Consider the following 57,671-nt stretch of genomic DNA (forward strand, 5'->3'; position numbering starts at 1 on the left):
ATCGTATTAAACTGAGGGAGTGCAATATTGATAATATTTTGTTTTTCACCTAAAAAAAGAGGAAGATCCTAAATTAACTGAATGCTTTAAATCCTATTTTTTCTCCATAAATTTTATAAAAAAAAGGATCTCAGTCTGAGACCCCTTTTAATAAAATATGGAAACAGATTATACTTATAAACACTTAAGGCTTATACTAAAGTTGGCATTCTTAATAACGAAATTAACCTATCATTAAACTTATTCATTAAGAATGTAGCTTTAATTAACAGAGCAATTAAAACTGAAAATAAGCTCAAAAGTGTTTTCAAAATAATCCCTCCATAGTGAAATCTAGTGTTAAAAATAACACCAGGATTATTTTTACTCCTGAAAATGAATTTTATTCAATTACCTTTTATTAATTGAGGTCGATCCTCCATTTGTGGGGGTTCCTCAAACCAACTATTTTTAATCATTATTTTAACTCCGTCCATCCCATAGAAATAAACATCCTTAGCTATTAATGCTGTTTTCATTGATATATCGTTCCTTAATGTGAAAAATGTCCCAAAACTACTGCCTACAATACTATATCCATTGAGTAAAAAGGTACAATACATCATAAGCTTATCAGAAAATGGTGCAACTGTTGAACTAGTTACTGTGCTTCCAGAAGTGGCTGATAATTGAACATCATTACCTAAAAGAATTTCTTGGAAAATTTTAATTTGTTTTTTTGCTAGTTCCTTCCCTTTTACAAAATATTGTTTCACTTCTTGGTTTTGTGCACACTGGGCAAAACCAGTAATGAGTTGTAATCCAATATTGTTTGTTTCAATTCCATGATGAAGAAAACCTAGCTCAATATCATTTAAAGCCCTCTTTTCATTAAATGGGTCGAAACCTCTTAGGTAGCTTTTGTCTTTAATAAACTCGGTTTTTTTAGGCATCGTTACTTTTGGAGGAAGAGTCAAAATGCCTTTTTGAAGTAAATAAAGAGTAGATAGCTCATAAATATCTTGAGTAACACTGGTAAGTCCCTTGTAAATCCTCATAACATCATCATTGTATGCCATATTCATATTAATGGTGTACATTCCCATGCTTACTTCTTTTAAAATGCGGAGAAACATAATATCAAACCCATTATCATATAACTTAGGAGCTTCTAAGTTAACATCTTCTTTTTTAAAACCATTAGGATAGACAATTCCTTGCTGTTCAAATATTTTTTCAATTTGTAACACAAAATAATTTAACTGTTGCCATAAGCCTCCCAAAATATTTCTAGCTTCCTCATCATCAGCATTTTTCTTAAAATATTCCAATATCCTCAAAATAAGGGTTTTTTCTTGATATGTAAGCCAAAGTGTTCCTATCTCTGAAGAACTTAAGGGGTTTGTTAAAGCCAAAATGATCTTCCTCCATTCCATTTTTAATTGAATATGGTTTTTAGGGTAACAGTTTAAACATCTCTGTTGAGGTACGTTTAATTACTATACTTTCCATTTTCATTTTTATTTTCTCCATTATTTATATTTTTACGAAGATTGTTTTTCCTAGCCTTGCCGATTCATTTGAAAAAAATTACAGTGTTTGAGGTGGATTAAAAATGTTAGCTGGGATTAATTTTTGAGGGTGCTTTATTCAAGATAAGAAAAATGACAAAACTTAAAAAGACCCTGCTCAATCGTTAAAAAAAAGAGGAGAGCGATAATTAATAAGTTATGGATTAGGGTTGACTGGATTAAGGTCAGTATCAGTATTGACACTTCCTAACCATTTTCATTCTCTGTGGTGCAGCACTGATTTTGTGCTGCATGGATGGCTAACGGGGCAGTTTAACACAACAAGAGCTTCCTTTTTAGGAACATTTGCAGGATTAATAATCTTTTGTGTGGAATGTTTAACTTCATACATAGAACATCTGAAAAGGAGTGGGATAAACTATGAAAACACGAGTAACTGAGATTTTTGGAATTAAATATCCAATTGTACAAGGAGGACTTGCCTATCTTGCTTATGCTGAACTGGCGGCTGCTGTTTCGAATGCAGGAGGACTCGGACAAATTACTGCGGCAACGCTACGTTCACCTGAAAAACTTCGGGAGGAAATTCGTAAGGTACGTACACTTACTAATAAGCCATTCGCCGTAAACTTTGCGATTGCGAGGCACGACGGGCAATATCTGGAGTTGCTTGAAGTTGCTATTGAAGAAAAGGTGCCCGCAATTTCTATTACAGGAGCTAATCCCCAACCTATTTTTGAGCGAATAAAAGGAGAAAATATTCGAACGCTTGTCCTTGTAGCTGGCGTTAGACAGGCACAGAAAGCGGAACAACTAGGTGCTGACGCTGTAATGGCGGTTGGACAGGAAGGCGGAGGGCATTTAGGAAGAGACGATATTGGCACAATGGTTCTTACTCCTCGTGTGGTCGATTCCGTATCGATCCCTGTATTGGCAAGTGGAGGTATTGGTGATGGACGAGGTTTATTGGCGGCATTAGCTCTAGGAGCAGAAGGGATTGAAATGGGTACTCGCTTTATTGCTACTCAAGAGTGCGTTAACGCAAACGAGAAATATAAGCAGGCAATTGTTAATGCGAAAGAGTCGGATACAGTAATTATTAAGAGAACAATAGGTTCACCAGGACGGGTCTTGAAAAGTGAATTTACTCTGGATATTATCGAACGTGAAAAAGAAGGAGCAACCTATGAAGATCTGCAAGAAATAATTAGCGGAAAAGCTAATTGCAGATATATCTATGATGGAAATGAAGTTGAAGGTTTTGGATGGGCTGGACAAGTAATCGGACTTATCAACAATATTCCTACTGTTCAGGAGTTATTTGATGAAATGATTCTAACAGCAGAAAAAGGATTGAGCCGTATAGGTAATATTATCGGAGAGCATACCCATCGATAATTTTTAACTATATTTATGGGACGTTATCTGAATCGTTAATGGTTGCTGCGGCAACCATTTTTATTATGAAAGCAAAGATTGTGAAATAATGTACTTAAGCTAACGGGTGCAAGAGTTAAAGATGGAGATCGCTGCTGCGATCTTTTTGCTTGTTGTACTAACCGTCAGGTTAGTTGAAGTAGAGAAATGACTCATTTATGTCGCTTTTGATATAGAAAGCGACATAAAAAATTCCAATCAAGGTATTCTTGAAAGGAATCACGTTTGTTTTTTGTTTTCAAGTTTTGATTTTATGTTGTTATTTTGAGATATGATGATACTGCTGAATATTGTTGTTGCAATAATGCTTAAATTGAAAAAAAGACAACAGCAGCGAAGTTGGTATTATCACGCATAACAGTTCCTCCCTTTATGTTAGGTATAGTTTGTATTAAACATTTAGTTATTATTCGTTATGATTACTTCGAGCATTATATGCAATAGAAGAGAAGGTGCTTGTTCAACTAAAGGGTGCTTTACTTGAATAAGAACAACATAAGAATTCAAAACCAGGTGAAAAAATTCATGAGTGGTAAAAATGGTTGTGTTTATGTCTTCTTGCAAATACTTTTAAAAAATGTTAAACTTTAGAAGAATTATTTTTGTTCGGTGTAAAGGATACTATAAGATTAACTTTTCGTCTTGATGATCACTGAGTGCAAGGATAGTAACACTTTGTGTGCAAAGCACACAGCAGGAGGAAACAAAATGGAACAAGGTAAAGTAAAATGGTTTAACGCAGAAAAAGGTTTCGGATTTATCGAACGTGAAGGTGGAGAAGACGTATTCGTTCATTTCTCAGCTATCCAAGGCGAAGGTTTTAAATCTTTAGACGAAGGTCAAGCAGTTACTTTTGACGTTGAGCAAGGTCAACGTGGAGCTCAAGCAGCTAACGTGCGTAAAGCTGCATAATAAGAACAAACTAAAGCAGGCTCTTTATAGAGTCTGTTTTTTTATTTCTTCTTTTAAAAACAAGCAACCCCACTCACGAATGAGTAGGGCAATGTAAACAAGTAAATCAAATGGTAAACACAGTGTATCACATAATGACGAATTCTTCTAATTACAATTTTAAAGTGCTTTTGTAGAGAGTGGCTATAACTGTGAAGTTTTGTACTTAAACTTATGGGTGCTTTAGTGAAAAATTGGGGGTTGCGGCTGCGATCCTTTTTATTGTGCTAGCTGGCAGTTAAGTTTAACAAAGAATTTTGATAAGTAACAGGAATGGATAATATTGGATATGTATAAACTTATTCCAGACACCAAAAGTACAAGGAGTGGAATTCAAGTGAGAAAAATTTTATTGGCTATGGTAAGCTGTCTTGTTTTATTAGGTGGGGTAGTTGTTTTTGAACATACTCCAAAAGCTGAGGCTAGCATTTCCACTCAAAATGATAAATTAGATTCACTTAAGACTTACAAACAAAAAGCTAAATTCATTTTTTTAGTAGAAGAAAAACTTAAGGAAGAAGGTTATAACTCAACATTAGTTAGAATGCTCTATGCTAGCCAAGATACAGATAAAAGAGAAATTACCATTGAAATTTCAAATAGTGAATATAAGGGAAAGCAAACCAAAGACAAAATAAATAAAGTTATTAATCATATTGCTGAAGTGAATAAACTCGGTTCAATTGTAGTCCACGTTAAAATAATAAAAGGGATAAGCTGACCAGCTTATCCTTTTTTTATCCTGAAACTTAACATTGATGGAAGTAATGCCTTTTTCTTGCCATTCAAAAAATAGCAAGGGTAAGATTGTGAGGAAATGTACTTAAAGTAACGGGTGCTTTAGTTGAACAAGACATTACTCAAGGCCAATCTAAAATTGGTCTTTTTTCTTTGATGAATAATCAACAATAAATTAACAGAGCCCTTTTGAAAAAACTGTTTCATTTAGGTACACCCGAATGAGACCTCCGGCAGCTCACGGCAGAAATATATTTATAGTGTCTCAATTAAATGCCTCAAAACCCGGGATAATATTCTAGTAATTTTTATATAGAAGGGCAAATGAAAAAGGGGGACGCCAGGGTTTCAACTACTAAGTAAAAATATAATATAAAAACATAATTTGTAATAAAATCAAAACATATATCATCATATACATTAATATATAATTTATTATTAAAATCATCTCTAATTTTTTGTTTACTACAACAGATAAGTGGTTAATAGTTCTTTCTTGAGAAGGGATCTTAAAAAAACATAAATTCCGATTGTTATGTAAAAAAGTACTGGCCCTTTAATAACTTAACAAGATGATTACGAATCATAATGAAAGAAGAATAGGTAAATAGAAAAACTCTAACCAAATCGCGGTTAGAGTTTTTGTCTATATAGCATTCAGCCAGGATTTTTGCCGATTTCAAATACTGTAATTATTCCAAAATTCGCCAACCTGAAGGTCCAGAAATAAGTCACCTGAAGGTGACGAGAGCTAATAAAGGTTGGTAGCTATTAAAAGTAAAACGAATAGAAATAGACAGAAGTAAGAAAAAAGGTTGTTAAAAAGTAATACCGAAACAATATGACTAAAGTCTGCTAAAGCTAACAACTATTGTTGGGCGTTTTTACCATATTTAATGCTAATGACTCATTTTTAATATAGTTTTAAGATAGTAATATCTGAATATATCGAAAATAGTATATTTTTGTTAAAATATAAATAGAACAAATATTCGCACTATATAACAATATCATATAAGGGAGTTGAGAGAAAAAATACATATGTATGAGATTGATTCAAACAAATACCACGTGAGTTGTTTGCAATATCATATTGCATTTTTTACAAATAATTACATAGTGCTAGAGAAAGAGGAAATAGACTTTATAAAGTCCTATTTTAGAAACGTCTCCACTCGTCATGAATTTAAAATCGTCGGAATGGAGATCCATGGGTACAGCGTTAGACTAGTTATCAATTGCAAAACGACTCATTACATACCCAATCTCATGAAAGCTCTAAAAGGTGGAACAGCAAGGTTTTTATATAAGGAGTTTCCGGAAACAAAAATAAAAAAGGGTGGTAGTCTGTGGGATCAAAGATATTTTATCTCAACTGACAATCGGCTGCTAGATAACTTGGTACAGGACTACAAGAATTAAAAAAGCCTTTCTTAATAAGGAAGAATCCAATATAAGTCGGGGTTAAACTTCAATAAGAACAGTATTGAATCATAACTTTATGAAGTTATCCTTTTTCAAACATGACCAATTTTTATAGACCCTTTATAGCATCAGTTTTGACCAGAAAGGGGATTATCTTTTGAGAAACGATTCTATCGAAAGATCCGTTAATGCTTCCATGGTCACTATCGCTGATTACATTTTGCAAATGATCGAACAGACTAAAAGGCAGCAAGAATTAGATATAAAAAAGCTCCCAGTTGACGATGAGCTTTCATTATCGATGAAGAGAGGGGAGAAGTCGAGTACGAAATTTATTACGCTTTAATAAAAGAACGACAGCCAGATCTTTTTGAATTAATTGGAGACTGTATAGATATCTTTTCATGGGGTCAGGATAAAAGATTATTTCAAATATTTCAAAATAATGGTCAATTTTATGGTGTTTATAAACAGGAGTTCAAAGAAGCTCACAAAGTTACTGAAGTCTTTCATTCTAAAGAGGAAGTACTTCTGAACACGTTCGGAACCTCCAAATTTGAAAGATTCAGAGGGCATGTACTTTTTCTTTCGAAAGACGGAAAAGCATTCTCTCTCCAGAATAGTCAGCAATTTCGACTGAATTTAATGAAACCTTTTAAAGCCCAAGCATTCTATGAAAATATTGAACAAGCACGATCCTTTATTGTAAAAGACGAACTAAAGAAGGAACCGAAAATTAGAATACAAGCCCTTCGTAGAACGTTAGAGGAATATTATATTCCTTCGGACTTTGTAGGAAAGACTATCACATTAAACAGTATATCTAAAGATAATGAAGAGGTAAGGATCTCTTTTGAAGAGAATGAAATAGAACAAAACATCAGGATACCTAATCTGGATGAAAAATGGTTGGGAAAAATAAGGGACAATCCAAGAATGAATGTAGCCTTTGATGAACTTATCATGGATAGTTGTTCTATTGGAGAAGGTTTTCTTGCCTTTTACGATCTTGAGATAAAGAAAGAGCTTCAAATAAGGCAACAAGATTTTGAGGTGGTCTCAGATGAAGAGGGTTCGTACATTGGGAAGTTAAGTGCGACAGGTGGGGTAAAAAAAATATCACCATACTTCTCTGAAAAGGAGGCCAATGAACAATTAGAAAAGTTGAATCATTATATTCAATTGGAAAAACAGAAAGATAGATACAAGGAAAAAGAAGTGGAACCAAGCATCGAATTCATGGAACTTAGTGAGAAAGACTAAAAGGAGGCAGAGGAAAGTGAAAACGCTCAAAAAATTACAACCCATACTCTTGTTTACAGCCATAGTGTTATGTCTTTATGCGATTCCAGAGCATGCATTTGCAGCTGGCGAGATTGAGGCAAAAGTGAAGGAAGGCCTTAAACAAATTCAATCATTCTTAACAGGAATTGTCGTGATAGTAGGAATCTGTGTAGGTGTCTGGATCATCATTAAAAAATTACCAGGCGTAGACGATCCTCATACGAAAAATGAAATGTTCCGAGGGGTAGGAATGGCACTTGCAGGTGTAGGGCTAGCATCTGCTCTTGTATGGATAGTTCCTTGGGTATATGGGTTATTCGCTTAAATAGAGGGGATTATTATGACTTCAAAAGAAGAAGTGAGAGCAGTTCTAAAAGAATTATTAGGACAAGAAGATTATCGAAAGGGGAAAACATTTGTTTTCCCTGATAATGTAGATCGATCTTATAACATTGTGAAAGGCTTATCGATATCAAATTTTTTAAAATTTATATTGCCGGCAATTTGTTTGGCAGCAGTCATCCTGCTTATCCCACCACACTCATTAGGATTTATGATGGTCAAAATGTTCTTTGTCGCATTGGTGCTATTAGTCTCTTTTATTTTTGCAGTTTTACGTCCCATTACATCTCGATCAAATATAACCTACAGTAACTATTTGAAACTAATTTTTAATTACAACAGTAGACAGAAGTTGTTCTTTATGAAACCAAATAAAAGGGATGAATTTCATGGCTAACAACAAAATGAAAATAGATAGAACACAGTTTGACTTTGAAGTGGAAACCCTTGTAAATAAGGGAAAAAAAACGATTCAAGATCTAAGCGTGATAGAAGGTATATATAAGGATTATGTGCTTTTGAAAAATGGGTACTTAGTTTCCATTTTTCAAGTAAGTGGTATCAATATGGATTTATTAGCTGAGTATGAACAGAATCGATTATTTGAAGACTATGGATCCTTTTTAATGAGCCAAGTCCACGATCAGTTACAAACCATCTCTATGACTGTACCTGTGGATTTGAGATCGTACAATTTAGGTTGGAAAAAACGATATCTTCAAGAACTTGAAAATAAGGACAGTGCTAGAAATGAATATAAGCGAAAATTAATTGCTTCATATATAGATCACTTCCAAGGTATCAGGGTTAAAGAGGAAATGTCCACAAAACAACACTTTATTGTTATGAGGGAGAAAATGAGTAAACGATCTTTTCAGGATTTAGAACGTGCGGAGAGTATTTTAACAAAAAAGGTGGAGGAAATATCAAACTCTTTACAATCTACTTTTGAGACTTACGATGTATCAATTAGAAAATTATCAGAGAAAGATACGTTAATACTGCTTTACCGTTACTTTGATTTTGAGATGTCGAAACTTTACGTTTAGCCACTCTGGAAGGAGAAAATCATGCCATTTTCTATAGCAACACTTTTTCCATCACGAAATCGTAAAAATAAACAAGAAGAACAGATGCAACAATTTCCAGACCTCCTACAAGGAGTGTTAGAGACCGAGGAACTTAATTCTATCTATCCGTTTGTTTGGAAGGAAAATAAGAGTTTCATAGAAAGTGGAGGGAACTTCATTAAAGTGCTGGCCGTTGTTTCTTATCCCAAAGAGCAAAAAGGAAACTGGCTATCAGACTTGAAACGCTTGAAGGGTAACATTTCTTTTGTCCAATATTTAGAGCCTGCTAACTCTGAAGGGATGATTAGTTATTACAATGACTCTATTAAAAATAAGGAGGCTGAACTTTTAAAAACAAGAGATCCAGCTACGCGTATCAGGGTACAATCAGAACTTGATAGTGCCAGATACCAACTCAATCAGGTGTTAACAAACCGTTCCAGCTTTATGTACCTTTACACGTACATTTTCATACAAGCAATATCCCTAGAAGATTTGAAGACTTTAGAGGACAATGTTCAGAGGATTTGTACAAAATTAAGAATGAAAGCTTTAAACCCTCATTATGCTGCACCAATGGCTTTCTGGTCCGCTTTACCCTTAGGAGATAATCAATTAAAAGATTATACCTATCAGATGTGCAACAGTGAAACTGCCTCTTCTTTTTTTCCATTTGATGATTCCGAAATTTGCTACCTTTCCCCAATGGCTCAGGTGGAAGGGATTAATAAGACAACCAATTCCTTAGTAGCGATTGATTATTTAGATACGCAGCGTACATTAAACCAAAACATGGTCGTTATCGGAACTTCCGGTGTTGGTAAATCTACATTTATGGTTCAGAAGATTCTTCGCTGCTACGCAATGGGAATAAAAGTATATATCATTGATCCGGAAAGTGAGTACTCCCATATCGTGAAAAGCCTAGGTGGAGAAGTAGTCCACCTAAGCAGTAATAGTAGGACAAAGATCAATCCCTTGGAGATATTTTCAACAGAAATTACAGACACCGAAGATTTTAACACGGATGCAGAATTCGTTAGAGACCTTGTCAAACAGAAGGTTCAACGCCTTAAGGCGTTTTTTAAAGTATTAAAAGCCGATTTAACACAGGTTGAGTCTAGTATTTTAGACAAAACACTAACCCATCTTTATAATCGCTTTTCAATCAATGAAGAGATTGATTTTAAAAATCTGAAAGCCACTGACTATCCCATTCTTCAAGATTTTTACAATGATTTAGGGGAACTAAAGGAAAATGATATCGAACGGTATGAAAAAATCCAAGATTTTTATTTTATATTAGAAAGTTATGTTCATGGCTCAAACTCATTATTTAATGGTCACACGAACGTGAATATCAATAATTCCTTATTTTCCTTTAATTTAAAATCACTTCAAAATGAAGTAGATGTACAGGCGGCCTGTTACTTTAACATTTTCGGCTTTCTCTGGGACGAAGTAACAAAAACAAAAGATGAGTTAATTTATTTATTTATTGATGAGTTTCACTTCTTATCCAAAAATCCTGAATCTATGAGGTTTTTCTATCAAGCCTATAAACGATTTAGGAAATACAATGCTGGAGCGATCGCAGGTACACAACAAATTATCGATGTTCTTGATACCACTGATAACCTGGGGGCTGCCATGATTGAAAACAGTCATACAAAAGTATTTTTTGGTCTAGACAATAAAGGGGTAGACGATGTAGTGAAAAAGATTAATCTATCCTTTTCTGATGAAGAGATTTCCTTATTACGTGCAAAACGACAAGGAGAAGCGTTAATTACATATGGATCTCAACGTGCTTTTATCAGGGTGGAGCTTACACAAGAAGAACTTCGTCTTTGGAATAAAAAACGATATTTTGAAAAGTATGGGTTGGATCCTGACGAAATCCCAGACTATGAAGCTAGGAACGAAATGACTCCAATTGAAAAAGAGGAAGTCCGAAATTTTGTTCTGTAAAGGAAGGAAATTATGGTGAAAATCCAATTATTCGAATTCGGAACGTTATTTATTCATCAAAATAACCACTATCGTTTGGAAATACCTGAAAACAAGGTGTTGGCTGAACGAATTGAAGATTTAAAAGATCTTCAAGAAGATTCACCTGATTTCTTTTCTCTAAGTGATATAAAAAAAGGAAAACATCGATTTATTCTCAACTATGTGATGGAGGAAGATTACCAACCACTTATTAAAGCAAAAGAATATTCTCGTGTACTGCGTCTGGCCTTAGTAAAAGAGTTGTTGGAGATGGATCCGTTAAATAAAGTAAAAGAGATAGTATTGATGCATCCCAGAAATATTTTCTTTAGAGATATGAAAACACTAAAGTTTCTATATAGAAGCAATCAATGGTTACCCTATGATAACCATATAGAAAAGCTGGAACAGTATAAAATTTTAATTATCTCTATGTTTTCACGTTTCACCTATGAAAAATATAAACGAGAAAAAGGTAATCTCTTAAAGAAGGAAAAAGATGAATTTCTATTTAGAATTGACAATGCTGAATCTGTTGAGGATTTGAAAGAATTGATTTCCAAGAGACTGCAGAAGGAAGAAACCAATCATTTCATCGGATTGGAAACGGAACAACAAAAAACCAAGAAGCAAAAGAGGATCATGGCGGGTATATCGATTGGGATTTGTGCTTCTGCCTTTGTTTTAGCTCTTTTTCTTAACCAATCAGCAGTAAATAGAATTCAATCGGTCCATGCGATGGAACTTAAAAAGGCTGAACAAGAATCAAAGTTTTATAAAATGCTCAGTGAAGAAAAATTCGATGAAGCCATTTCCTTTTTGAAAAAAAATAATGGCAGTAATAAAGAGATTGCCATTGTGTACCTTAAAAAGGGTGAGTATCAAAAGGCGATTGATTCCGATAAACGTTTAATTAAACCCACTGTGGAGGCCTTATATACAGTGAATAATAAGGATGAAATACTTGGGTTAAAAGCTGAAAGTGATTATTTGGAGATCGAAAAGAAAATACTAACTTATGATTACAGCACTTTGTTATCAATGCAAGCATTTGCAAAAGATAAAGACCAACTGCTTCGTATAGGCAAAGCATTTACAGAACATGGAGATCTTGAAGATGCTAGAAGTTTAAATGAAAGGCTGAAAAGCAAAGAGTTAGAGAGTGCTATAAGAAAAAAAGAATTGAAAAATCAAGTTGCTACCTTAGAACAACAAATAAAAGAGATTAACGAAAACGTAACACCAGAGGACAAACAAAAAGAGCTTGATCCCATAAATAAGGAACTTGAAAACGCGAAAGCTGAGATAGAGAAAATCAATAAAGAATTGTGGTGAAAATAAGTGTCAGCATTAGTGGCTGTGAAGGGATCCGTTTTTGTTATTAGGAACTGGAGGCAAATCACGGTAGGAGTCGTTTTTGCTTTCATACTCATGTCCGGTTTGCTACTTGGAATGAATACCTCTGAACAACAACAGATTGAGAAAATTAATTCACCATTTGGCGCAGCTGATGTCCCACCAAATATTGCGCAATGGAGAGGATTAATTAGTGAATATACGTCCAAATATGGAATACCAGAATACACAGATTTCCTTCTAGCTCTTATGTATCAAGAATTAGGGAATTCTCAAACGTTAGATATTATGCAAAGTTCCGAATCTGCTGGGTTGCCACCCAACTCTATACAAGATCCTGTGATGTCCGTCAATTTAGGTGTTCAACATTTTAAATCAGTGTTAAAACAAGGGCAAAAAGCTGGAGTTGATTTTGCTGCTATCGTTCAATCTTATAACTTTGGTTCTGGTTACCTTAATTTTGTTGCCTCAAATGGAGGGAAACATTCAGTCGAATTAGCTCAAGCGTTCTCCTTGAGTCAATCTAGCAAACTAGGATGGAGCTGTTCGGATTGGAGAGCGCCTTACTGTTACGGCGACTTTACATATGTACAAAAAGTGATGGAAAATCTAATGCCTACCAGTATGGTTGTAGGTGGTGGAGATGTTTCTCCATTGGGGGAACAAGCATTTAATGTGATTATTTCAGAAGCACAAAAATATGTAGGTTGGCCTTATGTATGGGGAGGTGCATACCCTAATACAGGATTTGATTGCTCAGGCTTTACACAATGGACATTTGCTCAGGCTGGCATAAAACTACCTCGAACAGCTCAGGAACAGTACGATGTATCTTCAAAAATCTCACCTGCTGAAGCTAAGCCCGGCGACTTTGTCTTTTATACTGGTACATATGAGACCGACAAATACATCACACATATAGGCATATACATGGGAAACGGAATAATGTTTGATTCAAATGGTTCAGGTATAGGAAACCATGACATTAATTCTCCTTACTGGCAATCCCATCTGGTTGGTTTTGGTAGAGTGATCCATTAGGAGGAAAACACCTTGATTAAATTATTGGCTGTTCTGCTTGGAATATCTATTTTAGCAAATGTGATCTTGGGATTTATGTACATTGGTCAAAGAACAATGGTCACCCAAGCAGAGGAAATAAACAAAGAAACCAAAAAACAGATGGTTCAGTTAAAAAACGAATCGCATAAAAAGGAAAAAGCACTTACTACCTTTCAACAGAATGAAGCCTTTTATGAAATTGAACATAGTGAAGAGATTAAAAGTTTTGTAGATGGAACTTTTAGAGAATTATTTAATTACGATAACAAAAATTATGCTGCCCGTTTTGATCAGGTCCGCGATAAACTAGCAGAGTCCGTCATTTCAAAACTAAAAGCTTCTGGAGAAATGGGAAGTACACAAATTGAATTCAAAAATGAGGTGCAGGCTTTAAATGTCTATCTAAGTGCGGTTGAAAAGAACCAAGCAATAGCTCTTGTAAACATGGAAACACAATACTCAGTGGGCGGAAGCCAATTCCCAAGAAAAAACCAAATGTATGAAGTAACGCTTGCTCAAAGCGGAGATAGATGGTTAGTTGATAAATTAGAGTTAATGGGATCTTTCGAACCCTTTGAAGAGAACTAGTTATGCAGTGATTAAAAGGTAATCCAAAAGGAGAGAAACCCATGAAAATGTTTGGTATTCGACTATTGTTAACGATCTTTTTATTGGTCCTTCTAGAACTGGTCGTAATCAATATAGCTGGAATTCTCCCATTTATTGCAGTACACAAGGCAAATATATCTGGTGCCCCATATATGGATTTCATAACAGAAAACCTGCTGCATCCGATTGAGAGTTCTACACTTATGGTTGAAGAGAAAAATCCGCTTTTCTTCTTAGGTAGTGTGGCAGTGCTCCTTTTATCCTTCTATGCTGCTTTTTTTATGAAAGGTGCCAAAGGTAAATATCAGTTAGCAGACAAATACGGTGTTCATGGATCAAGTAGATTCGCTCACAAGCATGAAATATTTAAACATGGCGAGACAATTAGGGTTCCAATAAAACAACTTATGAAAGATCTTGAAGCAAGTATGCTAGATACGAAAGGGGAGAAGTAAAATGGCTGTAAATTACATGGACAATAACGGAATCATAGCTGGTATTTTGAATCATGCGGTTATTGTCCAGCCTACAAATTCAAACCTTCCTAACAGAAATCACTTTGTAGCCGGTGGTCCAGGATCCTCCAAAACACAAGGATATGTCGTAACCAATGTGTTACACGAAAAAGAGTGTTCCTTAGTCGTTACAGATCCCAAAGGTGAGGTGTATGAAATGACGTCTGAGGTTAAACGAAGGCAAGGATATGAAGTTCATGTGGTGAATTTTTCAGAAATGGAGTACTCAGATCGCTATAATCCTTTTGATTATGTCAGGGAGGAAATCCAGGCATCCACGGTGGCCAATGCGATTGTTGCATCTAAAAATGATCCTAAACGAAAAGATTTTTGGTACAATGCTCAATTTAGCTTGTTAAAAGCATTAATCTTGTATGCGGTTCACGAGTTGCCGCCCAATCAACGGAACATGAAAGGTGTTTTGGATTTTTTACAAGAATTTGATCCAGAAGAAAGCAATGATGGTGCTAGTGAATTAGATGAGCAATTTTTAAGACTAGATAAATCGCATCCAGCAAGAAGAGCATATGAGTTAGGTTTTAAAAAGTCCCAAGAAAAAACTCGCGCAAACATTATCATTTCTTTACTCACCACAATTGGAGACTTTACTTCCAGTTCGGTTTCACGGTTTACGAGTTTCTCAGATTTCTTCTTAGGAGATGTGGGAAAAAGGAAAATAGCTTTATATGTCATTATTCCTGTAATGGATTCTACATGGGAAGGCCTAATTAATTTATTTTTTAATCAAATGTTTCAGGAATTGTATAAAGTAGGGGCTAAAAACAGGGCAAAACTCCCTCATCCTGTGGTTTTTATCTTAGACGAATTCCCGAATTTAGGGAAGTTTCCGGACTATGAAAGGTTCTTAGCAACCTGTCGTGGGTACGGAATTGGTGTTCTTACGATTGTTCAAAACATAACTCAATTGCAAGAAAAATATGGGCGGGAACAAGCTGAATCCATTTTAGGTAACTGTGGAACAAAAATTTGCTTAGGGAATGTAAACGAAACAACCGCAAAATACTTTTCACAGTTAATGGGGAAAACAACCGCTAAAGTAGAGACAGGTTCGTCTTCAGAATCTAAAGGGAAATCATCAAGTACTTCTTCTTCATCTAGTTACTCATATGCAGCACGGAACCTAATGAATGAAGATGAAATTCTAACCATGCATAAAGATGATTGCATTATTATCATTACTGGAAAACACCCAATAAAGGCGAAAAAGGCGTACCAATATCTCTTGTTTCCAAATATTACAAACTCATTTTATGTTAGTCAATTAGACTATCAAAATAGCCCTTCACAAGAGGTGTTACACTGGTTTGAAGAGAAAAAAGGGGAATACGAAGAATACATTGAATCGGATGAGTGGAAAGTAGCGTTACAAAAAGCTGAGATTAAATTGCATGAAAAACAAATAAAAGAAGCTGAGAAAGAGGCAGAAAAGCAAGAAGAGCTTGCCATGAGCTTTTTTTCTCAAATGAATTCAACTCCAAGCGTTAATCCATCAAAAGAGGGGAGCCCTTTAAATTGAAAAAAATAGCAATGCTTATACTTGTATTAATGGTAAGTACATTTCTTGCAGCTTGTAATGGAAGTGGAAATCAATTTGATCCAAAGGTTGAGCAAGAAAAAGCTACAAAGGTAATGAATAGTGTTTTAACTTCCTTTAATGATGAAGAAAAGTTAGCTGAAGCAAAAACACGTGATGAAGCAAATCAAATTGCATGGGAGAAAATTAAGGGGAAAAATGCTAAGGCAATCTCTAAGGATCTAAGCGAAAAAGGTCAAAAACTACTATTATATATATTAACTGTAAACAAAGCGGAAGACCTACCAAACGGTGAAACAAAATCAAACTTATTATTTAGTCAAGGTGCGAAAGTAAAAAGTGTCAGTTTAAATGAAACTGAAAAAAAGTTCACTTTTGATATGGAACGTTACGAGATTGATCATAAATTAATCACCCTAGAAAAGCAGGAAGGTGTTTGGAAAATTGTAAAAGTTGAAGACCCTAAATAAGAGGTGAGTAAACTTGTTTAATTTTAAGGAGAAAATTGTTGAGGCTATTCAAGGGATGTTAGAAGACTTCATTGAATGGGCACTTCTAATGTGTAATGATTTGTTACTAAAACAAAATCCTGAAATTCAGTTCTTTACTACAGTCAATAATTTCTTGCTTGCCCTAACCTCAACAATAGCAGTAACCATTGTTTTATATAAGATCATCGAAGTCATGTCAAAGAACGCTGCAGGAGATGCCATTTCATACGGACCCGTTATTGTTAATACGTTAAAAAGTGCCTTGTTGATCCCTGCAATGCCCTTCATTCAGAAGATTTTGTTAGAACAGGTCGCCTATAACATGGGGAACTGGATGATTGGAGAAGGAAGTAAGGTTAGCAAGGAAAAAATCAATGATATGTTTGATCCAAATAACTTTGACACGCTCCATTTTCAGGGTGCTGCACTCCTTATCTTACTATCCGTATTTGCAGTAGCATTTATAGCATTCTTATTTTCAGTTGCAGTATTCCATGCAGATATCATGTTCCTATATTTACTATCTCCCTTAGCTTGTGTATCAGTCATTGCTGATGATAATGAATACTTGGGTGTCTGGTGGCGTGAATTACTAAGTCAGATTGTTACTATTATCGCGAAAATTTTTTTATTCGTAGTCGCTCTAAGTATTTTAATCAATGAAAATATTACGTTTCTTAATTTTCTTTTACTAATGGGTTGCTGTATTCTCCTCATTAAGAGTCCGTCTGTACTTAGGAACATGTGGTATTCATCGGGTTCTGGAAGAGGAATGATCGGGGCTATGGGAGGAACAACAAAACTAGTTGCAAGAAGATTTCTATTAAAAAGATAAACGAAGGTGACTCCGGGTCCAACAAACGGGTGCTGGTTTAGCTCAATAAGCAGTATAAAAGGATCTTCCACTGGAAGATCCTTTTAAGAGCGATTACATAAAACAATTTTAAGAAACTTTCTTTAATTCCTCTGTTAATCGTAGGAATTCTGCTTTATTTTTGTCTCGTAAGGACAGGTCGATTTTCTTTTGAATTTTCTCTTTTCGGAAATCACGTAGGGATTTGTCTAACACCATTTCAGCAATTAGAGAATCCATGACATTTACTTCAGGTTGTGGTGAAATAAGCAAATTCTTTTCCATAAGAAATCAACTCCTTAACCTTTTTTCTAGTATACCAATAATTTTCGGACTATTCAAACAATTAAAATTGGTAATTTGAGAGAGCAATAAAATGAAACATACCTTATCTACATATTTTGGTTACGAATCAAATCATGAGTATGGTGGAACAATTTGCACTCCATTTGTACGGGTTGGGCCATGGCTGGTGCATTATAGCCTAAATATCTTTTCAGCTATGTGAGTTCCTAAAAGAAACCAATAGGGTTGTACAATGATAGATAGTAATACCGGTGCCTACACCTAGTAACAAAAAGAGAGAATTGTGTCCATGGCGTAGGAAAAATGAGACAACGTTAACACAGTTATGGAGGACGTCCTAAAAGAGAAAGAGAGACGCTAGAAGAAATCAGCCGAACCTTTGGGCAGTGGTTGGTCTCGTTCGTGGTAGAGCTGAAGCAGCACTTGTTTGCAATCCTACACAAGTGGCAGAGAAGATGAAGGAATATTCGACCTTGGTATCGATACATTTGTGCTATCTGGATATCCTCATTTAGAGGAAACATATCAATTCGCTGAGTTAGTATTTCCGCTTTTACCGCTGAACAAAAGAGACACCATCAACATAATTCAACAAAACAATCAGCTAATTGGAGATATCATTGTAAATCAGTATATTCCGGAAACAGTCGATAGGATGGGATTTGTTAATCTCTTAAATATTTTAATAATATAAATAACATATATGACAACACATAAGTTATATTATTTTATGTTGTATTCGTCAAAATGTATGTTATATCTTTATTTAAGTTAACAATATCATAGTTATAAATTGTGTTGAAGTAAAGCCTGGCGAGTATGAGCGGATTGCAATCGTAGATGTTATCGTAGTTGCTGTCGTAGAGTAATATATTACGAGGTGAGTACATGTGGAAGGGTTGTTTATAGTGACAATCTCTTCGGAGGTTATTTAATGATAAGAGGCCGAGTAATTTACTTACTAAAATACAATGGACCCCCGTTTTTGGGAGTCCAAAGCATGTAGTAATTTTCCTTGGGGTCAAGGAATTAACGCCTTTTTATTTTGCTTCTTTATTACTGGTAAAAAAGGGGAATATGACTAAATTACACCAAACCTTTTATCTAAATGCCTTTTAAAATAACTGGCTGAAGTACAAATTTTTTGTTCTATATTATGTCAGATGTGTGAAAGTTTCTTGGGTTAATGCCTAAAATGTTTAATTAATTGTCTTCGTTTTTTTACGATATTCATACAGGTGTTTCGGAAAGGGCTGAAATCAGTCCACTTAAACATCAATCTAATTTCTATATATTATTGTAATAATGGATTTTAATCATCTTTGCCTACGATAATACCCAAACTTTCTAATTTATCTAAGATCTCTTTTAAAGATTTTTGTCCTAAGTTACGTAATTTTCTTATATCTTCTTCGGATTTATTAGCTAAGTCTTGAATAGTATTAATCCCACTGCGTTTTAGACTGTTGAAAGAACGAACAGAAAAGTCTAAATCCTCAATAGTCAGTTTAAGTATTTCTTTTTCATTTGAAACTTCTTCTTGTTCTTCCATAATTGGGATATCTTGTGATTCAGGATTAAGTCCTACTAAAATAGAAAGATGTTCATTAAACATTTTTGCACTTTCACAAATGGCTTCGCTGGGCCCTAAACTCCCATCAGTCCAAAGTTCAAAATATAACCTTTCAAAACTATCCAATTGACCTACACGAGTGTTCTCAACTAAATAACTGGCGCGTGAAACCGGTGTATAGATTGAATCTATTGGTATGACTCCTACTTGAAGGCCACCACGTTTGTTTTGCTCTGCAGGAACATAACCACGTCCACGTTTTGCAGTTAGGCGCATTCTAAAATGTACATCTTCTTTAAGGGTAGCAAGATGCAAATCGGGGATTAAGATCTCTACATCATTATCATGAGAAATATCAGCAGCTGTTATTGTACCGGTTCTATGTACATCGATCATCAATTCTTTCTCATCGTCAGAGAGAATATTCATAGATAATTTTTTTATGTTCAAAATGATAGTTGTTACATCTTCTTCTATCCCATCAATAGTTGAAAATTCATTCTGCACCCCATCTATTTGTATGGTAGTGACAGCGGCACCGGGGAGTGAAGATAAAAGGATGCGACGTAATGAGTTGCCAAGTGTCGTTCCAAATCCTCGCATGAGTGGTTCAACGACAAACTTTCCATACTTGGCATCCTCGCTAATCATAACCTTTTCAATTCTTGGCACTTCAATTTTTAACATCCGAATTATACACCCCTTTTACTCATAAACACCAAAAACAACCTATTATATTTAGTTAATATACTCCAAGTACTATGAGGAAAGCTAGTTTAACGGATAAAAAATGTATTCAACGATAGTTTTTATTGTTCAGCTGCAGGAAAGTTTGAGAGACCGTTAGTTAAGAGTGGCTGTGATGGCCGCCCTATTTAATACCCTCAAATAGTACTGTAAATTGATTTTGTGACAATCTCTTTAGGAGGTGTATTTATGGAAAAGAGGCAGAACAATTAACTTATTAAAATACAATGGGCTCCTGTTTTTAGGAGCCCACTGTAGGGAGTAATTTTCCTTGGAGCCTCTTCTTAATATTGCTAAAAGGAGGAAATGAATCTAAATTACACCAAGCTACTTATCTTTAATAAAAGGCATCTTATATTTGTGATGAATTCTTGTTTGGCATCGACTTACTATAAATTACGCACATCAGTGGTATGATGGGAGATGTATTTCTTTCTAATATTTTAATAATAAAAATAACATATATAATAACATATAAGTTGTATTGTATTTTGTTATATGTTTTATGTTGTATGTTATATTTAATTATGACGATCATATCATCATTAATATTAAATTAAAAAATAGATTTTATGAAAAAGAACAATGAACCTATTGGAATGAGAATTTATAAAGAACATTGCTTTAAGATACTAAAAGGAGGAAAATGTAGCTATTTTCAACTTTTAAAAGTAACACCATTTGAATCTGGTAGGCGTTAATAGTTTTTGAACAATGCTTCGAGTAAATCACCTGAATCCCACAGTCTAATCGAAAAGCAACTTCTTCATGTTTCTTAAGGTTAAATTCACCCCAACTAGCCACTAAACCTTGGTCCCCACCAAGGAGTTAAGTGCACCTTGTAGACTTCTCAATTATTATTGTTCCCGGAATATTCCTCTATTAAAAATAAGCGGTTTATATGTTTTAAAAAGACAGAAATAATTCTGTCTCTTTTATTGTAGTCGACAAAACTGTCGATTAAAAACGCAGTTATAATTGGGGAATTTGTTTCCACAATCAAAACATGTTGAGTGCTGTTCACTACTGATATTAAAAAAATAAAAAGTGTGGCCGTGTGTATAAAAAATCTCATTGCAAAGCAGAGAGATTTTTTTGATTAAAGCATGACGTACTTATGCAAGGAAAAACCATAAAAGGGGATAAACAAGAAAAGGATTAAGAGGAATGGTGTAAAGAGAATAATGAGAGGAACATTTTCAAATGAAGGAGGAAAGCGGAATATTCTTTATTGATTAGATGCTTTTGTTTACTGAAGAGGATATTTATACATTGCTATTGATTTAGGTTGGAAAACACGACCGGACTTTTCTTAACTCCGGGAACTTTTTCTTGAAATCATAAAAACAGACCGACTAAAGTATGAAGAAGCAGAGAGAAGTGCTAAATATATAGTAAAATCTATACCAAAACATAATTGAGCAATGATATTACTGGTTTTAGGTTTTAGTATATATTCGAAAAGTCATATGAAATTTTATTAATAAAAGGCGAGGTTTATTATTCTTAGCCGTTCTCCTTTGGAGTATCTACAAAGGAAATAGCAATATTAAGGGATAAATCTTTATAATGATTTATCCCTTATTTATATGTAAGAGACTACTTAGTAGGATACTTTACTACATTCCAAATGTGCTGCGTGTCAGCAGTTTAGCTATCACATATTCGGATGATCTTAAAAATAAATTTATGATAGATAACTTCCTCTTCTCAAACACTTCATTTCTTTTGTCAATTCATCATTTTTTTTAGAAGAGTTGCTCCTTAGCTTTACGGGCATGGAGCTGGCCCCCTAATGATAAATTTATAAATGTTACTTTTTCAATAGACTTAAAACACGCCTCAATAACAATCATATTTTGAATGGTATCTTCTAAAAGATTCTCTTGCATTTTCCCTTCTAATATTAATTGAGAGAAATACTCTACTTCTAACGTATATTGCTGTCCGTATAAATTTTCTACCTTATAATTTCCACTTTCATCAACTATAATAACATGGGCATTTCCATTTTGAGGGATAAAGGCTCTTGGCACTTGAACGGTGCCTTTTGTCCCTATAATTTCATATTGACCCACTCTTGTTCGGTCCATTGCAGCATCAAACAAACTCTGCAATAATCCCATTTTCAAGCTCAATTATTCCCGTTACTGACATATCTACTTGATTAGATATGTCATTTTGAGTTGAAGCAAATACCCGTTTAGGTTCGGTATTTAAAATATTTCTAATTGAATGAATACAGTAACAACCGACATCATAGATACTGCCTCCACCTAATTTTTGATTCATTCGAATATTTCCAATTTGATCCTCAAGGAAAAAAGAAAGGCTCACCCTCATAATCTTTACTTCACCAATTTCACCGGAAGCAATAATTTCTTTTACTCTTTTATGTTGTGGGTGAAATTGATACATAAAACCTTCCATAAACATAACGCTATTTTTCTTACATACTTCGATCATTTCTTTTGCCTCTATTACAGTCAAGGCTGCGGGTTTCTCACAAAAGACATGCTTCCCTTTCTCAGCTGTTTTCTTTACCCAGGTTGAATGGAGTGCATTTGGCAAAGGAATGTAAACTGCATCGATATCTGGATCATCTAACAAATCCTCATAAGTCCCGTAAATCTTAGGAATCCTAAATTTTGAAGCAATTTCGTATACTTTATTATTTGAACTAGCGATTGCAACTACTTCTGCATTAGATGCATCCGTAAATGCTGGAAGTAATTCATCTTGAGCAATGTACGCAGTACTTAAAATTCCCCAACGAACTTTTGTATCCATCCTTCCAACTCCTTTAATTATCTATTTACAATGGTTTCTGTATAAATAAATCATTTTTATTTAAACGTTTAAAATGCTATTTATTTAATTAATTGTTTTTGTTTTGCGAATAGGAGGGATTTATCAAGCATAATCCGCTGAACCCATGCAAAAACACCCTTATGTAATCAGTTTCTTTATATTTAAAATATAATGATTGATGATTTTTCCTATTAATATAGTTATATAAAAACATATAATAATAGTAATTGGGTTTTGAAGATATGTTTTTACACTTTAAAGACATCCTTTTAAAGAAGAAGCCTAAGGGTGACAAATTTTTCAGCCCAAAAGGTTCTGAAGGTATATGGAAAACATCATTCTGGTCTAAAGGCGAAGACTTATGCGAATTTTATACATTCATTTTACAAATGAAGGCTTGAACTTGAATAGAGATAAGCCAATGTAGTTATTGATAATGCAGGTCAATCAATTAGAGCTATCAGAGAAGTGATAACTCAGTAGCTGGAAGGCAACTTACCCGACGGGGCGTTGCCTTTTTGCATTTCTTGATACTGAAGAAGCTAAATAAGTTTATAACTTCATCATAAGATACCTATAAGGATATCTTAAATACAAATTTGTAGTGAAGTATTGATAATATTTTGGTAATATATTTATTAAAATAATGTTATGAGTGGTTGTAAGGGGATGAAATGGTTTGATAAAGGAAAAGCGTATTAAAAAAATTCATGAATATGTTATTGAGCAACAATCTGCATCATTAGACGAATTGGTGTCAGTTTTTGATGTATCGAAAAACACAATCAGGCGTGATATTCAAACACTAGTGGAACGCGGAGAATTGAAAAAAGTTTATGGCGGTGTATCTGCCATTCATAAGAAACTGGAGTCATTTCAAGACAGAAAAATACGCAATCAAGAACAAAAAGCATCTATTGTAAAAAAAGCAGCCAGCTATGTGAAAGATGGTGATATTATTTTCATAGATTCAGGAACTACAACGATTGGGATGTTCAAATATATAAAGGACAAGAACTTGACAATTTTTACGAATAGTATTGATTGTATTGTTCGTGCTCTTCCGTTCGACCATTTAAATGTTATTTCAATCGGGGGGTTACTGGATCGAAAAACCGATTCGTTCGGTAACCCACACAATAACAATATGGACCTTCTAAGTAATTACAATATTAAGAAAGCCTTTATGGCATCTACTGGTATCTCCCTAACCAATGGGGTAACCAACGCCTCCCCACTTGAGAGTGAATTAAAAAAGGTAATTGTTAAAAGAAGTTCAGAGGTTTATTTATTGGTTGACCACGATAAATTCGATAAATATGGGTTAATGACCTATTGCGGTTTAGGTGCTATTGATTATCTAGTTACTGATAGGCTTCCGAATGCAACATATAGAGAATATGCTAAAAAAAATGCCATCCGACTTGTGATTACTCAATGAAAATTGGAATAGTGTTGGCGTTAATTAATTACTTCTTTGACGTATTATAGAAAATATTTCATCCTTTTTATAAAAATATAATGAAGTTTTGGTTATTTGTTGGTACTATGGAGATAGAATAAATATAATGTAAGCGATAACAGTGAATTAGGGTGAATTGAAATGATTAAAGAAATACGCATCAAAAAAATAAATGAATATGTAATTGAACATCAATCTGCGTCTTTAGACGAATTGGTAGCAGCTTTTGATGTATCTAAAAATACAATTAGACGTGATGTTCAAGAATTAGTTGATCGTGGAGACCTAAAAAAGGTTTATGGCGGGGTATCGGTTATTCATAAAAAACTTGAATCGTTTCAAGATAGACAAATACGAAATCAAGAAAAAAAAGCATTAATTTCAGAAAAAGCATCAAGCTATGTGGAAGATGGAGATTTTATTTTTATCGATTCGGGTACCACTACTCTTGCAATGTTTGATTTTCTAAAGGAAAAAAATCTGACTATTTTCACGAATAGTATCGACTTTATCGTTCTTGCCCTTCCGGTTGAGAATTTAACTGTAATTTCTGTCGGAGGAATGCTTGACCGTAAAACCAATTCATTTGTTAATCCAAGAAATATGGAGTTATTTAAAGATTACAATATTAAGAAAGCCTTTATGGCTTCTACGGGCATCTCTCTGGTAAACGGAGTAACGAACGCATCACCTTTGGAAAGTGAATTAAAAAAGACAATTGTCAATCGGAGTTCTGAGGTCTATCTATTGGTAGACCACGATAAATTCGATAAATATGGATTGATGACCTATTGCGGTCTAGATGAAATTGATTTTTTAATTACCGATAGATTTCCGAATGAAACATATAAAGATTATGCTAAGAATAATAGCATTCAGCTAGTTATTGCTGACTAACGTAATCTTGTTAAAATTCCCTTTTTTATGGACCAGTCCCCGTAAAAAAGGGTTTTTTAGTTCTCATTTTTTATAAAAAAAAGAAAAAAAGATTGCATTATTGGTACTATTAGTATTAATATGTACTTATAAATTACCAAGAGTTAACCAAAACTTTATAACGTTTTGAATTTCTGATGCACTTTAATAATGAAAGCGCTTTGGATTGCAGGGTTTGTATTACTCCAAAAAATTTATAAGAAATGGGGTAGTGGATTTCATGCAAATCGTATTAAAGAGGTATTTACTTTTGGATTGAATTATAAAACAAATTGGGGCATATTCTTTGCCAATAACGAAAGGGGAAATTAGTATGCGTTTAGCTTACGATCCGTCACATTATCGTGACAATACTAGTTTAAAAGAGACTATCGATGCAGTTGCTAGATTAGGATATGAATGGGTAGAGTTATCTCCACGTAAAGATTTTATTTGGTTTTATGAATATCCAAAGGTTGATAGGCAGTTGATAAAAGATTTAAAAAGATATTGTTCAGATGCGGGTGTTCGAATCTCTTCCGTCCTTCCTGTTCAACAATGGTCTTCGCCAAATGAACAGGAACGCCAAGCTGCCGTTAGAAATTGGAAACGCTGTATTGAAATTACCTCTGATTTAGGAGTAGATTTAATGAACAGTGAATTTAGCGGAGACAAAAGTCGCCCACTAGAAAGTGAAGCTGCATTTGTAAGATCAATGGAAGAGCTAATGCCAATTTTTGAAAAAGAAGGCATTAAATTAAATCTACAATCCCATCCAAATGATTTTATTGAGTTGAACACAGAAGCAATCCGAATGATTCGTGCGTTTGATAAAGATTGGATTAAATTAGTATATTCTGTAGCACATGCTTTCTTTTATGATGATGGGATCGGCGATGTAGCGAAACACTTAGAGGAAGCAGGGGATTTACTTGCACATGTTTTAATTGCTGATACTCTTAATCATAAAGCAGCCTTTGGATTACGATATATTATTAATCCGCCTAATGCGAACGTAACCATCCATCAGCATTTGAATCCTGGTGAAGGGGAAGTAAACTTTGAAGCATTATATCGGAAATTAAGAGAAATGAGATTTGATGGAATTGTAACCAATTCAGTATTCGCCTATCCTGATAGATCAGAGTGGTCCAATGAACTAACTTTGAAATCCATTAAAGAGGGATTATATATTTAGACGCGCTCTACATCATTTAGAATTTGATTGAAATTCCGATTTTAATTAAAAAAATTCATAAATAAAAAGCCTTTTCTCAGTGATTATGAGGAAAGGCTTTTTTGATTTCAGCCTTATTATTATAAATCTGTGTGTCATTGGGCTCCAAGGTATTCCAATTATTTAAAGTAAGATGAAATTATTGATTGAATCCCAAATTAATAATATGATATAATCATTACATAACCAACATATACCCAATAGTTAATAAAAGGTTGGTATTGATAAACCAATTGGAGGGGATCAAATGCCGTTAATTAGATTTGATTTAATAGAGGGTCGAGATGAAAAAGAGTTGAAACAATTACTAGATGTTTCTCACCGGGCTGTGGTAAAGGCTTTTGGCGTCCCTGAAAGAGATCGTTACCAAATCGTCCATCAGCATCGAGCAAATGAACTAATCATTGAAGACACTGGGTTAGGGTTTGAAAGAAGCCGAAATGTAATTGTTGTCACTATAACAAGTACACAAAGAAGTGATCAGCAAAAGAAAACCTTTTATAAACTATTAGCACAAGGGTTAGCAGAGAATTGTGGAACTGAACCAAATGATATTATGGTCTCCATTGTTACGAATGGGGCAGCTGACTGGAGCTTTGGTTTCGGCGAAGCTCAGTTTTTAACGGGTAAACTATAATCAAAACTTCCAAAATAATCTTAAAAAAACAGTTGACTGAAAGCGTTTTTAGTATTAAGATGAAATCAAAAATAACCAAAAGATAACCAATATATCACAAATAGTTGAATGTAATTTACCAGTTTTATCAGTCTGATAGAGGATCTTACATTCTAAAGTACTCAAAAACTACAATGATTTTATTCTTAAGGAGGAAGCACAAATATGACTAATGTAATGGTGAAAGTAGAAAAACTAAAAAATTATATCAATGGTGAATGGGTCGAAAGTAAAACAACGCAATTTGAGGATGTCTACGATCCTGCTAAAAAAGAAATTATTGCCCAGGTTCCTCTTTCAACAAAAGAAGAAGTTGATTATGCTGTAGAAGTGGCAGCAAATGCATTTGAAAAGTGGAAAAACGTACCTGTGCAAAAGCGGGCGAGAGTCTTATTTGATTTCCACCAACTTTTACAAAAAAATAAAGAAGAATTAGCTCGTATTATCACGATTGAAAATGGTAAAAATCTATCTGAAGCATTAGGTGAAGTAGGACGCGGAATTGAAAATGTGGAATTTGCTGCAGGTGCCCCTACACTAATGATGGGAGACTCACTTACTACAATTGCAACAGATGTAGAAATCACTAATTATCGTTATCCAATTGGTGTTGTTGGCGGAATTACGCCATTTAACTTCCCGATGATGGTACCATGCTGGATGTTCCCAATGGCCATTGCTGTTGGTAATACATTCGTTCTTAAACCATCTGAAAGAACACCATTATTAGCTCAAAAACTTGCTCAACTATTAGAAGAAGCTGGTCTTCCTAAAGGAGTCTTCAACATTGTTCACGGTGCACATGATGTTGTAAATGGACTTTTAGACCACCCAGAAGTGAAAGCTATTTCCTTCGTTGGTTCAAAGCCTGTCGGAGAATATGTATACAAACGCGGAAGTCAAAATCTAAAACGTGTTCAAGCCTTAACAGGTGCTAAAAACCATTCAGTCGTTTTAAATGATGCTGATTTAGAACTTGCTACAACAAATGTTATTGCTTCTGCCTTTGGTTCGGCTGGTGAACGCTGCATGGCTTGTTCGGTTGTAACAGTAGAAGAAGGAATTGCGGATGCTTTTCTTGATAGATTACTAGAAAATGCAAAAGAAGTAAAAATCGGTCACGGCTTGGATGAAGGCGTATTCTTAGGTCCGGTTATACGTGAACAAAATCAACTGCGGACATTAGGTTATATCCAAAAGGGTATTGAAGAAGGGGCAAAATTAGTATGTGATGGCCGGGAAAATACACCAGAAGAAGGATTTTTTGTAGGACCAACTATTTTTGATGATGTAACAACCGATATGGCCATCTGGAAAGATGAAATTTTTGCTCCAGTCCTATCCATCGTTCGTGTTAAAAACTTAAAAGAAGCTGTGGAAACAGCCAATCAATCAGAATTTGCAAATGGTGCATGTCTCTATACATCAAACGCTTCGGCCATTCGTTACTTCCGTGAAAATATCGATGCAGGTATGCTTGGAATTAACTTAGGTGTTCCAGCTCCAATGGCATTCTTCGCATTCTCTGGATGGAAATCTTCCTTCTACGGAACATTACCTGCAAACGGGAAAGACGGTGTAGACTTTTATACACGTAAAAAAGTAGTTACAGCTAATTATAAAGCCCCATCATTTGAATAAGTTACCAGCAACTGTAACATTCGGCTATTATCCTGCTAATGATTGCTAGGATAATAGCCATTACTAGAATTCACAGAAATAGGGGGAAACTACAAAGTGAGTAAATTGCTCCGAAAACCAAATCTTAAAGAAACGTCACCAGGTGTAACCATCGTTCATGAAGTAACAAGTGAAAATTCTTCATTAGAATATGTGGGGTTTAAAGTAATCGACCTTACTCCAGGTAGTACATATACAGAAGAACTAGCTAAAGTAGAATGCTGCATTGTCGCACTAACAGGGAAAATCAATGTTACCGATCATGAACAAGCATTTAAAAATATAGGTACTAGAGAAAGCGTATTTGAAAAGAAACCAACAGATAGTGTTTATGTATCGAATGATCGTTCTTTTGAGGTGGAGGCTGTGAGTCAAGCTCGGGTTGCTCTTTGTTACTCCCCATCTTTTAATCAATTGCCTACTATGTTAATTAAAGCGGAAGATAATGGAATTGAAAATAGAGGGAAATATAGCAATAAGCGTTTAGTTCATAATATCTTACCAGATTCAGACCCTTCCGCAAATAGTTTACTAGTGGTAGAAGTATTCACAGAAAGCGGAAACTGGTCAAGCTATCCTCCCCATAAGCATGATCAAGATAACTTGCCGAATGAGTCTTTTTTAGAAGAAAGCTACTATCATGAAATGAACCCTCGTCAAGGATTTGTCTTCCAACGTGTATACACAGATGACCGTTCTCTTGATGAAACAATGGCAGTAGAGAATGGCGACGTCGTGTTAGTACCTGCCGGATACCATCCAGTTGGGGTTCCTGATGGTTATGAATCCTATTACCTAAATGTAATGGCAGGACCAACACGCATTTGGAAATTTCACAATGAGCCAGCACACGAATGGATCCTAAACCGTAAATAAAGGAGATGTTATGAAAAAATGAACGTTCAATTTCATTCTGATAGAGAATTTGACCTTATTGCCATTGGCCGTGCATGCATGGATTTAAACGCGGTGGAATACAACCGTCCAATGGAAGAAACAATGACATTTAAAAAATATGTAGGCGGTTCACCAGCAAATATTGCGATTGGATCATCAAAGCTTGGACTAAAAACAGGATTTATCGGCAAGCTTGCTAATGACCAGCATGGACGTTTTATTGAGCAGTATATGCGTGGTGTTGGCGTCGATACATCCAACATGGTCGTTGATCAAGAAGGCCATAAGACAGGTTTAGCCTTTACAGAGATTAAAAGTCCGGAAGAGTGCAGTATCTTAATGTACCGTGATGAAGTAGCTGACCTTTATTTACAGCCATCTGAGGTAGATGAAGACTATATTAAAAAAGCAAAAGTTCTTCTCGTTTCAGGTACAGCGTTAGCTAAAAGCCCTTCCCGTGAAGCCGTATTAAAAGCCATTCATCTAGCAAAGAAACACGACGTTAAAGTTGTTTTTGAATTGGACTATCGTGGATATACATGGGTATCACCTGCAGAAACATCTGTTTATTATTCATTAGTGGCGGAGCAGGCAGATGTTGTAGTAGGTACACGTGATGAGTTCGATGTGATGGAAAACGTGGCAGAAGGCAGCAACGCAGCGACTGTTAACCATTTGTTTAAATACTCCCCAGAACTAGTTGTGATTAAGCACGGGGTAGAGGGGTCTTATGCGTATTCAAAATCAGGAGAAACATTCAGAGGCCAGGCTTATCTAACAAAAGTATTAAAAACGTTTGGTGCGGGCGACTCTTACGCATCTGCATTCTTATACGCTTTAATCACAGGCAAGGATATTGAGACCGCTCTTAAATATGGCAGTGCCTCTGCAGCCATTGTGGTAAGTAAACACAGTTCTTCAGAAGCGATGCCAACCGTTGTCGAAATTGAACAATTAATTGCGGAAAGATCTGAAAAAGCTGAACAAACAGTTTGAGGTGAGAATAGCCATGGAAAAAATTAGATTAACAACAGCGCAGGCATTAATTAAATTTTTAAATCAACAATATATCCATGTTGATGGAAATGAATTTCCATTTGTTGAAGGGATCTTTAATGTATTTGGACATGGAAATGTTTTAGGAATCGGGCAGGCACTTGAGCAATACTCAGGCCATTTAAAGGTGATTCAAGGGAAAAACGAACAAGGGATGGCACATGCAGCAATCGCATACAGTAAACAAATGCTTCGTCAAAAAATCTATGCCGTAACGACGTCTGTTGGACCAGGTTCAGCCAACTTGGCCGCAGCGGCTGGGACAGCCTTGGCCAATAACATCCCTGTATTGTTTATCCCGGGTGATACCTTTGCATCCAGACAGCCTGATCCAGTTTTACAACAAGTAGAACAAGAATATAGCTTAGCTGTAACGACAAATGATGCATTAAAACCGGTCTCCAGGTATTGGGATCGGATTACACGCCCTGAACAGTTAATGCCAAGTTTGCTTCGTGCCTTTGAAGTAATGACCGACCCAGGAAAAGCAGGCCCGGCAACGATTTGTATTGCGCAGGATGTAGAAGGGGAAGCGTATGACTATGATGAAAAATTCTTTGAAAAACGCGTCCATTATGTCGATCGTAAAGCGCCGGTTGAGCGAGAACTTAAGGGAGCTGCTGAACGGATCCGTGCAAGCAAAAAACCGGTGATTTTAGTTGGCGGTGGAGCAAAATACTCCCAAGCACGTGATATTTTGGTCTCGCTTTCGGAAAAACATAATATCCCATTAGTAGAAACACAAGCCGGTAAAGCAACAATAGAATCCGATTTCAAAAATAATCTAGGTGGAATGGGGATCACTGGTACACTGGCAGCCAATAAAGCGGCGCGTCAAGCTGATTTATTTATTGGGATTGGAACAAGATATACAGATTTTGCCACTTCTTCAAAAACTGCATTTGACTTTGATCAAACCAAGTTCTTAAATATCAATGTCAGCCGTCTGCAGGCTTATAAAATGGATGCCTTCCAAGTCGTAGCGGATGCAAAAATAACATTAGAGCAATTGGCACCATTATTAGAAGGATATGAAAGTGATTTTGGCAGTGAAATTGCTGAATTAAAAGAAGAATGGAATGCTGAACGTGACCGTTTGAGTCAAGTAACATTCAAGCGTGAGAATTTCCTTCCGGAAGTTAAAAATCATTTTTCTCAAGAAGTATTGAATGAATATGCGGACGCACTTAACACAGAGCTTGCTCAGACGACGGCCTTACTAGCCGTGAATGACACCATTTCACCTGACAGCGTGATCATCACTGCAGCTGGGTCCCTTCCAGGAGATGTACAGCGTATATGGAATACGACTGAACCAAATACTTACAATGTCGAGTACGGCTACTCTTGTATGGGGTATGAAGTATCGGGTGCATTAGGGGTAAAATTAGCGGAGCCAACGAAAGAGGTATATTCCCTTGTAGGTGATGGCAGCTTCCTATTGCTGCATTCTGAATTAATTACGTCTATTCAATACGGACAAAAAATCAATGTTGTCCTCTTTGATAATTCAGGATTTGGATGTATCAACAATTTACAAATGGATCATGGCGGCGGCAGTTATTTCTGTGAATTTAGAACCCATGATAATAAAATCCTCAATATTGACTATGCAAAAGTGGCTGAGGGATATGGTGCAAAGACCTACCGCGTCAATACAGTCGAAGAATTGAAAGCAGCCTTAGAAGATGCCAAGAAGCAAGAAGTCTCTACACTAATCGATATTAAAGTCCTTCCAAAAACAATGACTGATGGCTATGATAGCTGGTGGAATGTCGGTGTTGCAGAGGTATCGAATAAAGAAAGCATCCAAAAGGCATATGAGTTAAGACAACAAAAATTAGAAACGGCAAAACAATACTAAATCTAAAAATCCATTTGAGGTTGGATCAAATTCACTTGAATTTGATCCGCCTTAATTAGTTTGAAAATTCAGACAAGAGAGGTGGGATGGAAATGATCGCAACAACAAGGTTAGTTCCGATGAAAGAAATGCTTGATAAAGCGAAAAAAGAAAAGTATGCGGTAGGACAATTTAATATCAACAGCTTTCAATGGGCAGAAGCGATGCTAGAAGCGGCTGAAGAGGAGCGGTCTCCTATAATTGTGGCCTCATCCGATAGACTAGTAGATTATTTGGGCGGATTTAAGACGATAGCTGCGATGGTAAATAGAATTGTAGAGGAAAAGAAGATTACAGTACCGGTTGCGCTTCATCTTGATCATGGAAAAAGTGTGGAAAGATGTAAGGAGGCCATTGACGCTGGATATACCTCCGTTATGATTGACGGTTCGCACTATTCCATTGAAGAAAACATTGCCATGACAAAGCAAGTGACTGACTATGCCCGGCATCACGGTGTGACAGTCGAAGCTGAGGTTGGAACCGTGGGCGGTAACGAGGATGGTCTTATCGGTGGCATTAATTACGCCGATCCACAGGAATGTTTACGGCTTGTCCAAGAAACAAACATCGATGCACTGGCAGCGGCCCTTGGCTCTGTACATGGCCCCTACCAAGGAGAACCAAAATTAGGGTTTGCCGAAATGAAGGAAATTTCAGAATTAACCAATGTGCCGCTTGTCCTACATGGTGGTTCAGGGATCCCATTACACCAAATTCATAAGGCGATTGAATTAGGTCATGCCAAAATTAATGTGAATACAGAATGCTTGCAAGCATGGGCAAAGGCTGTTCGAAATGTGCTCGAGAACGATAAGGAAGTGTATGATGCCCGGACCATTCTTACACCAGGTAAGGAAGCTGTTAAAGAAACGGTAAAAGCGAAGATTAGAGAATTTAAATCAAGCTATAAAGCATAAAATCAACCGGGCGAAATTTGCCCGGTTTTTTCTTAAATCAATAAAATGGAAGTGGTATGCCTGAGTACATTACGAACGAATAGAAATAAATATCTGTTTATTGTTGTTTCTTTTTTATTGTGGTTTCCGCAATTTCTCTATGTTCCTGTTTTTTCACCTTATATGGAATCATTGGGGGGAAAGTATACATTTATTGGGATGGTATTGAGCAGCTACGGGATAATGCAGCTTTTATGCAGACTTCCGATTGGGATATTTTCTGATGTAAAGAAAGCTAGGAAACCATTTATCATTTTTGGCATGTTGGCCAGCATGTTAAGTTGTGTGATTTTTTTACTAACAGATAGTTTAGGTTGGATTCTCGCAGCCCGCGCACTTGCAGGAATTTCAGCGGCTACGTGGGTCGCATTTACAGTGTTATATCCCAGTTATTTTGCTGATCATGAAGTACATCGGGCAATGGGGAGTATTTCATTTATTGTCGTTCTTGCCCAGTTTTTAGGGATGAGTTTCAGTGGTTCAATCGTAAGTGAATGGGGCTGGAAAGCTCCATTTTGGATAGCTGGAGCTTTCAGCATCCTCGGTGTGATCCTATCCCTTTTTATTTTTGAATCAAAAGAAGGAATAGAGAGGGAACCGCTAAAGGTGAAGGAATTAGCGACTGTTATAAAAGAACCATCATTGTTGAAGGTGGCCCTATTATCGATTTTGGCACATAGTATTATTTTTTCAACGATGTTTGGATTTACATCCAACTATGCCCTCCATATTGGCTTTCATGCAAGAGAGCTCACTTTCATCGTGTTTGCGTTTATGATCCCTCATGCCATTGCGACTCCTTTTATGGGGAGAGTACTTGTTCCGCTTTTGGGTGAATGGAATGCCCTAAAAACGGCCTTTTTCTTTGCGTCCGTTTTCACGTTACTGATTCCGTTCGTTCAGAGTAAAGAGTTATTTTTGGCCGTTCAGATTTTTAGCGGATTTTCATTGGGCTTAATTTTCCCGTTGCTGTTAGGATTGGCCATTGAAAAAATTACACCCGAAAAAAGAGCGACGGCGATGGGTGCCTACCAGGCTATTTATGCAATAGGCATCTTTGTAGGGCCATTTTGTGCAGGAATATTTAATTCACTATTGGGAATTAAAGCAGGATTTTATTTTGTCGGGGTACTGGGACTAATGGCTACGTTCCTCATCATCATTTGGGGGAAAGATCATGCTGAATTGGAAAAAGAAAAATCTATCAAAAAAAGTAAGGCTGGTGCCTAGTAATTGTCGATGTGTCCTTTACAACAAATTCCTAAAATTTTGATAAAAGATACAAAGTTAAAAAACTTTGTATCTTTTTTTATAACCACCATAGCAAGAAAGGAGAGCAGTGTGTATAGTTAGGAAAGGACTTTCCTAAAGTGAGTTCTCAAAAAAAGATATATTCTGAAAGAAACACCTTAAATCCGGTATTGTTTAATTTCTTTCTCGTCATTCCAGGTAAAGCATATGATGTTTCGAAGTATAAAAGTAATCGAAACTTTTAAAAGAGAAGACCAGTATTGTATGAAAAATGCTTAAGAATAGCCTTTTTTCTTTAAGCGTCCAGTAAGCTATCAATCCCAAATTGAATTTAAAAAATTTTCATAAAAATGAAATAAAAGTAATTGACGATTTTAATGTAAGTGATTACAATAAAAATATAGGAAAGAACTTTCCTAAATGTTTTTTCTAAGTGAGTTTTTTTAATAATAATTAGAAAAAAGTATTTCTTAAAATGATGAGGTGTGATGAAATGAGTCAATTAAAGGTTGGGTTATTAGGTGCTGGCAGAATGGGGGCCTTTCACGGAGAAAGTATAGCAAAACGAATACCAGATGCTACTTTATATGCAGTAGCAGATCCATTTCCCGGTGCTGCAGAAAAATTTGCAAATGAATTAGGATTAAATATAAAAACGTATACAGATCCACTTGAAATGATGCAGGACCCAAATGTAGATGCAGTTATTATCGCTTCACCAGCAAGAACACATGCAAGTAATGTTATTGCTGCTGCGAAAAACGGAAAAGCTGTTTTTTGTGAAAAGCCAATGGCGATAACACTGGAAGAAGCGGATGAAGTTCTTCAAGTTGTTAAGGAGATGAAAGTGCCATTACAAGTTGGATTTAACCGTCGCTTTTCAAAAGGCTTCAAAGGCGCGCATGAAGAAATCGTTGCTGGAAAAATTGGTACACCACAATTATTACGCTCTTTAACAAGAGATCCAGCATTAGGTAATCCAAATAAACCTGAGTGGACTATTTTTCTGGAAACACTTATTCATGATTTTGATACACTTTTATACCTAAATCCAAATGCTAAACCAGTTGAAGTATTTGTTATGGCAGATGCTTTGGTAGCACCAGAATTTAAGGATAAAGGTTTACTCGATACAGCAGTTGTAAGCGTTAGATTTGATAATGGCGCTATTGCTGTTGCAGAAGCAAACTTCCAAGCAGTGTATGGGTATGATGTCCGTGGGGAAGTCTTTGGTTCTGAAGGGATGTTACAGATGGGAAGCATTCGCGAATCAAGTATGACTAGGTATACAAAAGAGGGAGCGAGTTATAATACTTTGCGCTACGATCAGGACTTGCTCTTTGATGCTTATGTAGATGAATTAAAAGATTTTGTTGATTCAGTAAAGAACAATAAACCGACTTCCATTACCGGAGAGGATGCCCGTTCTGCATTGTTAATCGCTCTTGCATGTATAGAGTCGTATAAGGAGAAAAAGCCGGTTAAAGTAGAAAATGATGTTTTAATTACGGTTTGAATGGATAAAAATTGCCCTTTTTCCTAATAACTTTGTTTATAATGAAAAATAGAAATTGGGGAAAGGGAGATTAGCATTGAAGCCAACTATATATGATGTTGCAAAAAAAGCAAATGTTTCTATATCTACTGTATCGAAAGTATTAAACGGAAATGGAAGTATCAGTGAAAAGACAAAGAAACGAATTTGGGAAGTAATTGATGAATTACAGTTTCAGCCAAGTATTGCTTCTTCCGTTAAAAAGGCAATGAAAACAATTGGTTTGTTGATTCCTGATATTTCTAATCCATTTATGGCTGAAGTGACAAGAGCAATTGAGGACAACGGTCGTAAAAAAGGGTTTAATGTCATTATATGTAGTACTGATAATGACAGTACCAAAGAAGATGAATATATTTCCATGTTGAAACAAAAATATGTTGATGGAATGATCATTGCAACTGGTTTAAAAAATAGGCGCGCTTTTCAACAATTAATTGAGAGTGATATTCCAGTTGTGATGCTTTCTCGTGATGTTCCTAATTTACCCATTCATATAGTAATGGTAGACGATTTTCAGGGTGGGTATGAAGCTGGTACTCATTTAGCACAGTTAGGTCATCGAAAAATAGCCATGATCGTAGAAAACATCAATATCCCTTCCATAAAAAACCGAGTAAAGGGATTTAAAGAAGGATTAAAAGCTTCTGGTCTATCTTCTGAAGAGTTAACCATCCTATATAGTTCTTTAGATTTGGATGAGAGTGGACAAGTGTGCTTAAATTTATTGGAAAATCAAGAAAACAGGCCTACAGCCATTTTTGTTTCGACAGAGTTACTTGCTTTTGGTGTTTTCCGTGCAGCAAGAACTCTAAAGATACAAATCCCTAATGAGTTATCTATTGTAGGATTTGATAATAGTATTTTGGCAAAACTTAGTGACCCGCCATTAACGACTATCGCTCAACCTATAGAAGAAATGGGAGCAAAAGCAGTAGAGTTGCTTGTTGATGAAATTACCAATAAGAAAGAACAATCTAATAAAGTGATGCAACGGGTAGTTATGTCTCCTCTCTTGATTGTTCGTGATTCAACGGCTCCAATTTCTATGAATGAAAGATAAGATCTTCTCCATTTTCCAGGCATTATGTTAGTTTCACATCAGAACAGGATTTCATTCCATTTTACATAGAAAAGGGAGATGCCTTAAAAGAAATTTGTAAGCGCTGCACAGTTTGAAAACCAATGGAAGTTTTACTTTAGGATTATTGTTTCTTAGATTAATTTTACAGTTGTTTTGCCCAAGAGTTAATCACTTATATATATAAGGGGAATTTCTATATGGAGAATATTTCAAATAAGAGTGTGCAATTGGATCATTTTACGAAAAAGAACCCAAAAAAGTTTTTGAAATTAATTACCACTGTATCAACATTTGGGGGGCTATTATTCGGATATGATACTGGTGTTATGAATGGTTCACTCCCATTTATGGCAAAGCCCGAACAATTAAATCTTACCCCTCTTACAGAAGGGCTTGTAGCAAGTTCTCTAACGTTAGGAGCTGCTTTTGGTTCAATAGTGGGAGGACAGTTATCAGATCGAAAAGGGCGCAGAAGTCTAATACTGTATCTCGCTATTATCTTTTTATTTGCAACAATGGGCTGCGTTACTGCACCCAATGCAACAGTAATGATTATTTTCCGCTTCATTCTAGGCCTTGCTGTCGGCGGTTCTTCGGTAATCATACCATCCTATCTTTCGGAAATGTCTCCGTCGGAACATCGGGGCAGGATGGTTACGCGAAATGAATTAATGATTGTTACTGGGCAATTTCTAGCTTATGTTTTTAACGCCATTATTGGAAATGCCTTTGGAGATACAGGACATGTTTGGCGTTATATGTTAGTTGTTGCAACTTTACCGGCAGTGGCATTATGGTTTGGAGTGGCTGTTCTACCAGAAAGTCCTCGATGGTTAGCCTCAAAAGGAAAAATGGCTGAAGCATTAAAGGTACTGCAAATGATTCGTAATGAGAGTATTGCACAACAAGAATTAAATGAAATAAAAACACATATTCAAGAATCGCAAAAAGTAGAAAAAGCATCACTAAAAGATTTAAGGGTACCTTGGGTTCGATATATGGTAGGAATAGGGGTTGTCGTTGGGTCAGTAGCTCAGTTAGTGGGAATAAATTCTATTATGTATTATGGAACTCAAATTCTTGAAAATGCTGGTTTTGGAACCAAGACAGCTTTGATTGCAAACGTAGCAAATGGTTTAATTGCCGTTATTGCTGTTATCGTTGGTATGTCCCTCCTTAACAAAGTGAATAGACGGACGATGCTGCTTATAGGTTTTACTGGTGTTACAGTGGTTTTAATAGCGATTGGGATTACTAATATTGCGCTAACTGATTCACCGATTTTACCATTTATCGTATTAACATTGACAGTAACATACTTAGCCTTTTTTCAAGGGTTTATTGGACCTTTAGGATGGCTCGTAATAGCTGAAATTGCCCCTGTTCGCCTACGTGGTCTTAGTATGGGGATCGCTACATGCTCCCAATGGATTTGCAATTTTCTAGTAGGACTATTGTTCCCTACTCTTTTAAGAATACTCGGACTATCAGGAACCTTTTTCTTATTTGCTGTGTTTGGATTTATTGGGATATTATTTGTTGCGAAAAACTTGCCAGAGACAAGAGGGCTGACATTGGAACAAATAGAGGATGAGTTTAGAGATAAATATGATGTAAATCAGAGTAAGGTTAGTAAAATAGGTTAAAGACCGTTTGTAAATGTGAGTATCCGGGCGTTTTGTATTATCAAGTACTAGAATCATATATAAATAATAATCTGAAAATTCAATCCACTCTGAAATATGGTAGAGTACTAGACTCTATAAAAGAAACATTAAATAAAATTAGTAACGAGGAGGAAGTAGTATGAGTAGAGAATATGGTTTATGTTTATGGACTTTTGGTGATATTTCTGTAGAAGAAAAGTGTAAATTAGCTAAGGATATTGGTGTAGATGGAGTAGAAGTTCAAGGAGATCTTACGCAAGATCCAGGGGAACTTGCAAATATCTTGTCTAGATACGGGTTAAAAGTCTTATCTGTTACACCTGATAATGTGGATATTTCCTGTGAAAATGAAGATATAAGACTAGAGGCAGTGGGCTACTTTTTAAATCTATTGGATTGGGCAAGCGATATAGGTGCAAAACGAATTTGTTTACATGGCGATGTGGGAAAAATAACCGGGAGTGGAGATCTCGCGAAGGATTGGGTGCTTCTTGTAGAAAGTTCCAGGGTAGTGATGAAGAAAGCCGAAGCTTTAAATATCGAAGTAGTGTTCGAAGTGTTAAATCGCTATGAGAACCATCAAATTATTACAAATCAAGAGGCCCTGAAACTACTTGATTCTGTCAATAGTCCGAATTTATCTATTCTTTTAGATGCTTATCATATGAATATTGAGGAAGCAGACCCTATTGATGCATTAAGAAAAGCAGGAAGTAAGTTGGGAGTTTATCATGTAGCTGATTCTAATCGTCAAGCTGTTGGAAATGGCCATTCTAATATAAAAGGTCAAGTTGAAGCATTACATGAAATTAATTATACTGGGCCGATCATTATGGAGATGACTGCAGAAGGCCCAAATCCGTTTACAGCAGTTAAAGGACCAGATTATCTTCAGGTTCTAACCGATTATTATAAAACTTCATTAGAAAAACTAAAGGTATGGGATACTTCGAAGGTAGAAATATAATCATTACATCACTATAAGATGACCACTATATCCCAAAATATAATAAGAGTATGTATCAATATTTAAGCAAAATAACACTAACTTTATCACTATATACCAAAAATACAATAAATTTTTTGTTAATTTGGAAAAATAAGAATTGAAATCCCCAATAGGAGTAGGTTACAATATAAGCATAGAGTAAGCGCTTACTCAGATAAAACAAATGGTCTCTTATTTAAAATATAATAATCCCATTCTCTTGTTTGGGTGAGCGCTTTACCACCAATCTATTAAAGCCAAAATGGATAATTGCAGAAAGGAGACAATATATGGTTGTACGTGGAGGGAGCCTTCTCGAAATTAAAGGAATTAAGAAAAGTTTTGCTCAAAACCATGTATTAAAGGGAATCGATCTTGACGTAAGACCGGGTGAAGTACATGTGCTGCTGGGGGAAAACGGTGCAGGTAAATCTACTTTAATCAAGATTTTAACAGGCGTGCATCAAAAGGACGCAGGAGAAATCTATTGGGAAGGGAGCTCGGTAACACTAAATAACCCAGTTGATTCCATGAAACTAGGCATTGCTACCATTTATCAAGAACTAAATGTCATTCCTGAACTGAAGGTCTATGAAAATATCTTTCTTGGAAGAGAATTAAAACACGGCGGAAAAATGTCCTTGCTTAACCATAAAGCAATGCGCAAAGAAGCTGAGCGCTGCTTGGAGATGCTTGGCCAAAGCCCGAAACTTGCAGATAAACAACTGGGAACACTTGGTATTGGACAGCAGCAGTTAGTTGAAATTGCAAAAGCAATCACGTTAGATGCCAAATTAATTATTATGGATGAGCCTACTTCCAGTTTAAGCGCCCAGGAAGTAGAACAGCTCTATAAAGTGGTCGAAGAGCTTAAGAAAAAAGGCATCGCCATTATCTTTATTTCCCATCGCCTTGAGGAAATTAAACACCTTGGCGATCGGATAACCATTCTCCGAGATGGATTTAAAATCGAAACTTTACCAGTTAAAACAACAGAAAGTGATTACTGGATTGAACTGATGGTGGGACGATCATTAGATGAAAAGTTTCCAAAGCAGTCCTTTACCCTTGGAAAAGAGGGCTTTCGTGTTGAAGATTTAATCGTAGCAGGCACGACCCAACCGGTTAATTTTTCAGTCCATTATGGAGAAATTGTTGGAATCTCTGGACTTGTAGGTGCGGGCCGTACAGAATTGGCCAGATCTATTTTCGGTGTTGACCACCATAAAGGCGGTAAAGTCTTTATTGACGGTCAGGAAATAAAGATTAAATCTCCACGCGACGCCATAAACGCAGGGATAGCTTTTATTACAGAGGATCGCAAAAGTGAAGGTCTACTACTCGACATGACACTTGACTTTAATATTGCTATAGCGAATATGGAAAAGTTTAAAGGCAGTACAGGTCTGCTGGATGTAAAAGAAATGCGTAAGGAAGCACAAAAGTATGTAAAAGAGTTAAAAATTCGTCCTGGTAACATTGAACTTCACTCCAGGAACTTGAGTGGCGGAAATCAGCAAAAGGTTGTTATTGCCAAGTGGTTATGCACACATGCGAAGGTATTTATCTTTGATGAACCGACAAGAGGGATAGACGTAGGGGCAAAAGTTGAAGTTTATCGCTTGATGAATCAGTTAGTTGAAAACGGTTCCATGGTATTGATGATTTCTTCGGACCTTCCTGAAATTCTTGGCATGTGTGATCGGGTATTAGTCATGAGTGAAGGGAAATTAACGGCAGATCTGCCGATTGAAGAAGCTTCGCAAGACCGAATAATGAAAGCGGCTACAGGAGGATGAGAAAATGAGTCAAGTTCAATTAGTGACAGAATCAGAAAAGAATCTTTCGGTGAACACAGATCCAAAAGAAAAGATCACTTTAAAGAAAATAATTGGTAAGCTGGGACCTCTATTAGCTCTTGTCATCTTGATTGTCATACTTACCTGCCTATCAGATAAGTTTCTTACCGTAAATAACCTTATGAATATAGCCAGTCAATCGGCCATCAATGCTTTAATGGCGCTTGGAATGCTTTTAGCAATCATAACAGCAGGGATTGACTTGTCAGTTGGTGCTATTCTTGCCGTATCGATCATGTTAATGGGAATCGTTACCGTTAACCTGCATATGAACCCATTTATTGGTGTCATTGTTTGTCTTGGTGTAGGTTCTTTATTTGGCTGGGTAAACGGACTGTTATTAACGAAGCTGCATTTACCGCATCCGTTTATCTCTACACTTGGTACACAATTCATCGGCCGCGGTATTGCTCTAATTGTAACCGCAGCCGCACCGATTGCTGGGTTCCCGGTTGCCATTCAATTTGCCGGAAATCAATTTGTTGGTCCGATTCCAGTCAGCTTTCTTCTTGTCATTGTTGTTTATGTACTGTTTCACATTTTCCTTACCAGGTCAAAGACAGGCCGCTATATCTATGCGATCGGAGGCAATAAGGAGGCTGCACGCTTGTCTGGTATTAATGTGGACCGAGTGCTTCTGATTGTTTATTCACTTAGCGGCTTAATGGCAGGACTTGCCGGATTAGTAATGGTAGGTCAAGTTAACTCCGCATTCCCACTAGCAGGATTAAACTATGAAACAAATGCCATTGCAGCTGTTATTATTGGTGGCGCCAGCTTTTTCGGCGGGGTTGGTACAGTTTCCGGCACATTAATCGGGGCGCTAGTAATTGCTGTCCTTCAAAATGGCCTTAACCTTCTTAACGTTTCCGCAGATGCTCAACTGGCGGTAATCGGATTGGTTATCATTGCGGCAGTGTATGTTGACGTTCTTCGTCAACGCAAAAGTAAGAAAAACTAATTCTGTGTGAAAAAGTTGATTCAAAAAAATATCATCAAAGAATAATGCTCGGGAGAATACGATTTCTTAAACTTAAATTTTAAGGGGGCAGAAATGATGAAAAAACTTAGAGGGATTTTAATGATGAGTGTATTAGGGGCCGGATTAGTAATGGGGGGATGCAGCAATTCGGCTTCTTCAGGGGCAAGCAAGACTGCTTCTGGTTCTAATAAGTCTGCTTCAAATGGAGAAGTAAAGGTCTCTGTTGTTCTTAAAGCTTTAAATAGTGAATATTGGAAGCTGGTTCAGCGTGGTGCAATGGATGCGGGTAAAAAAGATGGAGTTACTGTAGAAGTAATGGGGCCTAGTGCTGAAACGGATGTACAAAAACAAGTTACGCTGATTCAAGATCAAATTACCAATAATGTGAATGCTTTGGTTGTCGCACCTAGCCAACCCGCTACCGTACTTAATGTTCTTCAACAGGCCAATAGAAATAAGATTCCTGTCATTTTGGCAGATACAGATGCAAACTATTCTGAAAAAGTTAGTTTCGTAGGAACAGGAAATTTAGTGGCTGGTCAAGAAGGTGGAAAATACATGGCCAATAAACTTCATAAAGGAGATAAGGTAGCCATCATTCGTGGAGCTTTGGGTGATAAAACCCACGATGACCGGACCAATGGAGCAGAAAAAGCCCTGAAAGCCGCTGGTATTAATGTCGTGACGATTCAACCTGCTGATAGTGACAGAGCGAAAGCGATGAATGTAATGCAAAATATTCTTCAATCAAATCCTAAAATTAAAGCGGTATTCGTAACAAGCGAGGATATGGCATTAGGTGCATTACGTGCTGTTCAATCAAAAAACAGCAAAGTAATGGTTGTTGGGTTCGATGGAACATCAGAGGGACTAAATTCGATCAAAGAAGGCGGGCTGGATGCTGAGGTAGCCCAGGATCCGTATAAGATTGGTTATATGGCGGTAGATGCAGCGGTTAAAGCAATTCATGGACAGTCAGTTGACAAACGAATTGATTCCGGTGCTAATGTGATTACTAAAGAAAATGTGGATGAGTCACTTTCTAAGATTAAACAGTATGTAGGTAATTAATGGATCATACAATTTAAAAATGTTTGTGAAAGTTTTAAAATAAGCGGGAAATTTCGTTTTAAAAAAGAGATTCCAATATAGCATAGCATCACCCGGTAATCCTTTGTGGTAAAATAATACCAGAATAAGGATTATTAAAGGGAGTTTGGAAGAAAATGAAGCCTACGATCTATGATGTAGCTGAAAAGGCAGGGGTCTCGATTGCAACCGTTTCCAAGGTGATTAACGATACAGGCCGTATCAGTGAAGAAACGAGAAATAAAGTTCTGAAAATAATGAGGGAGCTTGAATATCAGCCAAGCAGTGTTGCTACTGCTTTAACAGGTAAGCAAACCTTTACAATCGGTGTTCTTGTTCCTGATATTTCAAATGCCTTTTTTGCTGAAGTTGCCCGTGCGTTGGAAAACAACGCCAGGGAAATGGGCTATTCCATTATTTTATGCAGTACGGATTACCAGATTGAACGCGAACATGATTATTTAGAATTATTACAAAAAAAACAGGTTGACGGGATTATTATTGCGACAGAGCCTGAAGATTGGAAGGCCTATAAAAGTCTTCAAAAAAGGGATATACCGCATTTAATGTTTTCTGTTGACAGCCTCCGTTTTTCATCACATATTGTAACAACAGATGATGTACGAGGGGGATATATGGCAGGAAGGTACCTCCTTGATATGGGGCATACAGAAATTGCTATAATCGCAGAGCAAAACCGGGCCAGCGGCAGAATGCGTCTTGAAGGCTTTAAAAAATCCCTGGCTGATGAAGGGGTTGTCTTAAAGGATGAATGGACTTTAAATGCCATGTCTAAAATAGACGACGCAAAAGCTGCAGCAAGGAAGATATTGCAATTGGAGAATAGGCCGACAGCAGTGTTTGCTTCAACCGATTTAATTGCGGCAATTTTTATCAAGGAAGCACGTAAGGCACGTATCCGCATACCAAATGATCTATCTATAGTTGGCTTTGATAATACGATTTACGCGGAATTAACCGAACCCGGCTTAACGACGATTGCCCAGCCAAAGCAGGAGTTGGCAAAATTTGCGATGGATCAGCTATTAAAGCTAATAAAAGACCCAAGGATCCCGCAGCAGCGAATTATGCTTTCACCTAGGTTGGTTGAACGTAAATCTGTAAGAAACTTAAAAAATCTTTAATGATGCCGATCGACTTTTCGGCGTGGGTATAGAGTAAGCGCTTAACCAAACATTACCTTTAATAAATCGGAGGAATCACAATGACATCATTAACAGTAGGAATAATTGGCGCAGGCCGGATTGGAAAATTGCATGTAGAAAATTTAAGAAAGATACCACAAATTCGCATTAAAAGTGTTTCAGATGTTGTAATTGATCATCTAGAGGCATGGGGGAAGGAAAAACAAATTGAAGTACTGACAAACAATTACCATGAATTGCTCGAAGATCCGGATATCCAAGCAGTTTTCATTTGTTCACCAACCAATACTCACGCAACAATCATTAAAGAAGCAGCACTTGCCGGCAAAGATATCTTCTGTGAAAAACCAGTAAGTTTTTCCGTAGAAGAAACAGAAGCAGCATTAGCTGTTGTTGAAAAAGCGGGAGTAAAGCTGCAAATTGGTTTTAACCGCCGCTATGATCCGAATTTCCGGAGAATTCAAACACTTGTAAAAGATGGTCAAATTGGTCAGCCGCATATTTTACGAATTACTTCCCGTGACCCAGAGCCGCCAGGTGTTGACTATGTGAAAGCTTCCGGCGGATTGTTTATGGATATGATGATCCACGATTTTGATATGGCACGCTATGTAATGGACAGTGAAGTTGTCGAGGTTTCTGCTGCCGGAGCAGTGCTGGTGGATCCGGCAATCGGTGAAGTTGGTGATATTGATACCGCTATCGTTACATTGAAATTTGCCAATGGTGCACTGGGAGTAATTGATAACAGCCGTCAGGCAGTGTACGGATATGATCAGCGCCTTGAAGTTTTCGGTGAAAAAGGGGCAGCACAAGCTGATAACAATCGTCCTACGACTGTTGAAGTATCAACAGTTGAGGCTGTTACGCTAGATAAGCCGCTTTACTTTTTCCTTGAGCGTTACAACCAGGCATATATTGATGAAGTTTTAGAATTTACTTACTCTATTCTTGAAAAGAAAGAAGTTGCCTGCACAGGCTTTGATGGCTTACAAGCGCAAAAAATCGCGAAAGCAGCAAAAGAATCGCTTGAAAAGGGTGCCCCAGTTCAATTAAATCTTGCAGCTCCAGTAATTTAATAGAAATGAAGAAATGATACTACGAACCTCCTAATAGTAGAGAAGCCATCCGTTTGATCTGATGCAGTTAGGAGGTTTTGTATTAACTTACAAGGCAATGAGACGAATAGGCCATTATTACTAAAAAGGCCATTATTGCTAAAACACAGGACAATGAATGATGGAGGATAAGACAATGTTTAACGCAAATCAAGTAAAATTGGCAATTGCCCCAATCGGCTGGACGAACGATGATATGCCTGAACTCGGCAGCGAAGTTACCTTCGAGCAATGCATAAGCGAAATGGCGCTTTCCGGTTTTTCGGGAAGTGAAGTGGGAAACAAGTATCCGCGAGATACAGAGGTTTTAAAAAAGACCCTTTCTTTAAGAGGATTAGAGATTGCAAGTGCTTGGTTTAGTTCCTTTTTAACATCAAAGTCATTTGAAGTAACTGAAAAAACTTTTATAGAACATCGTGATTTTCTTCATGAAATGGGTGCAAAAGTAATTGTTGTCTCAGAACAAGGCAACAGCATCCAGGGCCAAATGGAAACACCGCTATTTGCAAATAAACCTGTAAATACTGAAGAAGAATGGAAGCTCTTATCGGAAGGGCTGACTCGCCTTGGCGACCTGGCGGCTGAAAAAGGAATGAAAATTGTCTACCACCACCACATGGGGACAGGCGTGCAAACCACAACAGAAATCGACCGTTTAATGGAAGGAACCGACCCTGAAAAAGTATCCCTTCTTTACGATACAGGACATCTTGTATTCTCTGGCGAAGATCACCTGTCAGTGTTAAAAAAATACGTTGATCGGATCCATCACGTTCACTTAAAGGATGTCCGTTTGGAAGTCGTGGAAAGAGTACATAGTGAAAAAATGAGCTTTTTGCAGGCTGTTAAATCAGGGGTTTTCACCGTACCAGGAGACGGCGTCATTGATTTCAAACCGGTATTTGAGGTGCTAAGCGAAGCAAACTATAAAGGATGGTTTGTAGTCGAGGCCGAACAGGATCCGGCAATTGCAAATCCATTTGAATATGCAGTGAAAGCAAGGAAGTACATCCGGGAAACAGCCGGGCTGTAAAGGAAAGAAAATACCTCTCTAAGAAATAGTATTCGTGCAATTAGAAGTAAGGGCTGAGGAAGAACTCTTAAAGGGTTCTTCTTTGATGTGCTTGAGCCTTAATCTTCAAGTTAAATGACAATCTGTTGAAAAAAGTAAGGCTGGCATCTAGAATGTATTTGAACCATTAAATAAGTGTACAAGACAAGACGGAATAATGAAGAGTTCACTAGACTAAAAAAATTTAATAACTAAGATAAGTTGGATAGTCCCAAAGGCTATTTAGTTTTAATTAATACCATATAAAGCGTTTACATCACTTTGAATAGGAGTGCTTATATTGGATTTAAATAAATACCTTTCTGGAAAAACTTCTTTGAATGATTATGTTCATCGTTTAAACCAAAATAATGCCTCTTTTCAAGTTCATTATTGGGGAGTCATGCCGAAACATTATGACAATCAATTACATAAACATTCCTTTTTCGAAGTGTGTTATGTAGTCGAAGGGGAAGGAACCTACATAGACGATCAAAGTACCTTTACACTTCAAGAAAATACACTTTTTTTATCGAGACCTGAAATTTTACATCAAATAAAAAGTGAAAAGGGCTTGTCTTTATTATATGTTGCCTTTGAACTAATTGAATCCGAATCGAGTGAAAGCTGGATCAAAATCATGGAGACTGCCAAACTATGCACCGAAGTAATTTTACATGATAAAGATGAAATGGAAACAGCATTATTATGGAAATCACTGCTTATCCAGGCAACAAAGCGGCAAAATGAGTTTTTTGAAGAAATGCTCTCCAATATTGCTTATTCTCTTATTCTCTCCATATTGCAGGATTTTGTTCCTGCTTTGAATAAGAGTAATCATAAACATGATCCCGAACAGCACTCCGTACTCCTTACGCAGGCGCAGTTATATATTCATGACAATTTATCAAATTCCTTGAAGCTTACGGAAGTAGCCAAACATCTACACATATCCGGAAGACATTTGTCTCGTGTTTTTGTATCTGAATTAGGAGTTAGTTTTTCAAAGTATGTTCAAGACGAACGAATAAAAAAAGCCATGATTTTACTCAAAAAATCGAATTTGTCGTTAAAAGAAATTGCTGAGGAAACGGGTTTTATGAATGTTCAATATTTTACCCGTGTTTTTACTTCCATGATGCAAATATCACCAGGAAAGTTTCGCTCTCTGTTTGTAGATCAAAATACAACTACATATTCGCATAGCTGACACCTCTATTATTATATTGGGGGTGTTTTTTTACGATTAAAATTTAATCATTTAAAGAAAGATGTCCTTAAAGTATAAAAACATGTCTCTATAATTTAATTACTATTCTGAATTCTTTTTATATAATTAGCTATGTAAACAAGGTCATGACAAGATCATAGAAGGTGATTCATTGGAAAATACAGACATGGGAAAATGAAAGCGAATTCTCCAAAAACAGGTTAATTTGTAAGATGTCCTTAAATGTAAAAACCAAACACTTTTATGCAATAAAGGATTCAGAAATACACAGCAATCAAAACAAGGAGGAAAATTCTATGAAATTATCATATGTAACAGATAGCTTAGGCCACTTGCCGTTTGAAAAAATGCTGGATACGGTGGCTGAAATGGGGATTGATACGATTGAGATGACAACAGGAGGTTGGTCACCGGCTCCACATTTGCGTTTAAATGAATTGCTGGAAAGTGAAGCAAAAAGAAGTGAATTTCTAGGCGAACTAGAAAAGCGGAATATTAAGCTTTGTGCATTGAATTGTTCTGGAAATCCTTTAGATCCAGGTGAACTTGGAAAAGAGCACAGAGAAGTAACAGAAAAAACAATGGAATTAGCCGGTTTACTTGGTGTTAAGAAGGTCATTATGATGAGTGGTCTGCCGGCAGGAAGCCCGGAAGATAAAATTCCTAACTGGATTACCTATACAGTAAGCTGGCCTCCAGTATTAAAAGATATTTTGGATTATCAATGGAATGAGGTAGCGATCCCCTATTGGAAAGAGTTAGTGAAAAAGGCTGAATCATGTGGTGTCGAAAAAATTGCCCTTGAAAATTTCAGTTCTATGCTAGTGTATAATCCGGAAACATTATTTAGATTACGGAATGCAGTTGGACCGATGGTTGGATTGAATTTAGACCCAAGCCATTTAATCTGGATGGGAGCAGATCCCATTTTGGCAGCCAGAGAACTGGGAGCAGCGATTCACCATGTTCATGGTAAAGATGTAAGAATTGAAAGACATTTATCAGCTGTTAATGGTGTATTGGAAACAAAAGAGGTTACGGATACAGCAAATAGAGCATGGAATTATGTGGCTGTCGGCTGCGGTCAAGATTTGCAATGGTGGAAAGAATTCTTCTCTGTTGTTCGCATGATGGGATATAACGGTGAAGTTTCACTAGAAATGGAAGATCTGACCATGTCCATTGAGGCAGGAATAAGAACATCGATAGATGCTTTAAAACAAACACTTAGCTTTTAATTTTACAGATATTTCTGAAAAATACTAAAAATTATTCAATTGAGAGGAGTTTTTACGATGTTAAATGGAGAGAAAAAGATTGAAAGACCACTACGTTGGGCGATGATTGGAGGCGGGCGAACTGGCCAGGTTGGTTATAAACACCGCATTGGGGCACTAAGAGATAATACAGCTTATCAATTGGTAGCGGGTGCATTTGATATCGATGCAGAAAGAGGAAAAGACTTTGGTGTTAATCTTGGTGTCGATGAGAATCGCTGCTATCCTGATTATAAAACAATGTTTGCAGAAGAAGCGAAACGGGAAGATGGTATCGAGGTTGTATCCATTGCCACTCCTAACGGAACCCATTATGAAATTACGAAAGAAGCATTGGAAGCCGGATTGCATGTTATTTGTGAAAAACCTTTGTTCTTTACTGTGGCAGAGGGTGAGGAGATAAAAGCCCTAGCAGAGAAACTAGGAAAAATTGTGGGAGTTACTTATGGTTTTTCTGGGAATCAGTTGCTGCTTCAAATGCGGGCCATGATTGAACAAGGTAAGATCGGTGATATTCGTGTGGTTGATTTACAGTACACACATGGTTTTAGTGCAACCGAACAAGGTGATAAAACAAATGCTGCCCAAAAATGGCGTGTGGATCCTAAGGTTGCTGGTCCAAGTTTTGTTTTGGGAGATCTTTCAACCCATACTTACTATATGTCCGAGCTGATTATGCCAAACATGAAAATTAAAAAATTATTATGTGACCGACAAAGTTTTGTTGGATCCCGTGCTCCTTTAGAGGATAATGCTTTTGTTTTGATGCAATATGAAAACGGAGCAGTAGGAAGACTATGGACATCTTCTATCAATGCAGGATGTATGGACGGCCACAGAATTCGCATTGTCGGATCTAAAGCAAGCCTAGAATGGTGGGATAGCAAACCAAATGAACTTAAGTTGGAAGTTCAGGGAGAACCTATTCAAACTTTAATACGTGCAATGCCTTACTTGGATGAAACATGTAATGCTGATGAGCGTTTGGGAGCATTGCATCAAGAAGGTTTAACCGAATCTTGGGCAAATATTTATCTGAAATTTGCCATTGCCATTGATGCAAAAAATCGCGGGGATGAGGAAACATTGAAAAATCTGGTATACCCTGATATTAATGCTGGAATTGAAGGTATTCGCTGGATTGAAAACTGTGTTCGTTCTGCAGACAACGGATCCGTTTGGGTAGAATATGAGAATAAAAAACCACAGCTAGTCTAAAAAAAGGTTAAACAGCTTCGTTATATGAAGAGATTCAACTGAATGTATTATAAGGCCGGGGGGCAATTACCATAGATTGTTCCTCGGTCAGATAAAATATATTTTTTTACCTCATATCCTGAGACTTTCCTTATTGAATTGTGCCAATGCAGGAATCTGTCTTTTAGTTAAAAATCTCATGTCATCTACAATAATTAACATTAAAAATTATGAACCCCCGAAAACCACAACATCGCATTTCAAAATTACAGTACCACTTTAGGTTATATTATGAGAAATATAAATAGAATCAGTTTGATTCAAAATTGAGTAAAGTGAAAGCGTTTTAAATGGATCCCGAATGAGCAAGGATCTTTATGGGAGTCTATTATTCCAACCTGACTTAATCAAGGAATCTGGGATAAGAAATTTGTTAAAAACAATTAGACAAAGGGGAAATTTAACATGCAAAATCTCAAAGTTTCTGATATTCCAGTTCAACTGGAACATGAGAAGAAAAAGAACCCAAAAAAGTTCTTGAAATTAATTACTACTGTATCAACATTTGGGGGGCTATTATTTGGATATGATACAGGAGTTATTAATGGAGCACTTCCATTTATGGCTAAACCTGACCAATTAAATCTTAATGCTTTTACAGAAGGGTTAGTAGCGAGTTCATTAATCTTAGGTGCTGCTATGGGGTCATTAGTGGGAGGCCGATTATCAGATAAAAAAGGGCGCAGAAGCCTAATCATGTATCTAGCTATTTTATTTTTATTTTCAACATTAGGCTGCGTTATTTCACCCAATGCATCAATCATGATTATTTTCCGCTTTTTGCTGGGGCTTGCTGTCGGTGGTTCTTCAGTCATAATACCATCCTATCTTGCGGAAATGTCTCCATCGGATCGGCGGGGCATGATGGTTACTCGAAATGAATTGATGATTGTAACTGGGCAGTTTCTAGCTTATATATGTAATGCAGTCATCGGAAATGTCTTTGGTGATACAGGACATGCTTGGCGTTACATGTTAGTAGTTGCAACATTACCAGCTGTGGCTTTATGGATTGGAGTGGTTATTTTACCAGAAAGTCCTCGATGGTTGGCATCAAAAGGAAAAATGGCTGAAGCACTAAAAGTGCTTCAAATGATTCGTAATGAGGGTGTAGCACAACAAGAATTAAATGAAATAAAAGCACATATCCAAGCAGAGCAAAAAATAGAAAAAGTGACGCTAAAGAATTTAAGGGTACCTTGGATCAAACGTATTATCTTCCTAGGGGCTATAATTGGGGGAGTATCCCAGTTAGTTGGTATAAACTCTATTATGTATTATGGAACACAAATTCTAGAAAATGCTGGTTTTGGAACAAAAACAGCTTTGATTGCAAATGTAGCAAATGGATTAATCGCCGTTATTGCTGTTATAGTTGGTATGTCTCTCACGAACAAAGTCAACAGACGGACAATGCTGCTTACAGGGTTAACTGGTGTAACAGTTGTTCTTATTACGATCGGTATTTCTACTTTCGCGCTTGCTGGTTCACCGGCCTTGCCATTGGTAGTTTTATCTCTGACAGTCCTATATTTAGCCTTCTTCCAAGGAGCAATTGGTCCTTTAGGGTGGCTCATTATTGCTGAAATTTTCCCTGTTCGTTTCCGTGGTGCTGGTATGGGAATTGCTACATTGTTTTTATGGCTTTGTAATTTTATAGTAGGTCTATTTTTCCCTACACTTTTAAAGGTTGTCGGACTTTCAGGAACATTTTTCTTATTTGCTGTGTTTGGGTTCATTGGGGTAGTGTTTGTAGCGAAAAACTTGCCAGAGACAAGAGGGCTTTCATTAGAACAAATAGAGGACAACTTTAAAATGAGAGCATAGAAAAAATAAATGAATAACTGAATCGCGGAGATGGTCTAGAGGACTACTCCGCGTTTTTTTATGCTTTTTTTTATGAGATTATTAATAAAATTACCTTACTTTTTTTCGCTTAAAGCACACATACTTTCATAAAAAATGATTCGTGCCTCTCCATATTGATCCATTGACTTTTTAAAAGATGGTATTGTATGTTTAATGAATTTAATTATTCTTTTCATCATGATTTCCCCCTGGGAATTAGTTTAGTTTAATTTAATTTTGTACCTCGTGAGTCCCTTTAGCAATCGTGATGAAAACGAAAACATGTATTAAAAAAACGCTAACATTCATAATGTAAGCGTGTAAAATATGAATTATCTCAATATTTCTCTTTTTTTTCATGTTCAATAAAAAACGCTCGTACATGGTGTTCAGAGAATATTTACCGTGCTATTGTATAAAATGTTCGAATAGTTCCAAAAAAATAGACCATTACATTTGAGTCTGTATGAAATATACTATATTTAATAATGTTAAATTAGTGTTTACAATTGGTGAGAGGTGAAAAAATGAATTTCTATATTCCAAAGGTAGAACCGGGCATCAAGTCAAAAAAGGGATTATATTTCTATGAACCTTCCGCTTTAACGAAAGAATTATATAATTATGTCCTATGGGGCGGTGAATATATAGTAGATGTTCCCTACAGCATTAAGCGTGATTACATGAATTCCTTTATCATTTTTTATATAAAAAAAGGATCGATGCATTTCCACTATCTTGACCAATCATTTGTAGCCTCGAAAGATGATATTGTTCTTCTAGATTGTAAAGAAAATAATAACTACTATGCAGCGGAAGAAACGACCTTCCAATTTTTTCACTTTACAGGTAGTCACACGCAAGTTATGTATAAAGAGTTATACAAAAGAAAGGGGTGTATTTTTAGACTGCCGACTGAACAAAATAATATTCCAAATATTTTATCACTTATAGCGTCGAACCAGGAAATAGACTTTAAAATATCTTTAGAAATTTATAAACTGCTTGGTAATTTAGTAGAAAGTACCCGTAATACGTTTGAAAACAGAGATACAAATGGGACAAAAGCAGTGCCAACCGAAATTCAAGCCGTACTGTCTTATATAAGTGAGAATTACTCATCTAAAATTACCGTCGACCAGCTGAGTGAAATATCCAATATAAGTACCTATCATTTTTGTCGTACGTTTAAAAAGTATATAGGAACCAGCCCTCACCAATATGTACTAAATTACAGATTGATCCAAGCTAAGAATCAATTGGTGGAAACCAATCTTTCAATCGAGCAAATAAGCATGGATTGCGGATTTAATAGTATTGGCCATTTTATTAAAGTGTTCTCCCAATCTACTGGGGGCATAACTCCTGGAAAGTTTAGAAAACTTTGTTTTTAATTACATATTTTTAAAAAATATCCATTTATGTGGGTATTTTTTTGTTAAATCTTGATACACTTCTAAAAGTTTAGCAAGAAATGATAATTAGATAGCAATTTTTTATAATACATCGATTCTTCATAATCTATAAAATAGGAACTAATCAATATCTCTTTGTGAACATATGACTGAACACTCTTGTCTGCAGACGATAATTGGAGTGAAATCCACTAATAAGAGAGGGAGGATATATTATTTCGGGTTTTTACGCTATTCATAAAACAACCGGTTAAACAGTCCTACTTTTATAAGGAAGAAGGTTATACGATGGGAAATAAAAAAATTTCATGGGGGATTGCTCCAATTGGTTGGCGCAATGATGACATTCCTGAAATTGGGGCAGAGAATACATTGTCCCACTTACTAAGTGATATTGTAGTAGCAGGCTTTGAGGGAACAGAAGTTGGTGGCTTTTTTCCAGAACCTAAAGTATTGAACAAAGAGCTTCAACTTCGCAAATTAAAAATTGCAGGACAATGGTTTAGCAGTTTTATTATTCGAGACGGTGTGGAAGAAGCCTCTAAAGCTTTCCATAAACATTGTGAGTATTTGAAAGCGGTTAATGCAGCTGTTGCTGTCGTATCAGAACAAACCTATAGTATTCAAGGTATAGATAAAAATGTTTTCAATGAAAAACCATACTTCACAGATAAAGAATGGGCTCAGTTATGCCAGGGACTAAATGAATTAGGAAAAATTGCTGAAGAATATGATTTGAAGCTAGTTTTTCACCATCATATGGGGACGGGCGTACAAACATTAGCAGAAATTGATCGTCTTATGGAAAACACTAATCCTAATCACGTTCATTTGCTGTATGATACCGGCCATATCTATGTATCCGATGCTGATTATATGACTCTATTAAATAAACATCTCAATCGCATCCATCACGTTCATTTTAAAGATGTGCGTCAAGCGGTAAATGAACAATGTGAAAAAGAAGGAAAGTCCTTCTTACAATCCTTTTTGGCAGGAATGTTTACAGTTCCTGGTGACGGCTGCATTGATTTTACAGAAGTATACAAGAAGCTTCTCGGAACGAATTATTCAGGCTGGATTGTCATTGAAGCAGAACAAGACCCCTCAGTTGCACATCCGTTGGAGTATGCGTTGAAAGCCCGTAATTATATTAATGAAGAATTAATTCCATTAGAAATTGGTTCATTAATAAAAGCTTAAAAAAAAACGAACCCTGGGGAGGGAGAACATGAGTAATCAAGCGATTGAAAAACCACATGATTACGAAAAAGCTTTAAAAAAGATTACGGTTATATCCACATTTGGGGGACTTCTTTTTGGATATGACACCGGTGTTATTAACGGAGCATTACCTTTTATGGCAAAACCTGACCAGCTAAATCTGACACCGGTGACGGAAGGTTTCGTTACAAGTTCATTACTTTTTGGAGCTGCGCTTGGATCCGTATTTGGTGGGCGTTTATCCGACCGTTTTGGCCGCCGCAAAATGATTCTAAATCTCGCTTTACTATTCTTTATTGCAGCCATTGGATGTACGCTTTCACCATCTGCTGGTGTTATGATCGTCTTCCGATTCTTGCTGGGTTTAGCCGTAGGGGCTGCATCCGTTATGGTGCCATCCTTTTTAGCGGAAATGTCTCCGGTTGAGAAGAGGGGAAGGATGGTTACCCAGAACGAATTAATGATTGTTTCCGGTCAATTGTTAGCGTTTGTATTTAATGCCATCCTTGGAAATACGCTTGGCGAAGGAGCTTCACATGTTTGGCGTTACATGTTAGTGATTGCGTCACTTCCGGCTGTGGTCTTATGGTTTGGAATGTTAGCGGTTCCAGAGAGCCCGCGTTGGCTTGCATCAAAAGGAAAACTGGGGGATGCACTAAGAGTCCTTAAAGAAATACGTGAAGCAAACCGTGCCGAATCGGAACTTGATGAGATTAAAAATAATATTTCTCAAGAGTCAGGGGTTCAGCATGCAACATTTGGGGATTTAAATGTGCCGTGGGTCCGCCGGATAATCGGGATTGGAATTGGGATTGCGATTGTGCAACAAATAACGGGTGTTAATTCCATCATGTATTATGGCACTCAAATTCTTCAAAAATCAGGTTTTTCAACCAATGCAGCACTAATCGGAAATATTGCTAATGGTGCCATCTCAGTATTAGCAACTTTTGTCGGTATCTGGCTTTTAGGAAAAGTCGGTCGACGTCCGATGCTTATTGCTGGATTGACGGGAACAACGGCAGCTCTTGCCTTAATTGGGGTATTCTCGTTAGTACTTAAAGGATCACCAGCGCTTCCGTTTGTAGTTCTTAGCTTGACAGTTACCTTCCTAGCATTCCAGCAGGGTGCTATTTCTCCGGTAACCTGGTTAATGTTATCTGAAATCTTCCCGCAAAAATTACGCGGTCTTGGAATGGGTGTTACGGTTTTCTGCTTATGGATCACAAACTTCCTTGTTGGGCTATTTTTCCCAATATTACTAAGTGCAGTGGGCTTATCGATAACCTTCTTCATTTTCGCTGTGTGTGGAATTGCCGCCATTATATTTGTGAATAAAATCTTGCCAGAGACAAGAGGAAAGTCACTTGAGCAGTTAGAAAGTTATTTCCGTAACTATGAACAAGAAAGTCATAAACAAGCTTCCAATCAATAATCTTATAAAACAATGATTGAATTGTGAATTAACTAAAAAATGAAAGCGCCATCTAGATGTATCACATTAAATTCGTAAATATAAAGGAGAGTATCAACATGACTTTAAGATTTGGTGTAGTAGGAACAGGTGCAATTGGCAGAGAGCATATTGATCGAATTACAAATAAATTATCCGGAGGGAAAATTGTAGCAGTAACAGATGTTAATCAAGAATCTGCAAAACAAACGGTTGAAACCTATCGATTAGATGCTGTCGTTTATCCAGACGATCGAGCACTAATTGCCGATGCGAATGTGGATGTCGTCATTGTTACAAGCTGGGGGCCAGCACATGAAGCAACAGTTGTAGCTGCAGTTGAGGCTGGTAAATATGTTTTTTGTGAAAAACCGTTAGCGACTACTGCGGAAGGCTGTATGAGAATCGTGGAAGCAGAAATGAAACAAGGTAAAAAATTAGTTCAAGTAGGCTTCATGCGCCGTTATGATAGTGGATATGTTCAATTAAAACAAGCCATTGATAACAATGAAATTGGTGAGCCATTAATGATTCGTGCGGCACACCGTAATCCAACTGTAGGCGAAAATTATGTGACGGAAATGGCTGTAGTAGATACATTAATCCACGAAATTGATGTACTTCACTGGCTTGTAAATGATGACTATAAATCTGTTCAAGTTGTTTTTCCAAGGAAAACAAAATACTCACATGAAAAGCTGCAAGATCCACAATTATTTACAATCGAAACAGTTGGCGGGATT

General features: G+C 36.5%; 50 protein-coding genes and 1 pseudogene (1 of these 51 running past the window's edge). 46 read left to right on the forward strand and 5 right to left on the reverse strand.

Annotated features, from left to right (window positions below):
- Positions 1–386: 386 nt before the first annotated feature.
- Positions 387–1,394, reverse strand: a complete 1,008-nt coding sequence (locus J7E67_RS20255; protein WP_251026895.1) for a DUF3231 family protein — start codon at positions 1,392–1,394, stop codon at positions 387–389.
- 537 nt (positions 1,395–1,931) lie between these two features.
- Between J7E67_RS20255 and J7E67_RS20260 the strand changes: the two genes are divergently transcribed.
- The 17 genes from J7E67_RS20260 (at position 1,932) to J7E67_RS20340 (ending at position 17,173) form a co-directional block, all read left to right on the forward strand.
- Positions 1,932–2,909: an NAD(P)H-dependent flavin oxidoreductase gene (locus J7E67_RS20260; RefSeq protein ID WP_214732746.1), complete on the forward strand. Its 978-nt coding sequence runs from the start codon at positions 1,932–1,934 to the stop codon at positions 2,907–2,909.
- Between the two features lie 747 nt (positions 2,910–3,656).
- The gene (locus J7E67_RS20265) at positions 3,657–3,860 is read left to right on the forward strand and encodes a cold-shock protein (protein WP_214713511.1); all 204 of its coding nucleotides are present in this window, start codon (positions 3,657–3,659) and stop codon (positions 3,858–3,860) included.
- A gap of 376 nt (positions 3,861–4,236) precedes the next feature.
- The gene (locus tag J7E67_RS20270) at positions 4,237–4,620 is read left to right on the forward strand and encodes a hypothetical protein (RefSeq protein ID WP_214732747.1); all 384 of its coding nucleotides are present in this window, start codon (positions 4,237–4,239) and stop codon (positions 4,618–4,620) included.
- A 1,058-nt stretch (positions 4,621–5,678) separates the two neighbouring features.
- The gene (gene tnpA / locus J7E67_RS32345) at positions 5,679–6,059 is read left to right on the forward strand and encodes an IS200/IS605 family transposase (RefSeq protein WP_214714003.1); all 381 of its coding nucleotides are present in this window, start codon (positions 5,679–5,681) and stop codon (positions 6,057–6,059) included.
- 160 nt (positions 6,060–6,219) lie between these two features.
- Positions 6,220–6,408 (forward strand): hypothetical protein, encoded by a 189-nt coding sequence (locus J7E67_RS20280; RefSeq protein ID WP_214732748.1) that lies wholly within the window; start codon positions 6,220–6,222, stop codon positions 6,406–6,408.
- A 299-nt stretch (positions 6,409–6,707) separates the two neighbouring features.
- The gene (locus J7E67_RS20285; RefSeq protein ID WP_214732749.1) at positions 6,708–7,325 is read left to right on the forward strand and encodes a hypothetical protein; all 618 of its coding nucleotides are present in this window, start codon (positions 6,708–6,710) and stop codon (positions 7,323–7,325) included.
- A gap of 16 nt (positions 7,326–7,341) precedes the next feature.
- Positions 7,342–7,671, forward strand: coding sequence for a CagC family type IV secretion system protein (locus J7E67_RS20290; protein WP_308160517.1), 330 nt, complete (start codon positions 7,342–7,344; stop codon positions 7,669–7,671).
- Positions 7,672–7,686: 15 nt separating this feature from the next.
- Positions 7,687–8,085, forward strand: a complete 399-nt coding sequence (locus J7E67_RS20295; RefSeq protein ID WP_214714007.1) for a hypothetical protein — start codon at positions 7,687–7,689, stop codon at positions 8,083–8,085.
- Positions 8,078–8,737 carry a TrsD/TraD family conjugative transfer protein gene (gene trsD, locus J7E67_RS20300; RefSeq protein WP_214732750.1) on the forward strand — a complete coding sequence of 220 codons (660 nt, stop codon included), beginning with the start codon at positions 8,078–8,080 and terminating at the stop codon, positions 8,735–8,737. Before J7E67_RS20295 ends, trsD begins: the two co-directional genes overlap by 8 nt.
- A 21-nt stretch (positions 8,738–8,758) precedes the next feature.
- Positions 8,759–10,729, forward strand: coding sequence for a VirB4 family type IV secretion system protein (locus tag J7E67_RS20305; RefSeq protein WP_214714011.1), 1,971 nt, complete (start codon positions 8,759–8,761; stop codon positions 10,727–10,729).
- 12 nt (positions 10,730–10,741) lie between these two features.
- Positions 10,742–12,085, forward strand: a complete 1,344-nt coding sequence (locus tag J7E67_RS20310; RefSeq protein WP_214732751.1) for a type VII secretion protein EssB/YukC — start codon at positions 10,742–10,744, stop codon at positions 12,083–12,085.
- Between the two features lie 6 nt (positions 12,086–12,091).
- Positions 12,092–13,147, forward strand: a complete 1,056-nt coding sequence (locus J7E67_RS20315) for a bifunctional lytic transglycosylase/C40 family peptidase (RefSeq protein ID WP_214732752.1) — start codon at positions 12,092–12,094, stop codon at positions 13,145–13,147.
- A gap of 12 nt (positions 13,148–13,159) precedes the next feature.
- Complete coding sequence (locus J7E67_RS20320; protein ID WP_214732753.1) at positions 13,160–13,756, forward strand: hypothetical protein; 597 nt, start codon at positions 13,160–13,162, stop codon at positions 13,754–13,756.
- 41 nt (positions 13,757–13,797) lie between these two features.
- The gene (locus J7E67_RS20325; RefSeq protein WP_214732754.1) at positions 13,798–14,232 is read left to right on the forward strand and encodes a hypothetical protein; all 435 of its coding nucleotides are present in this window, start codon (positions 13,798–13,800) and stop codon (positions 14,230–14,232) included.
- Position 14,233: 1 nt separating this feature from the next.
- Positions 14,234–15,829, forward strand: coding sequence for a VirD4-like conjugal transfer protein, CD1115 family (locus tag J7E67_RS20330; RefSeq protein WP_214732755.1), 1,596 nt, complete (start codon positions 14,234–14,236; stop codon positions 15,827–15,829).
- Positions 15,826–16,317 (forward strand): hypothetical protein, encoded by a 492-nt coding sequence (locus tag J7E67_RS20335; RefSeq protein WP_214732756.1) that lies wholly within the window; start codon positions 15,826–15,828, stop codon positions 16,315–16,317. The genes J7E67_RS20330 and J7E67_RS20335 overlap by 4 nt, the downstream gene beginning before the upstream one ends.
- Positions 16,318–16,330: 13 nt before the next feature.
- Positions 16,331–17,173, forward strand: coding sequence for a conjugal transfer protein TrbL family protein (locus tag J7E67_RS20340; RefSeq protein WP_214732757.1), 843 nt, complete (start codon positions 16,331–16,333; stop codon positions 17,171–17,173).
- 108 nt (positions 17,174–17,281) lie between these two features.
- On the opposite strand, the gene J7E67_RS20345 is transcribed toward J7E67_RS20340, so the two are convergent.
- Complete coding sequence (locus J7E67_RS20345) at positions 17,282–17,476, reverse strand: IDEAL domain-containing protein (protein WP_214732758.1); 195 nt, start codon at positions 17,474–17,476, stop codon at positions 17,282–17,284.
- Positions 17,477–17,865: 389 nt separating this feature from the next.
- Here J7E67_RS20345 and J7E67_RS31445 point away from each other — a divergent pair.
- Positions 17,866–18,191, forward strand: a pseudogene (locus J7E67_RS31445) (hypothetical protein); the annotation flags it as partial.
- A gap of 618 nt (positions 18,192–18,809) precedes the next feature.
- Here J7E67_RS31445 and J7E67_RS20355 read toward each other — a convergent pair.
- The 3 genes from J7E67_RS20355 to J7E67_RS20360 form a co-directional block, all read right to left on the reverse strand.
- Positions 18,810–19,757, reverse strand: a complete 948-nt coding sequence (locus J7E67_RS20355) for a DNA-directed RNA polymerase subunit alpha (protein ID WP_214732759.1) — start codon at positions 19,755–19,757, stop codon at positions 18,810–18,812.
- Positions 19,758–21,565: 1,808 nt separating this feature from the next.
- A complete protein-coding gene (locus J7E67_RS32160) occupies positions 21,566–21,943 on the reverse strand; it encodes a Gfo/Idh/MocA family oxidoreductase (RefSeq protein WP_308161462.1) in 378 nt (125 codons plus the stop codon).
- Positions 21,918–22,607 carry a Gfo/Idh/MocA family protein gene (locus J7E67_RS20360; RefSeq protein ID WP_308161461.1) on the reverse strand — a complete coding sequence of 230 codons (690 nt, stop codon included), beginning with the start codon at positions 22,605–22,607 and terminating at the stop codon, positions 21,918–21,920. Before J7E67_RS20360 ends, J7E67_RS32160 begins: the two co-directional genes overlap by 26 nt.
- 700 nt (positions 22,608–23,307) lie before the next feature.
- On the opposite strand from J7E67_RS20360, the gene J7E67_RS20365 reads away from it, so the two are divergent.
- The 28 genes from J7E67_RS20365 to iolG (J7E67_RS20500) all read left to right on the forward strand — a co-directional run.
- Positions 23,308–24,069 (forward strand): DeoR/GlpR family DNA-binding transcription regulator, encoded by a 762-nt coding sequence (locus J7E67_RS20365; RefSeq protein ID WP_214732760.1) that lies wholly within the window; start codon positions 23,308–23,310, stop codon positions 24,067–24,069.
- Between the two features lie 162 nt (positions 24,070–24,231).
- The gene (locus J7E67_RS20370) at positions 24,232–24,987 is read left to right on the forward strand and encodes a DeoR/GlpR family DNA-binding transcription regulator (protein WP_214732761.1); all 756 of its coding nucleotides are present in this window, start codon (positions 24,232–24,234) and stop codon (positions 24,985–24,987) included.
- 352 nt (positions 24,988–25,339) lie between these two features.
- On the forward strand, positions 25,340–26,203 hold the full coding sequence (locus tag J7E67_RS20375; RefSeq protein ID WP_214732771.1) for a sugar phosphate isomerase/epimerase family protein: 864 nt from the start codon (positions 25,340–25,342) through the stop codon (positions 26,201–26,203).
- A 286-nt stretch (positions 26,204–26,489) separates the two neighbouring features.
- The gene (locus J7E67_RS20380; RefSeq protein ID WP_214714043.1) at positions 26,490–26,879 is read left to right on the forward strand and encodes a tautomerase family protein; all 390 of its coding nucleotides are present in this window, start codon (positions 26,490–26,492) and stop codon (positions 26,877–26,879) included.
- Between the two features lie 216 nt (positions 26,880–27,095).
- The gene (locus J7E67_RS20385) at positions 27,096–28,559 is read left to right on the forward strand and encodes a CoA-acylating methylmalonate-semialdehyde dehydrogenase (RefSeq protein WP_214732772.1); all 1,464 of its coding nucleotides are present in this window, start codon (positions 27,096–27,098) and stop codon (positions 28,557–28,559) included.
- A gap of 96 nt (positions 28,560–28,655) precedes the next feature.
- Positions 28,656–29,474 carry a 5-deoxy-glucuronate isomerase gene (gene iolB / locus J7E67_RS20390; RefSeq protein ID WP_214732762.1) on the forward strand — a complete coding sequence of 273 codons (819 nt, stop codon included), beginning with the start codon at positions 28,656–28,658 and terminating at the stop codon, positions 29,472–29,474.
- An 18-nt stretch (positions 29,475–29,492) separates the two neighbouring features.
- Positions 29,493–30,491 (forward strand): 5-dehydro-2-deoxygluconokinase, encoded by a 999-nt coding sequence (gene iolC / locus J7E67_RS20395; protein ID WP_214732763.1) that lies wholly within the window; start codon positions 29,493–29,495, stop codon positions 30,489–30,491.
- Positions 30,492–30,504: 13 nt separating this feature from the next.
- Entirely contained in the window at positions 30,505–32,415 is a 1,911-nt protein-coding gene (gene iolD, locus J7E67_RS20400; RefSeq protein ID WP_214732764.1) for a 3D-(3,5/4)-trihydroxycyclohexane-1,2-dione acylhydrolase (decyclizing), read from the forward strand.
- A gap of 92 nt (positions 32,416–32,507) precedes the next feature.
- Complete coding sequence (gene fba / locus J7E67_RS20405) at positions 32,508–33,374, forward strand: class II fructose-1,6-bisphosphate aldolase (RefSeq protein ID WP_251026896.1); 867 nt, start codon at positions 32,508–32,510, stop codon at positions 33,372–33,374.
- 60 nt (positions 33,375–33,434) lie between these two features.
- Positions 33,435–34,643 (forward strand): MFS transporter, encoded by a 1,209-nt coding sequence (locus J7E67_RS20410; protein WP_214714102.1) that lies wholly within the window; start codon positions 33,435–33,437, stop codon positions 34,641–34,643.
- 514 nt (positions 34,644–35,157) lie between these two features.
- Entirely contained in the window at positions 35,158–36,180 is a 1,023-nt protein-coding gene (locus tag J7E67_RS20415) for a Gfo/Idh/MocA family oxidoreductase (RefSeq protein WP_214732765.1), read from the forward strand.
- 76 nt (positions 36,181–36,256) lie between these two features.
- Positions 36,257–37,282 carry a LacI family DNA-binding transcriptional regulator gene (locus J7E67_RS20420; protein ID WP_214732766.1) on the forward strand — a complete coding sequence of 342 codons (1,026 nt, stop codon included), beginning with the start codon at positions 36,257–36,259 and terminating at the stop codon, positions 37,280–37,282.
- 218 nt (positions 37,283–37,500) lie between these two features.
- Positions 37,501–38,949, forward strand: a complete 1,449-nt coding sequence (locus J7E67_RS20425) for a sugar porter family MFS transporter (RefSeq protein WP_214732767.1) — start codon at positions 37,501–37,503, stop codon at positions 38,947–38,949.
- A gap of 160 nt (positions 38,950–39,109) precedes the next feature.
- A complete protein-coding gene (locus J7E67_RS20430) occupies positions 39,110–39,937 on the forward strand; it encodes a sugar phosphate isomerase/epimerase family protein (protein WP_214714057.1) in 828 nt (275 codons plus the stop codon).
- 311 nt (positions 39,938–40,248) lie between these two features.
- On the forward strand, positions 40,249–41,757 hold the full coding sequence (locus J7E67_RS20435; RefSeq protein ID WP_214714059.1) for a sugar ABC transporter ATP-binding protein: 1,509 nt from the start codon (positions 40,249–40,251) through the stop codon (positions 41,755–41,757).
- Between the two features lie 4 nt (positions 41,758–41,761).
- Positions 41,762–42,778 (forward strand): ABC transporter permease, encoded by a 1,017-nt coding sequence (locus tag J7E67_RS20440; protein WP_214714061.1) that lies wholly within the window; start codon positions 41,762–41,764, stop codon positions 42,776–42,778.
- 93 nt (positions 42,779–42,871) lie between these two features.
- A complete protein-coding gene (locus tag J7E67_RS20445; protein ID WP_214732768.1) occupies positions 42,872–43,870 on the forward strand; it encodes a sugar ABC transporter substrate-binding protein in 999 nt (332 codons plus the stop codon).
- 155 nt (positions 43,871–44,025) lie between these two features.
- The gene (locus J7E67_RS20450) at positions 44,026–45,033 is read left to right on the forward strand and encodes a LacI family DNA-binding transcriptional regulator (RefSeq protein WP_214714065.1); all 1,008 of its coding nucleotides are present in this window, start codon (positions 44,026–44,028) and stop codon (positions 45,031–45,033) included.
- An 80-nt stretch (positions 45,034–45,113) separates the two neighbouring features.
- Positions 45,114–46,133: an inositol 2-dehydrogenase gene (gene iolG / locus J7E67_RS20455; RefSeq protein WP_214714068.1), complete on the forward strand. Its 1,020-nt coding sequence runs from the start codon at positions 45,114–45,116 to the stop codon at positions 46,131–46,133.
- A gap of 175 nt (positions 46,134–46,308) precedes the next feature.
- Positions 46,309–47,205 carry a myo-inosose-2 dehydratase gene (gene iolE, locus J7E67_RS20460; protein ID WP_214714070.1) on the forward strand — a complete coding sequence of 299 codons (897 nt, stop codon included), beginning with the start codon at positions 46,309–46,311 and terminating at the stop codon, positions 47,203–47,205.
- A gap of 319 nt (positions 47,206–47,524) precedes the next feature.
- Positions 47,525–48,433 (forward strand): AraC family transcriptional regulator, encoded by a 909-nt coding sequence (locus J7E67_RS20465; RefSeq protein ID WP_214714072.1) that lies wholly within the window; start codon positions 47,525–47,527, stop codon positions 48,431–48,433.
- A gap of 317 nt (positions 48,434–48,750) precedes the next feature.
- Complete coding sequence (locus J7E67_RS20470; RefSeq protein WP_214714074.1) at positions 48,751–49,692, forward strand: sugar phosphate isomerase/epimerase family protein; 942 nt, start codon at positions 48,751–48,753, stop codon at positions 49,690–49,692.
- Positions 49,693–49,749: 57 nt separating this feature from the next.
- Entirely contained in the window at positions 49,750–50,949 is a 1,200-nt protein-coding gene (locus J7E67_RS20475; protein WP_214714075.1) for a Gfo/Idh/MocA family protein, read from the forward strand.
- A 444-nt stretch (positions 50,950–51,393) separates the two neighbouring features.
- Positions 51,394–52,815 (forward strand): sugar porter family MFS transporter, encoded by a 1,422-nt coding sequence (locus tag J7E67_RS20480; protein ID WP_214714077.1) that lies wholly within the window; start codon positions 51,394–51,396, stop codon positions 52,813–52,815.
- A gap of 548 nt (positions 52,816–53,363) precedes the next feature.
- Positions 53,364–54,230, forward strand: coding sequence for a helix-turn-helix domain-containing protein (locus tag J7E67_RS20485; protein ID WP_214714079.1), 867 nt, complete (start codon positions 53,364–53,366; stop codon positions 54,228–54,230).
- 309 nt (positions 54,231–54,539) lie between these two features.
- The gene (gene iolE, locus J7E67_RS20490; protein WP_214732769.1) at positions 54,540–55,454 is read left to right on the forward strand and encodes a myo-inosose-2 dehydratase; all 915 of its coding nucleotides are present in this window, start codon (positions 54,540–54,542) and stop codon (positions 55,452–55,454) included.
- Between the two features lie 28 nt (positions 55,455–55,482).
- Positions 55,483–56,910, forward strand: coding sequence for a sugar porter family MFS transporter (locus J7E67_RS20495; RefSeq protein WP_214714083.1), 1,428 nt, complete (start codon positions 55,483–55,485; stop codon positions 56,908–56,910).
- A gap of 98 nt (positions 56,911–57,008) precedes the next feature.
- On the forward strand, positions 57,009–57,671 hold the 5' portion of the coding sequence (gene iolG / locus J7E67_RS20500; RefSeq protein WP_214714084.1) for a bifunctional inositol 2-dehydrogenase/D-chiro-inositol 1-dehydrogenase. 372 nt of this gene lie beyond the right edge of the window; 663 of the gene's 1,035 nt are visible here — the first part of the coding sequence; the start codon lies at positions 57,009–57,011; its stop codon lies beyond the right edge, outside the window.

Source organism: Bacillus sp. ISL-46, from assembly GCF_018613205.1.

Coding starts and splice junctions, on each gene's coding strand:
- J7E67_RS20450 (WP_214714065.1), top strand. CDS start 44,026: ATGAAGCCTACGATCTATGATGTAGCTGAAAAGGCAGGGGTCTCGATT.
- J7E67_RS20475 (WP_214714075.1), top strand. CDS start 49,750: ATGTTAAATGGAGAGAAAAAGATTGAAAGACCACTACGTTGGGCGATG.
- J7E67_RS20345 (WP_214732758.1), bottom strand. CDS start 17,476: ATGGAAAAGAATTTGCTTATTTCACCACAACCTGAAGTAAATGTCATG.
- J7E67_RS20305 (WP_214714011.1), top strand. CDS start 8,759: ATGCCATTTTCTATAGCAACACTTTTTCCATCACGAAATCGTAAAAAT.
- J7E67_RS20370 (WP_214732761.1), top strand. CDS start 24,232: ATGATTAAAGAAATACGCATCAAAAAAATAAATGAATATGTAATTGAA.
- J7E67_RS20430 (WP_214714057.1), top strand. CDS start 39,110: ATGAGTAGAGAATATGGTTTATGTTTATGGACTTTTGGTGATATTTCT.
- J7E67_RS20385 (WP_214732772.1), top strand. CDS start 27,096: ATGGTGAAAGTAGAAAAACTAAAAAATTATATCAATGGTGAATGGGTC.
- J7E67_RS20260 (WP_214732746.1), top strand. CDS start 1,932: ATGAAAACACGAGTAACTGAGATTTTTGGAATTAAATATCCAATTGTA.
- J7E67_RS20360 (WP_308161461.1), bottom strand. CDS start 22,607: ATGGATACAAAAGTTCGTTGGGGAATTTTAAGTACTGCGTACATTGCT.
- J7E67_RS20285 (WP_214732749.1), top strand. CDS start 6,708: ATGAAACCTTTTAAAGCCCAAGCATTCTATGAAAATATTGAACAAGCA.
- J7E67_RS20265 (WP_214713511.1), top strand. CDS start 3,657: ATGGAACAAGGTAAAGTAAAATGGTTTAACGCAGAAAAAGGTTTCGGA.
- J7E67_RS20310 (WP_214732751.1), top strand. CDS start 10,742: ATGGTGAAAATCCAATTATTCGAATTCGGAACGTTATTTATTCATCAA.
- J7E67_RS20330 (WP_214732755.1), top strand. CDS start 14,234: ATGGCTGTAAATTACATGGACAATAACGGAATCATAGCTGGTATTTTG.
- iolC (WP_214732763.1), top strand. CDS start 29,493: ATGAACGTTCAATTTCATTCTGATAGAGAATTTGACCTTATTGCCATT.
- J7E67_RS20495 (WP_214714083.1), top strand. CDS start 55,483: ATGAGTAATCAAGCGATTGAAAAACCACATGATTACGAAAAAGCTTTA.
- J7E67_RS20435 (WP_214714059.1), top strand. CDS start 40,249: ATGGTTGTACGTGGAGGGAGCCTTCTCGAAATTAAAGGAATTAAGAAA.
- iolG (WP_214714068.1), top strand. CDS start 45,114: ATGACATCATTAACAGTAGGAATAATTGGCGCAGGCCGGATTGGAAAA.
- J7E67_RS20355 (WP_214732759.1), bottom strand. CDS start 19,757: ATGTTAAAAATTGAAGTGCCAAGAATTGAAAAGGTTATGATTAGCGAG.
- J7E67_RS20325 (WP_214732754.1), top strand. CDS start 13,798: ATGAAAATGTTTGGTATTCGACTATTGTTAACGATCTTTTTATTGGTC.
- J7E67_RS20445 (WP_214732768.1), top strand. CDS start 42,872: ATGATGAAAAAACTTAGAGGGATTTTAATGATGAGTGTATTAGGGGCC.
- J7E67_RS20415 (WP_214732765.1), top strand. CDS start 35,158: ATGAGTCAATTAAAGGTTGGGTTATTAGGTGCTGGCAGAATGGGGGCC.
- trsD (WP_214732750.1), top strand. CDS start 8,078: ATGGCTAACAACAAAATGAAAATAGATAGAACACAGTTTGACTTTGAA.
- fba (WP_251026896.1), top strand. CDS start 32,508: ATGATCGCAACAACAAGGTTAGTTCCGATGAAAGAAATGCTTGATAAA.
- J7E67_RS20480 (WP_214714077.1), top strand. CDS start 51,394: ATGCAAAATCTCAAAGTTTCTGATATTCCAGTTCAACTGGAACATGAG.
- tnpA (WP_214714003.1), top strand. CDS start 5,679: ATGTATGAGATTGATTCAAACAAATACCACGTGAGTTGTTTGCAATAT.
- J7E67_RS20295 (WP_214714007.1), top strand. CDS start 7,687: ATGACTTCAAAAGAAGAAGTGAGAGCAGTTCTAAAAGAATTATTAGGA.
- J7E67_RS20375 (WP_214732771.1), top strand. CDS start 25,340: ATGCGTTTAGCTTACGATCCGTCACATTATCGTGACAATACTAGTTTA.
- J7E67_RS20485 (WP_214714079.1), top strand. CDS start 53,364: ATGAATTTCTATATTCCAAAGGTAGAACCGGGCATCAAGTCAAAAAAG.
- iolD (WP_214732764.1), top strand. CDS start 30,505: ATGGAAAAAATTAGATTAACAACAGCGCAGGCATTAATTAAATTTTTA.
- J7E67_RS20380 (WP_214714043.1), top strand. CDS start 26,490: ATGCCGTTAATTAGATTTGATTTAATAGAGGGTCGAGATGAAAAAGAG.
- J7E67_RS32160 (WP_308161462.1), bottom strand. CDS start 21,943: ATGGGATTATTGCAGAGTTTGTTTGATGCTGCAATGGACCGAACAAGA.
- iolE (WP_214714070.1), top strand. CDS start 46,309: ATGTTTAACGCAAATCAAGTAAAATTGGCAATTGCCCCAATCGGCTGG.
- J7E67_RS20470 (WP_214714074.1), top strand. CDS start 48,751: ATGAAATTATCATATGTAACAGATAGCTTAGGCCACTTGCCGTTTGAA.
- J7E67_RS20440 (WP_214714061.1), top strand. CDS start 41,762: ATGAGTCAAGTTCAATTAGTGACAGAATCAGAAAAGAATCTTTCGGTG.
- J7E67_RS20425 (WP_214732767.1), top strand. CDS start 37,501: ATGGAGAATATTTCAAATAAGAGTGTGCAATTGGATCATTTTACGAAA.
- iolE (WP_214732769.1), top strand. CDS start 54,540: ATGGGAAATAAAAAAATTTCATGGGGGATTGCTCCAATTGGTTGGCGC.